Genomic DNA, 57248 nt, shown 5'->3' on the forward strand with positions numbered 1-57248 from the left:
CTCAGGACGACGTTGCGGCCGCGGCCTTCTTCGCGGGGGTCGTGGCGCACGACGACGTCTTCGCCTTCGTGGACTTCACCGGCGTCGGAGTCGCCTGCGCGACCGGCACGATGACGTGGTCCTTCCACTTGCTGCCGATGACGACGTCCACGGTTGCGCTGCTGCGGTGAACCTTCTCCAGCTTCGGGTGCTTGAACTGCAGCGCCAACCGGCGTGCCGCCGGCTCGCCGCGCAAGCCGTAGCGGATGACGGCGGCCGAGTCCGGGAAGAACTCCTTCGTGTTGCCGGTTTTGACGACCTGGAAGCCACGCTTGCGCAGGGTCGACGCGAGGTCACTCGCCGAGCCCGGTATGACGAACGCGTTGAGCACGTTGACCTTCACCCGCGACGGCTTCGGCGGCGGCACCGGCACCAGCGAGAAGTCGGTCCCGATCACCACGTCGACGCTCGGGTTGGTGCGGTCGTCCTGCTCCAGCGTGGCGTCCTTGATCTGCTGCGCGAGGGTGAGGGCGATCTCCTTGCCGTTGGCGCCGTAACGGATCTCGGCGTGCTTCGGTGGCTGGCCACCCTTCGGGTCGTTGCCCGTGCTGATGATGTGTACGCCGCGCCACGTCAACTGTGAGGCGATGCTCGCCGCTTCGCCGTTCTTGCCGCCGGCGTTGAAGACATTGGCGTGGATCGTGTTGAGCGCGATCTTCATCGTCGGGGTTGCGGGAGCGGCGATGCACGACTCGGACGAGGCATGCCCCGGTTTGTCGCTGGTGCACGAGACGAGCGCGGGCAGTGCCAGCGCGACGGCGACCGTGGCCCCCGCCACGCGTGTCCCGGTCAACCGCATGTTTCCCACCTGTGCGCCCCGACATTCCTTGTGGCACACAGTATGAGCGCTGTCTGTGTGAATCCCTCGCACCCCCGGGTGGCGGGTCGATCACGATCGTGCTCAGCGACGGTGCGAACGCGTCAGAGGGATGCTTTCCGGGCGGTCGACAGGGGCACCAGGGCACAGAGGAACCCCTCGCGCACCTGGAAGAGCTCACCTACCCTTGCTGCATTCCTGCCCTGGGGGAGTTCGGAGAGGTACCACCGCACGAGGGGTCCGGCGCCAACTGTAGAACACCCGGACCCGTCATACGCAATCGAGGCGACCACCGAGGTGCCGATTCGGCGTCGGCGCTCCGAGCAGGTATTCTCCTCGGCGGAGGATTCGCATAGCGGCCTAGTGCGCACGCTTGGAAAGCGTGTTGAGTGAAAGCTCTCAGGGGTTCGAATCCCCTATCCTCCGCCAACAAGGAGAAGGCGCCACCCACGGTTTTCGGGTGGCGCCTTCTCCTTGTCCCGTGGGGCGCACGATTCGGGAGGAGCGGAGCGACGGTTCCCCTATCCTCCGCTCGTATGAGAGGCGCCATCCACAATTTCGGGTGGCGCCTTCTCGATGCCCCGTGGCGCGCACGATTCGGGAGGGGCTCAGCCGGTGCCGCTGGAGGTCGGCGAGCCGGACTCCTCCTTCTCGTCCGGTGACACGCACCCCGGTGGCTTGGAGCGCACCGGCTGGAAGTCGCTGCTGAGGCGCACCGGACCGCTGCGCGGCATGGTGACGCGCAACCATCCGTCGTTGTTGACGATGCAGGCGCTCAGTGGCTTCTTCGTCAGCGGATTGACCGCGCCGATGTATGCCGAGTAGCGCACCTTCAGGTCGATCGGCTGGTCGGCGGTGGCGTTCAGCGTCACACCGTGCGAGTCGATCCTGACGATGTCCCCGCCCTTGGCCAGCGGCGCGGGGTTGATGACGCGGTAGAGCTGCCAGTCGGAGTTGCTCCAGATGCGTTTCAGATAAGGCAGGCCGCCGAGGACCAGCTCAGCCTCGTCCTTGGACGCGTAGTCGATGGGCGCCTTCGGGACCGCGACCCAGCCGACCGCCAGCGAGTCCAGCCACTGGCGGTAGCTCACCGGGTTGAGCAGACCCTTCTGGTAGAAGATCGAGTTGTCCGCCTTGTCGGCCTGTCGGTCCCATCCGCGCGCGATCGAGAACGACGCGAGATAGACCGAACCCCAGTGGTTCTTGGTGTCGACGACCTCGACGCGACGGCCGATCGCCGCGGCGCCCATGGCCTTCCGGTCAGCCTTCAGCGCGGTGGCCAGCGGCTGGTAGTAGACGTAACTGCTGGACGGCTGATGTGCCAGGTGCAACTGGTTGACCAGGTCGCTGACCGGCCACACCGCGATGACCAGGGCGCACAACCAGGTGAGCGAGTCACGGATCCGGGCGTATCCGACGACCGCGGGGACCGCAGCCAGCCACGCGAGCCGGGTGGCGTTGGTGCCGATCGCCAGGGGAACGATCAGCAAGGGCAGGAAGGACACTGCGAGCACCAGCGCGGTCGCCCGGATCAGTTTGTGGTGGCACACCCCGAAGACCACGACGCAGCTGAGCATTGCCGGCGCCGCGTCGGAGATCGGGAAGGGCATCGTGCCGGTGCCGGGGAAGAGGATCGCCATCGCGAGTCCGGCCACGAGCAGCACGGTGGCACAGATGCCCGCAGTGCGGCGATGATCCTGGCGCAGGACGGCCACGACCGCACAGATCATGCCGACGAAGAACCCCGCCAGCGGTGAGCCGAGGAAGGACAGTAGGGCAAGCACGGTCGCTGTCTTCTCGCGATGGCTGCGCAGCGCCACCAGCGCCCAGATGCCCAGGGTGGCACCGACGGTGAAGGTCACGCGGCCGTTGAGCAGGTCGGCCGCCTGCGCGAGGGCGAGCGCGATCGCGCCGGCCCGCGGTCGCGGGGCGCCCCGGACGAGCAGTGCCCCGCCATACGATCCGAGTATGACGGCAACGACCCCGGTCAGCCGGATGCCGAAGGTCGCCATCGAGAAGGGCACGATCGCGCTGTAACTGGGCAGCGTGATGCCGCCGAACCAACCGCCCCACCACACCGGGGCGCCGCCGACCTGGGCGACTTTGGCTCGGGCGACCTGCGCCGCGAGGTCCGGCACCTGGGGTGTCCAGACGATGTAGATCAGCGCGAACACCACTGCGCACCCTGTTGCCAACGTCGTCGGCGAACGCAGCCGCAGCGACGAGAGCATGACGTCCACCGTACCTTTACCCACCGACGCACTTCCTCCCGGAAAACGCTCGGTTCCGCCGTCCCGTGTCGGGTGTGGGCAGGGGAGAATAGAGTTTTCGAATGACCACCGCGCTCTACCGCCGCTACCGCCCGGACGCCTTCGGCGACATGATCGGTCAGGATCAGGTCACCCAGCCGCTGATGCGAGCGTTGAGCACCGGTCGGGTCGGCCACGCCTACCTCTTCAGCGGCCCGCGCGGCTGCGGCAAGACCACCAGCGCGCGGGTGCTGGCCCGGTCGCTCAACTGCGAGCAGGGGCCGACGCCCACGCCGTGCGGGGTGTGCGAGTCGTGTGTGGCGCTGGCGCGTGGCGGAGCCGGCACGGTGGACGTGATCGAGATCGACGCGGCCAGCCACGGTGGTGTCGACGACGCGCGTGACCTGCGGGAGCGGGCGTCATACGGCCCGGCGCAGTCGCGCTACAAGATCTACATCATCGACGAGGCGCACATGGTGACGCCGCAGGGCTTCAACGCGCTGCTGAAGATCGTCGAGGAGCCGCCGGAGCACGTGAAGTTCATCTTCGCGACCACTGAGCCGGACAAGGTCATCGGCACCATCCGCTCGCGCACCCACCACTACCCCTTCCGGCTGGTGCCGCCGGGCACGATGCAGACCTACCTCGAGCAGTTGTGCGAGGCGGAGGGCGTGCAGGTCGAGCCGGGCGTGCTGTCCTTCGTGGTGCGGGCGGGCGGCGGCTCGTTCCGCGATGCTCTGTCGGTGCTCGATCAGCTGATCGCGGGTTCGGGCGAGGAGGGGCTGACCTACGCCGGAGCCGCCGCGTTGCTCGGCTTCACCGACGGTGAGTTGCTCGACGCGACCGTCGACGCGCTGGGCGCTCGCGACAGCGGAGCCGTCTTCCGGCAGATCGACCGAGTCATCGAATCCGGCCACGACCCAAGGCGATTCGTCGAGGACCTGCTGGAACGGTTGCGTGACCTGATCGTCATCGCCGCGGTGCCCGACGGGGCTGCGCAGGTGTTGCGGGGCGTGCCCGAGGACCAGCTCGATCGGATGCGCCAGCAGGCCGCATCGTTCGGGCCCGGGGAGCTGTCGCGGGCCGCCGACATCGTCAACACCGGCCTGTCCGAGATGACCGGTGCCACGGGTCCGCGGCTGCAGCTCGAGCTGATCTGTGCGCGAGTCCTGCTGCCCGCCGTGTCCGGTGAGCAGGGGTATGCCGCCCGGCTCGACCGCCTCGAGCGCCGCATGGACATCGCCGGCACTTCGGCGGCCCAGGAGCCGGGGGAGCACAGCCCAGAAGGTGGTCGAGTAGCGGCGAGGAACGAGCCGCGTATCGAGACCCCGCCGGACCAGCACGCGGCGAGGGACGAGCCGCAAACCCAAGGTGGTCCAGTAGCGGCCAGGGAGGACTCCCAAACCCACGGTGGTCCAGTAGCGGCCAGGGAGGACACCCAAACCCAAGGTGGTCGAGTAGCGGCGAGGGACGAGTCTCACCCCCAAGGTGGTCGAGTAGCGGCCAGGGAGGACTCCCAAACCCACGGTGGTCCAGTAGCGGCCAGGGAGGACTCCCAAACCCAAGGTGGTCGAGTAGCGGCGAGGGACGAGTCTCACCCCCAAGGTGGTCGAGTAGCGGCCAGGGACGACCCGCAAACTCAAGGTGGTCGAGTAGCGGCGAGGGAGGACTCGCAAACCCAAGGTGGTCGAGTAGCGGCGAGGAACGAGCCGCATATCGAGACCCCGCCGGACCCGCAACCCGAGCAGCCCGCGGCATCGCAGCCACCACAGCCCGCGCCCGCGGGAGCGGTGAGCACCGACGCCGTACGCCGTGCCTGGCCCGACGTCCTCGACCGGATCGCGCGATCCAAGCGCGTCACCTGGGCGCTGCTGAGCCAGCACGCGCACGTCGCGGACTTCGACGGCGAGACCCTCGTGCTCGGCACGAGCAGCCCGGGGCTCGCGTCCGCGGTCGAGCGCGCACCGCACCCCGACGTCGTCGCCGCCGCGCTGTATGACGCACTCGGTGTCCGCGCTCGCGTGACGGCTCGGCCGGATGCAGGTGCACCGTCGCCGAGCTTGCCACCGGAGCCGGACGAGGGCCCGTCCGGTGGTGCGCCGCGGGGTCCGGGCGGTCCGTCCGGTGCTCCCGGTGGGCCGCAGCAGCAGGATTCGCAGTCGGGCCCGGGGTCGGCGCAGGAATCGGGCGGCCGGCCATCGGCTTCGGCAGCGCCGCCGACAACGGCACAGCCTCCGGCGCAGGACGGTGCGTCGACGGAGTCTGCGTCCGGCGGGTGGTCGCCGAGCGCACCGACGGCGCCCTCACCGGACCACAACGCGGACACTTCGGCGCCGCCCGCAGCCGAGGCGGCAGCCCAGCCCGCGCGGCGGTCCCGGGCAGCCGAAGCGCTTGCTCAGGCGGGGTTGTCGGCAGGCTCGGGCGCGACGGACTCCGGCGGTGGTTGGGGATCGGTCAGCGCACCCCCGCCGGAGTGGGCAACCGCCGAAAACCCAGCAGCACCAGCAAAATCCAGCAAAGCGGGTAAGCCCAAGGACGAAGAGATCACCGAGTCCATGGACGACGAGGACGTCGATGACCCGGGCGCGGTCGGCCTCCCGGTGATGCAGGCGGTGCTCGGCGCCACCGTGATCGACGAGCAGGTGGACTGATGCGATCCGACACGGGGCTTTCCGGGGTTGTTCGGCAGGAAAACCTCGGTTGGAGGACAATGACGCCGTGACCGGCGGCCCGCTCTATCCGTTGGCGCGGCTGACCGTCGCGCCGCTACTTCGTGCTGTCTGGCGCCCGCGTGTCGAGGGCCGAGACAACGTCCCGGTCAGCGGTGGTGTGCTGATCGCGAGCAACCACCTGTCGTTCATCGACAGCGTCGTCATACCGCTGGTCGCGCCGCGCAAGGTGGTGTTCCTTGCGAAGGCCGAATACTTCACCGGCACCGGCCCCAAGGGCATCGCCTCGCGTACGTTCTTCAACTCGATGGGTATGCTCCCGGTCGAGCGCGACGACTCTCGGGCCGCGGTCAACTCCCTCGACCAGGCACTGAGCGTGCTGCGCGAAGGCGAGGCGTTCGGCATCTACCCCGAGGGCACCCGCTCCCGCGACGGCCGGCTCTACAAGGGGCGGGTCGGTGCCGCACACCTGGCGATGCAGGCAGGTGTGCCGGTCGTGCCGGTCGGCCTCATCGACACCCCGAAGCTGCAGCCGATCGGCTCCAACGTCCCGCGTCTGGCGAAGGTCACGGTGAAGTTCGGTGAGCCGCTGACCTTCGGCGACGAATTCGACGCGATGCCCGCCGGCAAGGCCAGGCGCGTCGCGACCGACCGGATCATGGACGCCATCGCCGAGCTGTCCGGCCAGGAGCGCGCGGCGTCATACAACGAACGCCCGACGCACTAGCGTCAACGCGTCCGCCAGCGGGCCAGCAGACCGTCGATCGCGTCGAGCTCGCCGCGTTCGTGCCACGCGAGCCGACGCAACAGTTTGGTCGACGTCCACACCTCGTCACCGCTCCGGTGCACGATGTCGCGGGGCATCGCGAGGAGGGCGGAGCGCACGTGCCGGGCCGACTCACGCAGCTCGTCGGCGAGTCCATCCAGACGGTCCTTCGCCGGCAGCCCGCTCTGCGGCAAGTAGTAGCGCGACTCGGTGTCGGTGATGTGCCACAGCGTCTGCCGGATCGTCCGCCACCGTGCCCACTCCGGAAGCTTGCGGGCCGGATCGTCGAGGTCGAGCAATCCATCCGGCAGCGTGTCGAGTATGGCGATCGAGCGCTCCCGCGCGTCCGCCAAGATCGTCAGGGTCCCGTCGAGCTCAGTGTCTGTCACGGGCTCGCGATCGCGCCGGAATGCCCGCTCGTCGCCAGGTAGGTATTCCGCGACTGCGGCAGGTCCGTGGCGCGACTTCCACAGCTCGATCGCTTCCCAGGCGGACGGCGCCTGCTCGCACACGCCCCACAGATCCGGATAGAAGCTCCACACGGCAGCGCCGCCTGACGTCGCCATGTTGGCGGAGGTTTCGACGTGCAGACGGCGCACCGTGGCTCAGTCCGTTGCGGCATACAGGCAGAACGGGTGGCCGGCCGGATCGAGCAGCACCCGCACGTCGTCCTGTGGCTGGTATGACGCGAGCCGCGCGCCCAGCCTGATCGCGCGCTCGGTCTCGGTCGCGAGGTCGGTGACCTCGAAATCCAGGTGCAGCATCATCTGCTGCGCTCTGTCTTCAGCCGGCCAGGTCGGCCGAATGTAGTTGTCATTGCGCTGGATCGAGAGATAGGCGACGCCTTCGCCGAGGTCGAGTGCTGCGTCGTTCCGATCGATGCTGTAGATCGGCCACCCGCGCAGTTGCGAGTAGAACTCGGCGAGCTCCCGCACGTCCGGCGCGTCGAGCACGACGCCCCACCAGTCGTGCCGCTGCCAGCGGTCCGGTGGCGGAGCGCTCGTCGTCATACAGCTGCACGTTACGCGCCCAGAGGTGCGGCGGCCGGTGAGTGACGGCGAGTTCGTCGAGTGACGGTGAAATTGCGCCGTCACTCGACGAGGAAGCCGTCACTGGCGGATATGGGGGCTTGGGATTAGGGGTGGCCGGGTGGAGGTCGGGGCGGTCGGGGGAGTGTCGGGCGGGCAGCGTCGCGGGCGAGGATTAGGCTCGACCACTGTGTATGAAGGTGTGGTCCAGGACCTGATCGACGAGCTCGGCAAGCTTCCCGGCGTCGGTCCCAAGTCCGCGCAGCGGATCGCGTTCCACCTGCTGCAGGCCGACCCGGCCGACGTCAATCGGCTGACCGAGGTGCTGACCACGGTGCGCGAGAAGGTCCGCTTCTGCGAGCGGTGCTTCAACGTCGCCGAGGACACGCTGTGCCGCATCTGCCAGGACCCGCGCCGCGACGACAAACTGCTCTGCGTCGTCGAGGAGCCCAAGGACGTCGTTGCCGTCGAGCGGACCCGCGAGTTTCGTGGTCGGTATGCCGTGCTCGGTGGCGCCATCAGCCCGATCGACGGCATCGGCCCCGACGACCTGAAGATCACCGAGCTGGTGCGTCGCCTGGGTGAGGAGCCGATCGAGGAGATCATCCTGGCGACCAACCCCAACCTCAACGGCGAGGCGACCGCGACCTACCTGTCGCGACTGCTGCGCACGATGGGCATGCGCGTCACGCGTCTGGCGTCCGGGCTGCCGGTCGGGGGAGACTTGGAGTATGCCGACGAGGTGACGCTCGGCCGCGCATTCGAAGGACGGAGAGTTGTCGATGCCTGAGACACCTGACACCGAAGCCCTGCAGGTCGGTGCGTTGGCCGCCGAGACAGCGCAGGACGCGCGCGCGTTCTGTGAGTCGGCGCGCCAGCTCGCCGCCGGATCCGCACCCGACGAAGCCCTGCCCCTGATGCTGCTGATGCTGTCGCAGTTGCAGGTCACGGGCGCGCGGTTGGGCGCCATACAGGATGTGGTGCCGGCAGAGCGGTTCGAGGCGGACCCTGGTGACGAGAGCGACCTGGATGCGCTGCGGATGAGCCTGGCCAACCTGCTGGACGGGATCGACGACTATGCCGACGTCGTCGACCCGCTCACGTCCGTCGAGCCGGCGCGCGGCGCGCTGTCCGATGACCTCACCGACATCGTCGGCGCGCTGGAGCATGGCCTGGTGCACTTCGACCACGGGCGGTTGACCGAAGCCTTGTGGTGGTGGCAGTTCAGCTACCTGTCGCAGTGGGGTGTCCGCTCGTCGGCCGCACTGCGGGTGGTGCAGACGATCCTCGGGCACATCCGGCTGGATGCCGACGACGAGACGATGGCGGACGCGGAGTTCGAGGCGCTGCACCCCTGAGTCGCCGGGGCGCCGGCCGTATGGCGAATAACTCGCGACAGTCGCGGGATGCTCGCGGAAAATGTCGGGTGCGGGCGAATAAGTCGCGACAGTAGTGGGTTGGTGCGTTCAGACTCGGGTCGAAGCCTTCGTGCCCCGGCCCTCGCCTGTGTCCTTGTCTCGTCCGACACCGGCCTCGCCGCCGTGGCTCGACCCGGACACCGGCACAACGTCGTCGCCGGGCGTCTCGGACGCCGCGGCCAGCAACTCCGCCTTGTCACGCGCGGGGCTCCACGGGTTGTGCCCGAAGAGCAGCCACACCGCCAGCACCGACACGGCCAGGCAGGCGTAGCCGGCGAACGCGTCGAAGATGAAGTGGTTGGCGGTCGCCATAACCACGAACACCGTCCAGATGCCGTAGGACAGGCCGAGGATCCGGATCAGCTTGTGCCGCGCGACGAAGAACACCGACAGGCCGACCCACATCGCCCAGGCGCAGTGCAGGCTCGGCATGGCGGCATACAGGTTGGAATGGTCGGCGACGGCCGGGCTGCCCCACGACCCGAACGTCTTGAAGTGCACAACGGTGTCGATGAAGCCGCTGCCCTCGAGCAGGCGGGGCGGCGCCATCGGGAAGAGCCAGAAGCCGATCAGCCCCAGGACCGTGGTGAAGACCAGCACTGTGCGCGCCGTCTTGTAGATGCGCCGGTGCATCCAGAACAGCCAGATCAGCACGGCGCCGGTGATCGGCAGGTGGAAGAAGGAGTAGTCGTAGTTGGCGATCTGCGCGATCCACTCGTGGCGGACGACGAAGTGGTTCATCGTCAGCTCGATGTCCAGCCCGATGCGCTGCTCGAAGTCGAAGAGGTCCCAGCCGCGAGCGAGCGCCTCGGCCTCACGGGTCGGCACCAGGTTGCGCAGGTGCTCGTAGATCATGTCGAGAGCGACGAGCACCACGAGCTCGAACCACCAGCGCGGTGGCCGGTAGGCGCGCCAGCCGAGTGGAAGCAGCGCCGGACCCGTCTCGGTCCGGCGCTGCACCGTAGTGAGGTCGTCGACCCCGCCCGAAACTCTCGCCACACGTCAAGTCTGTCACTGAACTCTCACACATAGAAATCACGGTGTGTTCATGGAGTGTTCGTGATAACTCGCACGCGGGCGCGTGGTGTGTGAGGTGTCCGTATGGCGATGCCAGGTCCCGCCATACGGGCGCCCCCGGGCGCGGCAGTCGCGCTCGTTAAACTGGGTGCTCCGCTTCCCAGGAAGGCTCACTGCGTGACGGCATCCGACGGCAGCCCTTGGTGTTGTCCAGAACGCCCGTGACGTCGACCTGATCAGACCTCGAACCGATCTCGACCGACACCGACCCGCGAAGGGAACCTCGACCCGTGCCTCTTGTCGTCCAGAAGTATGGCGGCTCATCGCTCGCCGATGCCGAAAGTATCAAGCGGGTTGCCCGGCGCATTGTGGACACGCGCAAGGCCGGCAACCAGGTGTGTGTCGTGGTGTCCGCGATGGGCGACACGACCGACGAACTGCTCGACCTCGCCGACGCCGTCACACCGTCCGCGCCGGAGCGGGAGCTCGACATGCTGCTCACCGCGGGCGAGCGCATGTCGATGGCGTTGGTGTCGATGGCGATCGCCAACCTCGGTGACTCCGCCAGGTCGTTCACCGGATCCCAGGCCGGTGTCATCACCGACGACGTGCACGGCAAGGCCCGCATCATCGACGTCACGCCCGGCCGCATCAGCGGGGCGCTCGGCGACGGGCACATCGTGATCGTCGCGGGGTTCCAGGGCGTCAGCCAGAACACCAAGGAGATCACCACGCTCGGGCGTGGCGGCTCCGACACCACTGCGGTGGCACTCGCTGCCGCGCTCAACGCCGACGTGTGCGAGATCTACACCGACGTGGACGGCATCTTCACCGCCGACCCGCGCATCGTCTCGTCGGCGCACAAGGTCGACCGGATCAGTAACGAGGAAATGCAGGAGATGGCGGCGTCGGGCGCAAAGGTCCTGATGCTGCGTTGCGTCGAATACGCCCGACGGTTCAACCTGCCGATCCACGTGCGCTCGTCGTTCAGCCACCGCGAGGGCACGTGGGTCTACCCAGCAGCAGAAGGAGAAGAAGACGTGGACGCCGAAGCACCGATCATCGCCGGAGTTGCGCACGACCGGAGCGAAGCCAAGATCACCGTCGTCGGTGTGAAGGACACCCCCGGCAGCGCTGCGGCGATCTTCAACCTGATCTCCGCACAGCAGGTCAACATCGACATGATCGTCCAGAACGTCTCGGCGGTGGCCACCGGCAAGACGGACGTGTCCTTCACGTTGCCGAAGTCCGACGGGCAGCGCGCCGTGACGGCCCTGCAGGAGGCCAAGGACGAGCTCGGCTTCGAGTCGCTGCAGTATGACGACCAGATCGGCAAGCTCTCGCTGATCGGCTCGGGCATGCGCAGCCACCCGGGCGTCTCGGCGACGTTCTTCCAGGCGCTGGCCGACGCGGGCATCAACATCGAGATGATCACCACCTCGGAGATCCGGGTGTCGGTCATCACCAAGGGCGACCTGCTGGACGACGCGGTGCGCGCGGTGCACACGGCGTTCGGGCTGGACTCCAGTGAGGGTGAGGCCGTGGTCTACGGCGGCACCGGTCGATAGGACCCGCGAAGGACCCACAAAAGACCCACGAAGTTCTTCCGCTTCGCGCCCCGAACAGTTCGCGGGGACCCAATCATCAACGAGGTAATTCCATGGCACTGAACATCGGCGTCGTCGGCGCCACCGGACAGGTCGGCGGCGTCGTCCTGCGACTGCTCGCCGAGCGCAACTTCCCGATCGGCGAGCTGCGCCTCTTCGCGTCCGCGCGCTCCGCCGGCCGCGAGATCGACTGGCAGGGCAAGCGATTGGTGGTCGAGGACGCGTCGACGGCCGACCCGTCCGGTCTGGACATCGCGATCTTCTCCGCCGGCGGTGCGACCTCCAAGGAGCAGGCGCCGCGCTTCGCGGCCGCCGGCGTGACGGTGATCGACAACTCGTCCGCCTGGCGCGGTGACCCGGACGTGCCGCTCGTGGTCTCCGAGGTCAACCCCGACCAGATCGCGAACCCGCCGAAGGGCATCATCGCCAACCCCAACTGCACCACGATGGCCGCGATGCCGGTGCTGAAGCCGCTCACCGACGCGGCCGGCCTGCGCCGGCTGATCGTGGCGACCTACCAGGCCGTCTCCGGCTCGGGACTCGCCGGTGTCGAGGAGCTGGCCGGTCAGATCCGGCAGGGCGTCGAGGGCGACCTCGAGGGGCTGACCCATGACGGTGCGGCCGTCGAGCTGGGCCCGGCGAAGAAGTATGTCGCCCCCATCGCCTACAACGTGTTGGCCATGGCCGGCTCGATCGTGGGCGACGGCAGCGAGGAGACCGACGAGGAGCAGAAGCTGCGCAACGAGTCGCGCAAGATCCTCGGCCTGCCGGACCTCGCGGTCGCCGGCACCTGCGTGCGGGTGCCGGTCTTCTCCGGGCACTCCCTGGCGATCCACGCCGAGTTCGACAAGGCGATCACCCCGGACGAGGCTCGCGAGGTGCTGTCGGAGGCTCCTGGTGTCGTGGTCACCGAGGTGCCGACGCCGCTGGAGGCCGCGGGCAAGGACCCGTCATACGTCGGCCGCATCCGCGTGGACCAGTCGGTGCCCGACGGCAAGGGCCTGGTGTTGTTCGTCAGCAACGACAACCTGCGGAAGGGCGCTGCGCTCAACACGATTCAGATCGCAGAGGTCATCGCCGCGAGTCGGTGACGAGATGAGTGCGGACAAGCCGACCCTGGCCGTCGTGGGAGCGACGGGGGTCGTCGGGCTCTCGCTGCTGTCGCTGCTGCCGACGCGCGACGACATGTGGGGCGAGATCCGGCCGATCGCGTCGGGCCGCTCCGTCGGGCGCCGGGTGTCCATCCTCGGGCAGGACGTCGTCGTCCGGGAGCTGGACGTCGACGTCTTTGAAGGTGTCGACGTCGTGGTCATGGCCGCGCCGGCCGACGTGTCGGCGCAGTGGTCCCCGGTCGCGGTTGGTGCGGGTGCGGTGGTCATCGACAACTCCGGGCACTTCACTCCGCAACCCGACATTCCGCTCGTGGTGCCCGAGATCAACCCCGACAGTGCCCGGCGGCCGGAGTCGGGCATCATCGCCAGCCCGAGCGCGGCCACGCTGATGATGGTCGGCGCGCTGCACTCGCTGCACAGCTCGTGGCAGCTCACCTCCGTGGTGGCCACGACCTTCCAGGCGGTCACCGACGCCGGCGTGTCCGGCGCACTGCGGTTGTATGACGAAACCATGGAGCTCGCCGGCAACCAGGGTGTCGGCCAGTCACCGGGTGACGTTCGTCGCATGCTGTCCGACCTGGGTGAGTCGCCCTTCCCGGCCCCGGTGGCGTTCAACGTGATCCCGTGGGTCGGCGAGCAGGCCGATGCCGGCGAGACCGACTCCGAGGCGGTCGTCCGTGAGGAGCTGCGCAGCCTGCTCCGGGTGGCCCACCTGCCGGTGGCGGTGACCTGCGTGCAGGTGCCGGTCGTGCGGACCCACTCGGTGTCGGTGCACGCCACGTTCGCCACCGACACCGACCGTGACGACGCGGTGCGCGTGCTGACCGAGTCGTCCAACTCGGTTGTGGTGCTTGATGATTCGGCGGGTTCCCTGGACGACAGCTGGCCGACGCCCGTCGACGTCGTCGGCGCCGACCCGATCTTCGCCGGCCGCGTCCGCCGGGTCGAGGGCTTCCCGAACGCCATCGAGTTGTTCATCTGCGCCGACAACCTGCGCAAGGGGTCGGCGCTCAACGCGCTGCAGATCGCCGAGCTGACGGTCTCGACCCGCTGAAGCAGAAGTCCCGCTGAAGTAGTTGCCCCGCACGCCCATCAGCGGCGGAGTGCGAGGTCGTTCCGCGTCGGGAGCACGGCGTCATACCCACGTATGCTTCTGCAGTGCATAAGTTTCGGTTATCTGCAGCGCGGCTCGGCGCGGTGCTCGCGACACTCTTCCTGATCGGTGGTGTGTTGCTTGCGCCGTCGGCCCACGCAGCGACCGACCAGTCCTCGGGGCTGCCCAAGACGCTGCGCGTCGGCACCGAGGGTGTCTATCCGCCGTTCAGCTATCGCGCGTCCGGCAAGCTCACCGGGTATGACGTCGACCTGATCACGCAGCTCGGCAAACGCCTCGGCGTGAAGGTCCAATTCGTCCAGACACCATGGGATTCGATGTTCTCTGCGCTGCAGGCAAAGCGGATCGACCTGGTCGCCAACGAGGTCACCGCCAACCCGGAGCGCAAGGCGAAGTACGACCTTTCGGCGCCATACATCACGACCACCGGGGTGGTCGTCGTGAAGTCCTCGAACGACTCGATCAAGGGACTCAAGGACCTCAAGGGCAAGAAGGCTGCCGAGAACACCACCAGCAACTGGGCCGCCACCGCGAAGAAGGCGGGCGCCCAGGTCGTGTCGGTGACCGCGATGGACAAAGCGGTGTCGGCGCTGACGCAGGGGCGGGTCGACGCCATGGTCAACGACCAGCTGGCGGTGAAGAACTACCTCAACACCACCGGCAACAAGGGCGTGAAGATCGTCGCGACGACCGACGACAAGAGCGAGTCGGTCTTCGCGGCCCGCAAGGGCAGCGGCTACATGCCGGCGATCAACAAGGAGATCGCTGCCATGCGGGCCGACGGCTCGCTGCAGAAGATCTACGACAAGTACTTCGGCGCGAAGTCCGAGAAGAAGTCGACAACCAGCGACTGGCAGCTGGTCAAGGACAACGCGTGGCCGATGCTGAAGGCGACGTTGAAGACGACGATCCCGCTGACCGCGATCAGTTTCGTCCTGGGGCTGCTATTGGCGGTCGGCATCGCGCTGATGCGGCGCTCCACCGTGCTGGTGCTTTCCTGGCTGGCTCGCGTCTACATCTCGATCATCCGGGGAACGCCGCTGCTGGTGCAGCTGGTCATCGTGTTCTACGCGCTGCCGCAGGCCGGCGTGAAGTTCAGCTCGTTCTGGTCGGCGGTGATCGCGCTGAGCCTCAACGTCGGCGGGTATGGCGCGGAGGTCGTGCGCTCGGCGATCTCCTCGGTGCCCAAGGGCCAATGGGAGGCCGCGGAGACGATCGGTATGCGATATCGCACCTCGTTGCGCAGGATCGTCCTGCCGCAGGCCGCCCGTATCGCGGTGCCGCCGCTCGGTAACACCCTGGTGTCGCTGGTGAAGGACACCTCGCTCACCTCACTGATCCTGGTGCCCGAGCTGTTCCAGAAGGCCCAGGACGCGGCGGCCCCGACATACAGCTATCTGGCGCTGTACTGCGCCGCCGCCGTCTACTACTGGGTGATCTGCTTCGGGCTCAACGCCGTCCAGGGCCGCCTCGAAACTCGACTGAACAGGTATGTCGCGCTATGAACTCCTCCGAGCAGAGCACCCCGTTGTTGGAGGCCACCGCGGTGGCCAAGCGGTTCGGTGACCATGAGGTCATCAAGGACATCTCGTTCAGCGTCGACAAGGGCTCGGTCACGGTGGTCGTGGGGCCGTCCGGCTCGGGAAAGACCACCCTGCTGCGCGGACTCAACGCGCTGGAACGACCCGACGCCGGCGTGGTCCGGATCGGCGATGTGACCGTCGACTTCTCGACGGTGCACGCCTCGAAACGTGGCCGACTCAGCGGCTCAGATCGGGAGCTGATCCGGCGCTACCAGGCTCGCAGCGGCATGGTCTTCCAGAGCCACAACCTCTTCCCGCATCGCACGGCGCTGCAGAACGTCACCGAGGGTCCGGTCGTCGTGCAGGGCCGGCCGGCCGCTCAGGCCGACGCCGACGCGCGCGAGTTGCTGGCGAAGGTCGGGTTGGCCGGGCACGTCGACAAATACCCGTCGCAGCTGTCCGGCGGCCAGCAGCAGCGGGTCGGTATCGCGCGGGCGCTCGCGCTCGAGCCGGACCTGCTGCTCTTCGACGAACCCACCTCGGCCCTCGACCCGGAGCTGGTCGGCGAGGTGCTCGACGTCATACGGCAGCTGGCGCGGGAGGGCCGCACGATGGTGATCGTCACCCACGAGATCCGTTTCGCACGTGATGTCGCCGACCAGGTGCTCTTCATCGACGGCGGCTTGGTCGTCGAGCGCGGCCGCCCGGCCGACGTCCTGGACCACCCGCAGGAGGCGCGCACCCAAGCATTCTTGCGCCGACTGCTGGAGGTATGACGGGATCGGTGAGCTGGCCGAGCTTGTCGAGGTCACGCGCGAGAGATGGCCGAGGACCGATGAGCTGGCCGAGCTTGTCGAGGTCACGCGGGGGAGATGGCCGAGGAGCGGTGAGGTACGAGCCGCGTCTCGAGGCCCCTCAGTTACATTGGCCGCATCATGCCGATGACCGATATCGCCGATGTCCGTGCCGCGTTCACCGCTGCCGCTGACGTCTTCTCCGGGCCGCTCTACCGGCACTGGTGCACGCTCGCGGGTGCGGAGACCGGGCCGGACGACAGGACCTTCACCGCCTTTGCGGCATACGGACTGGACTTCGCGAACTGGCAGGCAGCGCAGCGGTTGCTGCGCGCGACCAGCGAGGAGCTGCGCACGCTCGACCCGAGCAGGCCGCTCGCGAGCTACTACCCGGTGCTGCACGGCACCCTGCCGCCGGACGGTCGCTCCTACCAGCTGTGGACCGAGCTGTTGCGTGATCGACGCGGGCCGATCGGCCGGCGACTGCAGGAGCGCCCGCTGCCGCTGAACGACCCGCAGGCCGGGGTGCGGATGCTGCGCCTGGTCACCGAGCACCTGCAGACGGTGTATGCCGAGCGCGTCGTCGTCGATCTGGTGGCCGTCGGCGCGGCCGCCGGACTGGAGCTGGTTGCCGACTCCTTCGAGCCGGATCTGCTTGCCGGACACCACATTGCGTCGCGTCGAGGTTATGACCTGCACCCGTTGCACCCCCGTGAGGACGGCGTGCTGGACCGCATGCTGTCCCAGCTGGAGCCGGAGCAGACGGAGGCCCAGGCGCGAGTGCTGCGCGCCGCTCGCCTGGTCGACGAGCAGGACATCGTCGTCTCGCGGCGTGACGCGTTCCAGGTGGTGGCTGCGGAGGGGTTCGGCTTCGGGCGTCTGCCGATCGTCTTCGGCTCGTCCTTCCTGTGCATGGTCGACGACCGGCGGCAGATGGACGACCTGATGCGCGCTCGGCACGCCGAGGGCATCTGGGTCGCCGACGAGGCCGTCGGTGTGCTGGCGGAGGTGAGCGACTCGACGGTGCTGCGCGATGTTGATCCGATGAGCCGTGCCACCCGGCTGGCCCACTACCGAGCCGGCGAGCTCATTGCCGAGGTCGTGCAGGTCGCCTGAGGCGCCCGAGCTGGTCGAGGTCAGGTTGAGCTCCTTGAGGAACTCGTGAGGGACGAGCGAGTGTCTCGAAAGGTGCGGGACCTCGAGACGGGCTCCCCCGCTTCGCTCCTCCACCCTCCTCGGCCACCACAAACAGAGCTCCGTGAGGAACTCGTGAGGGACGAGCGAGTGTCTCGAAAGGTGCGGGACCTCGAGACGGGCTCCCCCGCGTCGCTCCTCCACCCTCCTCGGCCACCACAACCAGAGCTCCGTGAGGAACTCGTGAGGGACGAGCGAGTGTCTCGATAGGTGCGGGACCTCGAGACGGGCTCCCCCGCTTCGCTCCTCCACCCTCCTCGGCCACCTCCGGGCGCTCCTCGGTCACCTTGGTGTGCTGTTTCTCTGGCGCCATACAGCCGCAGTTGCCAGAATGACGAAAACGTCGGCGACCCGGAGGCAACGATGGAAGTTCCATTGATCGTTCGTGATTTCCTCGACCGGGCGGAGGTCGTCTACGGCGACCGGGTCGCGGTGGTGGACGAACCCGACCAGCCCGCAACGCCTTTCGGTGGTGGCACGATCACCTATCGACGGATGGCTGAGCTCGCTCGGTCACAGGCTGCCGGGCTCGATGCGATGGGTGTCCCCGTCGGCGGTCGGGTCGCGGTGGTGTCGCACAACAGCGCGCGGCTGCTGACGTCTTTCTTCGGCGTCAGTGGATACGGCCGCATCCTCGTCCCGGTCAATTTCCGACTCTCGGTGCCCGAGGTGCAATACATCGTGCAGCACTCCGGTGCCGAGGTGCTTGCGGTCGATCCGGAGCTGCGGCACCTGCTCGACGACGTTGACTGCGATCACAAGTTCGTGCTCGGCGAGTCCGACGACGAGCTCTTCGGATCCACCGACGAGCCGCGCCCCTGGGACGGCGACGAGCACGCCACCGCGACGATCAACTACACCTCGGGCACGACCGCTCGTCCCAAGGGCGTGCAGCTGACGCACCGGACCAACTGGCTCAACGCGACCGTATTCGGTTGGCAGACACCGGTTTCCGACGAGGACGTCTACTTGCACACCTTGCCGATGTTCCACGCGAACGGCTGGGGGATGCCTTTCGCGGTCACCGGCATCGGCGCGCAACACATCGTGCTGCGCAAGGTCGACGGCACCGAGATCCTCCGGCGGGTGGAGCAGCACGGGGTGACACTGATGTGTGCGGCGCCCGCCGTGGTCGCGGCCGCGCTCGACGGAGCGCAGCAGTGGGACGGCCCGATCCCGGGGCGGGACCGCACCCGGATCGTGGTCGCAGGTGCGCCACCTCCCACGCGCACGATCGAGCGCGTGCGTGAGGAGCTCGGTTGGGAGTTCATCCAGATCTACGGACTGACCGAGACTGCGCCGCTGCTGACGATGAGCAAGATGCGCGCCGAATGGGCAGAGCTGTCACCGACCGAGCAGGCCCGCAAACTCGGGCGAGCCGGTTATCCGGCGGTCGGAGTGCGGATGGCCGTCGACGAGTCCGGCGAGGTGCTGTCGCGGACCAACCACAACCTCGAGGCCTACTGGCAGAACCCCGATGCCACGTCCGCCGCGCTGGCCGGTGGCTGGTTCCACACCGGGGACGGTGGGCACATCGAGGACGGTGCGCTCGTCATCGCCGACCGCAAGAAGGACGTGATCATCTCCGGCGGTGAGAACGTCTCGTCGATCGAGGTGGAGGACGTGCTCATGTCGCATCCCTCGGTGCGGGAGGTGGCGGTGATCGGCATACCCGACGAGAAGTGGGGTGAGCTGGTGACCGCGTTGGTCGTGGCTGACGGTGAGGTGACCGAGGAGGAGTTGATCGCGCACGCGCGTCAGTCACTCGCCGGTTACAAGGCGCCCAAGCGGGTCGAGTTCCGCGACGAGTTGGCGCGCACCGCGACCGGCAAACTGCAGAAATTCAAGCTGCGGCAACCGTTCTGGGACGGCCAGGACAAGCAGATCAACGGATGAAGCCGGTCGAGTAGAGCCAGGGGAACGAAGTGGAGGAGGCCCGTATCGAGACCGCGGCACGCTCACTGTCCGGCATTGGCCGCGCCGTCCAAGGTGCGATCTATGCCGCCGGTGCCTACGGGCACAAGCCGAAGGTGCCGGTCGAGCCGGCCGCGTTGTATGACGCCGCCCGGCGGCGGATGAGCCCGCAGGCGTGGTCGTATGTCGCCGGCAGCGCCGGCATGCAACGCACCGACCGGGCGAACACCGCTGCGTTCGAACGCTTTCCGATCGTGCCGCGCATTCTGCGTGAGGTGTCGGAACGGTCGATGGAGGCCTCGCTGCTCGGGCAGACGTTGGCTGCACCGGTGCTCTTCGCGCCGATCGGGGTCCTGGAGATGGCACACAAGGAGGCCGAGCTCGCGGTCGCCAGGGCCGCCCGGTCGCTCGGTCTGCCGATGGTGTTGTCGACCCAGGGTTCGGTGCCGATGGAGCAGACGTCCGAGGCATTGGGTGCGAATCCGATGTGGTACCAGCTGTATTGGAGCAACAACGACGAGTTGGCTCAGTCTCTCGTCCGAAGAGCCGAGGCCGCCGGCGCCCAAGCGATCGTCGTCACCCTCGACACCCACCTGCTCGGGTGGCGGACCAAGGACCTGGACCTGGGTTACCTGCCGTTCGCTCGCGGCCAGGGCATCGCGCAGTACCTCACCGACCCGGTCTTCCAAGACCTCGTCGGCGACCGGGTGGAGTTCCCTGAGGAGCCCGTGAGGGACGAGCGGGCGTCTCGAAGGGACCTCCCCGAGGGGCGGCCCACGCTCGCCGCCATACGCACGCTGCTCTCGATCACCCGTCACTACCCGGGCAGCTTCCGCGACAACCTGCGCTCGCCACTGCCACGCGCGGCGGTCGAGACCTTCCTCGATGTCTTCCCATGCCCGCAACTCACGTGGGACGACCTGACCAAGCTGCGTGAGTGGACCCGACTTCCGATAGTCCTCAAGGGGATCCAGTCGGTGGAAGACGCACAGCGCTCGATCGATCACGGTGTCGACGGCATCGTGGTGTCCAACCACGGCGGCCGGCAGATCGACGGCGCGGTCGCTTCCCTGGACGCGCTCGCAGCCATCGCGCCCGAAGTCGACGGTCGGCTGCCGGTGCTCTTCGACAGCGGCATCCGCAGCGGCGCTGACATCTTCAAGGCGCTGGCCCTCGGCGCATCCGCCGTGCTGGTCGGGCGCCCGTGGCTCTACGGCCTGGCACTCGATGGTGCCGCCGGTGCCGAGGCGGTCATGGAGCGACTGCTCGCCGAGCTCGACCTCACCATGGCGCTGTCCGGAGTCGCTTCGATCGACGAGATCACCCGGGACTGCCTGGCTCACTCCGATCCGCGGTAACCGACCAGCCAGCTCGGCTCGATCCGGTACATCCGCACGTCCGCACCCCAGGTCGTCGGGTCGGACTTGTAGTGCCGTGTCCAATGCGCGAGCGTCGGCTCCCACGCGGGGTCCTGCTCGGTGAGACGTATGGCGGTGCCATGGCAGAAGACCGCGACGCGCTCGCCGTCGACGTGGGCGGCGCTGACCGCCGGTCGCGCTGCGAGGTGCCGTGCCTTCGCAGCGCGACCGTCGGTGCCGAACGTCCATGCTCCGTGCAGGAAGTGGCCGTCCACGGCACTCACCCGCGGCTCACCCTTGGCGGTCACCGTGGCCAGGCTCAAGACCTTCATGCCGTCCAGCGCGTCAACCACCTGTGCCGCCTGCATCAGGTGGTCGGAGTCGACGATGTCGCGCAGGTGACTCGTGCCGCGCCCGTGCGACGCGTCGATGAGGCGTTGGAGACGAGCGATCTCGGCGGGTGTCTCGTACATACAGGTCGACGGTACCGGTGCACGGTGACGTGTCTCTGCGACGAGGACCCGTGACGAAGTCGTTCGGGATTGTTCGGACTGCGTGAACGCGTCCGGCTACTTCCCGACGATGGTCGGCACGAGCACCGGTCCGACGTCACTCGTGTCGGTGCCATCAATGGGAATCAGGGAAGGGTTGATCGACCATGTACAAGAAACTGTGGAGCGGTGCCGCCATCGCGCTGCTTGCCGGAGGACTGAGCCTCGCCTCGATGGGGCCGGCGAACGCCAGCGGCGTGTTCTGGACGCAGACGAGTTGCAACCACCACAGCGGCATCATTTCCTACACGTACACGTCCAATACCGGGTCCACGGTGGAGACCGCCGTTTCGGTCGGTGGAACCTTCAGCGGCAGCGAGGGGGCATTGCTGCAGGCGGTCGTCAAGAAGTACCAGGAGTCGGAGAAGTGAGACTTCGGCCGGTTGCGGTCGCCATTCTGATCGGCGCGAGCTCGGTCGCGATGCTCGGCTCGCCGGGTGTGGCAGAGCAGCATCGGGCGGTCGGGGGCTCGACCGACAACTGTCCGGGCGCGAACGCACAGCGGTCTGCAACTGGCGGTGCCTACTGGTGCCCGCCACCCACGGGCACCGACGACGTCAGCCGGCTCGGCTGAGAACACAGGAGAGGAAGAAGAACATGAAAACAGCAGCACGCGCACTTGCAGTAGCCACCATCGTCACCGGAGGGCTGATGATGCACGGCTCCGCGACCCACACCGGGGCTCTGGCCGACGTGACGACCTGGTGCGACGGCACGACACTGCACATCGCGACGTCAAGCGGCGGCACGGGAACCATTTCGAACTCCGTGAAGTGCCAAGGGTGATGAATGGATGATGTCCCGCAGTGCCACGTGGTGACATGCGGTGACATGCGGTGACATCGACCGTGCGAGGAGTCGTTGGGTGGTCGGGCACCCAACGACTCCTCTGAGCAAGCCGGCGTGGCGTGACTGGCGTTGTCTCACACCACGGTGACCTGCGGGCCGTACAGCGCCATCGCAGACAGTGCCCTGGAGTGATCCTCGGGTGTCGAACCGGCGCAGAGACCGGCGGCGACGGTGACCGTCGCGCCGGCGTCAGCCGCTCCGAGCGCTGTGGACAACACGCAACAATCCGTCGACACGCCGGCGAGTGTCAATCGCGGTGTGTTACCGACGATTTCGCGCAACGCCGACCACTTGCCGAAGGTCGGAGCCGTCACCACCGACGCATCCTTGGTGTATGGCGCCAGCTCCGGCACGATCGAGTAGAGCGGGTCGGCGTCCGGTAGTTGGGCGAACGGCCATTCCCGGTAGTAGTCGACCCAGGACCCTTGCGGTGCCGGGTCGGCGACGAACCGGGTGAAAACGACCCTCTCGGCATACTCCTCGACTGCAGTCCGGATGCGTGGCACCGCTGCTGCCCACATAGGCGAACCCCACTGGGACGTCTGCGGATCCGCGAAGATCACCTGGGCGTCGATGACGACCAGCCACTCGCCGTGCGAACCTGCCGGGGTCGTCACGGCGTCAGTCCTTCACGAGCAACGGCTGCTCGTCGCCACCGACCGGCATCGCTTCCTGGCGCGCCACCTTCGCCCGCCGCAGGACGTATGCCGCCACGAACGACAGCACGAGCGCCACGATCACCCCGAGGTTCGCGTAGGCCCAATCCCCGCTCCAGCTGGCGGTTTTGGCGTCATACGAGCCGAGTCCGAGTGGGTCCAGCAGGTAGCCCTGCCAGTTGTTCCAGGAAGCGTCCTGCGCGTAGTTGTTCACGACGAGCCCCCATCCGATGACGGATGTGACGACCAGGATGCCGATCGAGGTCCAGTCCCATCGGCCGTAACGGCCGGATCCGTCGAAGAGGTCGGCCTCGGCATACGACTGCTTGCGCAGTGCGATGTCGGCGATCATCACTCCGGCCCAGGAGGCGAGCGGCACACCCAGGGTGATGAGGAAGGACTGGAAGGGGCTGGCGAAGTTCTCGGCCACGAAAACGACGTAAATCGTTCCGAGAGTGAGGATCACGCCGTCGATCAGGGCAGCTGTGGGGCGCGGGATGCGCACACCGAGCGACAGCAACGTCAGGCCCGAGGAGTAGATGCCCAGCACCGCGCCGCTGACCAGCGACAGGACGGCCGCGATGAGGAACGGCACGAGGAACCAGGTCGGCAGGATCTCGGCGAGCGCGCCGATCGGGTTGGCGAGAATGCCTGTCGCGACCTTCTCGTCGGAGCCGGCGAGAAGCAGTCCGAAGACCACCAGCACCACGGGAGCGACCGCGCCGCCGAAGGTGTTCCAACCGACGATCGCCGGACCGGAGGCGTCGCGGCGCTGGTAGCGCGACCAGTCCGCTGCGATGTTGATCCAGCCGAGGCCGAAGCCGGTCATCACCATCACCAGTGCGCCGACCGTCTGCTGCCAGCTGCCGGACGGCATCGCAGAGACCTTCGACCACTCGATGTGCGAGGCAGCGACGATCATGAAGACGATCGTGATGATGCCGGTGATCCAGGTCAGCCAGGACTGCAGGCGCATGATGATGTGATAGCCGGCGACCGAAGCGAGCACGACCAGTGCCGCGACCACGACGCACGCGATGATCTTGGTCGTCGTGCCGCCGCCCCAGCCGAGTTCGTGCATCACCGTCGCGGTGGCCAGCGTCGCGTTGATCGTCAGGAAGGTCTCCCAGCCGATCGAGACCAGCCAGCTGATCACACCCGGGACCTTCTGCCCGGTCACGCCAAAGGCGGCTCGCGACAGGATCATCGTCGGTGCCGAACCTCGCTTGCCGGCCAGCGCGATCAGCCCGCAGAGCGCGAAGCTCACGATCACACCGATGACCACCACGACGACCGACTGCCAGAAGGAGATCCCGAAGCCGAGCACGAACGCGGCATACGAGATCCCGAAGACCGACACGTTCGCCGCGAACCACGGCCAGAAGAGATCACGCGGCTGCGCGGTCCGCTCCGACTCCTCGATGATCTCGATGCCGGTCGTCTCGACGCCGAGCCGGCGCAGGTCCTGCGGCGTTCCGCCCGCTGGGATGCTCATGCCCAGGAGCATGGCAGATCGGAGGTGTCGGTGTGCACCGAAAAATTCGGGTCCCGGGCCCAAGCTGATCGAGTGCCGGAGCGGGGGAGGTGTATCGAGATCCGGTTCGTCACCCCACGCTGTTCGGGAGTGTTCGGGAAGCATGCGCGGTCCCTGGCGCGACGGCAGGTTTGCTGTCACCCGACGGGCACGAACGCTCGCGTCCGTCGCATTCGGTGAACATCAGGGAAGGGACGATCCATCATGCACAAGAAGCTTTTCAGCGGTATTGCCATCGCGCTCCTCGCCGGTGGCCTCAGTCTGAGCTCGACGAGCCCGGCGTCGGCAGCGCCCGGCGGTGGTGAGGTCTGGACACAGACGAGCTGCAACTACCACAACGGCAACGTGACCTACACCTACACGTCCAACTTCGGCCATTCGGCGGAGACCATAGCTTCGGTCGGCGGTCTGTTCCACGGGTCCGAGGACGATCTTGCCAAGGCGGTCGTGCGGGTCTACACCGAGCAGGCGAGGTAACGCCGTCCGGTGCGGGTGTCTCCCGTCACGCGCCCGCACCGGTCCGCCCGCACTGGTCCGCGTGCATCCTACAAAGGGGTGGAACAGACCACGCGGGTCGATTGTTCAAATTTGTATGAAGGCATTCGGTTTCCTCAGCTTCGGTCATTACGGACGCGTGCCGGGGTCGCAAACGCCCGATGCGGCGAGCGCGCTGAAGCAGTCGCTGGAGATCGGCGTCGGCGCGGACGAGCTGGGCGTCAACGGCGCCTACTTCCGCGTCCACCACTTCGAGCGGCAGCTGGCGTCGCCGATCCCGCTGCTGTCCGCGATCGCTGCGCGCACCCGGCACATCGAGGTCGGCACCGGCGTCATCGACATGCGCTACGAGAACCCGCTGCAGCTCGCCGAGGAGCTCGCAGCGCTCGACCTGCTCAGCGACCAGCGCATCGCGATTGGCATCTCCCGCGGGTCACCGGAGACCGCGCAGCGCGGCTACGAGGCGTTCGGCTACACCGGGGCGCAGGACCCGCGCGGAGCCGACATCGCGCGGGCGAAGTTCGCGACCTTCCTGGAGGCGATCGACGGCGAGGGGATGGTCGACGCCGACCCGCAGCACGCCATACCGGGCACTCGGCTGCGGATCGAGCCACGTTCCGATGGGCTGCGTGATCGCATCTGGTGGGGTTCCGGCAGCCGCGAAACCGCGGAGTGGGTGGGCGAACTCGGGCTCAACATGATGTCGTCGACGCTGCTCACCGAGGCCAACGGCGAGTCGTTCGCCGACCTGCAGGCGGAGCAGATCGAGCGCTTCCGGGCGGCGTATGTCGCAGCCGGCCACACAGGCCGCCCGCGCGTCTCGGTGTCGCGCAGCATCTTCCCGATCGTCAGCGATCTGGACGAGCAGTTCTTCGGTCTGCGCGGCCAGAGCAGCACCGACCAGATCGGCATCATCGACGGCTACCGGTCCACATTCGGCAAGACGTATGCCGACACGCCGGACAAGCTGATCGAGCAACTGCGCGGTGACGCCGCCGTCATGGCTGCGGACACGGTCATGCTGACCATCCCGAACCAACTGGGCGTCGACTACAACCTGCACGTGCTGGAGGCGTTCGCCCAGCACGTTGCGCCCGCGCTCGGCTGGCGCCCGAACACCGACGGTCCGGTGACCGGCGACGATCCGGCCACTCCCTGATCGAGAGGCGCACCAACGCAACGAGAGGCGTAGCAAATCACCCCGATTTGCTACGCCTCTCGATCACTGAGTGCTCCTCTCGATCAGTGCCGTTCGATCAGAGGCGACGGTCTTTGACGAAGGCGTGAACACAACGCATTTCGGGGCTAGTGTTGGCCCATGGGTCGATTCAGCGCGTTGGAGTGGCCGGTCTTCCGGCAGTTCCGCTCCGGGGATTACCTCGGACGCGGGCCAGCTGTGGCTTCGGAGAAGACCCGATCCGTGCAGCCGCGCACCGCGACCGCGGATCGTGTTGTGCAGAGCGTCTGCCCCTACTGCGCGGTCGGTTGCGGCCAGCGCGTCTACGTCAAGGACGAGAAGGTCATCGGGATCGAGGGCGACCCCGACTCGCCGATCTCGCGCGGCCGACTGTGCCCCAAGGGCGCTGCGAGCGAGCAACTCATCAACTCCCCGGGTCGGCAAACCGAGGTCCTCTACCGTCCGCCGCGCGCCCGCGAGTGGCAGCGGCTGGATCGTGACACCGCGATCGAGATGATCGCCGACCGCTTCATCGAGACCCGCCGCAACACCTGGCAGGAGCTCGACGACCAGGGCCGCAAGCTGCGCCGCACCATGGGCATCGCATCGCTCGGCGGCGCGACCCTGGACAACGAAGAGAACTACCTGATCAAGAAGCTCTTCACCGCGGCCGGCGCGATCCAGATCGAGAACCAAGCCCGCATTTGACACTCCTCCACGGTTCCCAGTTTGGGGACCTCGTTCGGACGCGGCGGCGCGACGCAATATCTGCAGGACATGGCCAACGCCGACTGCATCGTGATCGAAGGCTCGAACATGGCCGAGTGCCATCCGGTCGGGTTCCAGTGGGTCTCCGAGGCAAAAGCACGTGGTGCCAAGGTGATTCACGTCGATCCGCGGTTCACGCGGACCTCGGCGATCGCCGACAAGCACCTGCCGATCCGTGCCGGATCCGACGTGGTCTTCCTCGGTGCGCTGATCAACTACGTGCTGAGCAACGACCTGTGGTTCAAGGATTACGTCGTCGCCTACACCAACGCGGCGATGCTGATCAGCGAGGACTACCAGGACGCCGAGGACGCGGACGGCCTCTTCTCCGGATTCGACCCGGCGACAGGCAAATACGACCGCACCACCTGGGCGTATGACGCCGACGGCTCTCGGGACGAGACGCTGCAGGACCCGCGCACGGTCTTCCAGATCCTGAAGCGCCATTACGCGCGCTACACCCCTGAGATGGCCCAGCAGGCGTGCGGCATCTCGGTCGACGACTTCGCCTATGTCGCACGCACGATCACCGAGAACTCCGGCCGGGAGCGCACCACCTGCTTCGCGTATGCCGTGGGCTGGACCCAGCACACGCTGGGTGCACAGTTCATCCGCACTGCGGCCATCCTGCAGCTGCTGCTGGGCAACATGGGTCGTCCGGGCGGCGGCATCATGGCGCTGCGCGGACACGCCAGCATCCAGGGATCCACCGACATACCAACGCTATTCGACCTCTTGCCGGGCTACCTGCCGATGCCGAGTGTCGGCCAGCACGACACGCTGGACGACTACCTGACGCGGGTGCATTCCAAGGCGGAGAAGGGCTTCTGGGCCAACACCGACGCCTACCTGGTCAGCCTGCTGAAGTCGTGGTGGGGCGACGCGGCCACCGCCGACAACGACTTCGCCTACGACTACCTGCCGCGCCTGTCCGGACCGCACGGCACCTACGAGACCACGGTCGCGATGAAGGACGGCCAGGTCGAGGGCTACTTCCTACTCGGCCAGAACCCCGCGGTCGGGTCCGCGCACGGACGGCTGCAACGCGAGGCGATGGCGCAGCTGAAGTGGCTGGTCGTGCGTGACCTCAACATGATCGAGTCGGCGACCTTCTGGCGGGACGGGCCCGAGATCGCCTCGGGTGAACTGAAGCCCGAGGACATCGAAACCGAGGTCTTCTTCATGCCCGCCGCCGGGCACGTGGAGAAGGCCGGATCGTTCACCCAGACGCAGCGGCTGCTGCAGTGGCGCCACCAGGCGGTGCAGCCGCCGGGTGACTGCCAGAGCGAGCTGACGTTCTTCTACGACCTTGGCTGCCGCATCCGAGCCAAGCTGGCCGATTCGACCGACGAACGCGACCGCCCGCTGCTCGACCTGACCTGGGACTACCCGGTCGACGAGCACGGCGAACCCGACGGCGAGGCAGTGCTTTTGGAGGTCAACGGCCGGTTCCGCACCGGACCGCAGGCTGGCCAGCCGCTCTCGTCGTTCAACGAGATGCGGGCCGACGGATCGACCGACGGCGGCTGCTGGATCTACACCGGCGTCTATGCCGACGGTGTCAACCAGGCCGACCGGCGCAAGCCCGGCCAGGAGCAGTCGCCTATCGCGCCCGAATGGGGCTGGGCGTGGCCGGCCAACCGCCGGATCCTCTACAACCGCGCCTCTGCCGACCCGCAGGGACGCCCGTGGAGCGAGCGCAAGAAATACGTCTGGTGGGACGACCAGCAGGGCAAGTGGACCGGCGACGATGTGCCCGACTTCCCGGTCGACCGCGCCCCGGGCAGTCAGCCCGACCCGGCGCTCGGTGGTCCGGCGGCGCTCGCCGGGGACGATGCCTTCGTGATGCGGCCGGACGGCAAGGCGTGGTTGTTCGCGCCCGACGGTCTGGTCGACGGCCCGTTGCCGACGCACTACGAGCCGCAGGAGTCGCCGGTTGCCAACCCGCTCTACCTGCAGCAGCGCAACCCCGCACGGATGACCTTCCCGCGCAAGGACAACCTGACCGCGCCGAGCGCGGGCGACCCCGGATCAGGCACTTATCCCTACGTTTTCACCACCTATCGGCTCACCGAGCACCACACCGCGGGCGGCATGAGCCGCTGGCTGCCCTACCTGTCGGAGCTGCAGCCGGAGATGTTCTGCGAGGTGTCACCGCAGCTGGCCGCCGAGCGCGGGCTGGAGCACGGCGGATGGGCGACGATCGTGTCGCCGCGTGCCGCGATCGAGGCTCGCGTGCTGGTCACTGAGCGTATGACGCCCCTGGTCATCTCCGGGCACACCGTGCACCAGATCGGGCTGCCCTACCACTGGGGAGTCGGCAGCGACGCGGTCGTCAGCGGTGACTCGGCCAACGACCTGCTCGGCGTCACGCTCGACCCCAACGTCCTGATCCAGGAGTCGAAGGCCGGGTCGTGCGACATACTGCCCGGACGACGACCGCAGGGTGATGCACTGCTGCGCCTCATCGCCGAGTTCCAGTCGCGTGCCGGGGCGACGACCGAGACCGGCAACGAGCTCGTGACACCACGAGAGGAGGACTGATGGGACAGCTGTCCGGACCGGCGAACCCGACTGCCGACGCGCGCTGGGAGACCCACGAGCACCGCAAGGGGTTCTTCACCGACACCTCCATCTGCATCGGCTGCAAGGCCTGCGAGGTGGCGTGCAAGGAGTGGAACCACAATCCGCGTGACGGTGAGCTCGAGCTGACCGGCATGTCCTACGACAACACTGAGCAGCTGGGTGCGAGCACCTGGCGGCACGTGGCGTTCATCGAGCAGGACCGCGAACACGTCGAGGCTGCACGCGAATCCGGCCGCAAACTGGTCGATCTCGGCATGCCCACAGTCCGTGCCAGCCACGAAGCTGGTCGAGTGCCGGAGGAGCGAAGCGGAGGAGGTGTATCGAGACCAAGTGCCTCGACGACCCCTCCGGAGACCTCGGAATTCCGCTGGTTGATGGCATCCGACGTGTGCAAGCACTGCACGCACGCCGGCTGTCTCGACGTCTGCCCGACCGGCGCGCTCTTCCGCACCGAATTCGGTTCTGTCGTGGTGCAATCCGACGTCTGCAACGGATGCGGCACGTGCGTGGCGGGCTGCCCCTTCGGCGTCATCGAGCGGCGCACCGACGGCACGGTCGCCCCGAAGGCCGAGCGCGGCGCGCAGCACAGTGAGGTGCCCAACGTCGGCATCGCGCAGAAGTGCACGCTCTGCTACGACCGCCTGGTCGACGGCGAGCAACCGGCCTGCGCCCAGACCTGCCCGACGGAGTCGATCAAATTCGGCGATCACGCGGATCTCGTTGACGCTGCACGTGATCGGGTCGGCCAGTTGCACGAGCAGGGCCTCACCGAGGCTCGGCTGTATGGCGCCAACGAACTCGACGGTGTCGGCGGCACCGGTGCGGTCTTCCTGCTGCTGGACGAGCCGGAGGTCTACGGCCTGCCGCCGGACCCGCGCGTGCCCACGGCGGACCTGCCGGTGATGTTCAAGCGTGCCGGCATGGCAGCTGCCGGGATGGTGGCGGCCGCTGCAGTGGCGTTCCTCGGAGGACGTTGATGACCACTTCGCCATACGACGCCTATCGGCCACCGGAGACCGGCGGACGGCGACGCCGCAAGATGCGCCTCCCGGGCGGTCGTCGTCGACGGCGTGGCGGGGGCGACGGCGCCCGCGAGATGCCGATGGTGCCGGACGTCGAATTCACTTCCTATTACGGCAAACCCGTGGTCAAGCCACCGCCGTGGGGTCCGGAGATCGCGGCCTATCTCTTCCTCGGCGGTGTGGCGGGCGGCTCCGGGCTGCTCGCCTACGGTGCACAACTGACCGGCCGAAAGCTGTTGTGCCGCAACGCTCGCATCGGTGCGATGGCAGCGGTCGCGCTCGGAGCCGGTGCGCTGGTGAAGGACCTCGGCCGCCCGGACCGCTTCTACAACATGCTGCGCACGATCAAGCTCACCTCACCGATGAGTCTGGGTTCGTGGATCCTCACGGCATACAGCGGCGGCATGGGTCTCGCAGCGGCGAGCGACGTCGACCGACTGACCGGCGGGCGGCTGCCGCTCGGTCCGGTGCGTCGCGTGCTGACCGGCGTGGAGCCGGCGGCCGGAGCTGCCGGCGCGGCATTCGGGGCGCCGCTCGCGGTCTACACCGCGGTGCTGCTGTCCGACACAGCCAACCCGACCTGGAACGCCGCGCACCGCGACCTGCCCTTCGTCTTCGCCAGCTCTGCCTCGCTTGCAGCCGGCGGCCTCGCGATGGTCACGACACCGACCCGTGAGACGGGCCCGGCTCGTGCGCTCGCGGTGATGGGCGTCGCGGGTGACCTGATCGCGACGCGCTACATGGAGCACCGGATGGATCCGGTGGCCGCGGAGCCGTTGCAGATCGGCCGGCCGGGTGCGCTGCTGCGGTGGAGCGAACGCCTTGCCATCGCCGGCGGTCTCGGCGCCATCGCGCTCGGCCGCAATCGTCTCGGCGCCGTGGTGGCCGGTATGGCGTTGCTCGGCGCCTCCGCGTGCACCCGCTTCGGGGTGCTGGAGGCCGGCATCGAGGCGGCGAAGGACCCGCGCTACACCGTGGTGCCGCAGCGCAACCGTCTCGAGAAGCGCCGTGCGGCGGGCATCACCGACGACTCGATCACGACCGCCGGCTGAGCCAGGCAGCGTGTGCGGCCCTAACCTTCGACGGTCGAGGTTTGGGGCGGGCCAGGTCGGCGTTCGGTGGTCCTAACCTTCGACGGTCGAGGTTTGGGGCGGGTATGGCGTCAAGCGGTCAGCGGACCTCGATGCCGGCGCCGGCGGTCGTGTGCCCGATCACCGGATAGCCCGGCACCTCGCCGACGATCAGCAGCCCGCCCGAGGTCTGCGCGTCGGCCAGGAAGAGCAGGTCGTCCTCGGTGATGCCGGATCCCGCGCGCAGGTGCGGGCGCACCCAGTCCAGGTTGCGTCGAGTGCCGCCGGAGATGTGACCGGCGGCCAAGGCATCCAGGGCGCCATCGATCGCCGGCACCGCCGATCGGTCGAGCACGGCGCCGATGCCGGATGCCCGGCACAGCTTGTGCAGGTGCCCGAGCAGCCCGAAGCCGGTCACGTCGGTCGCGGCCTTCACCCCCGCGGCGAGTGCGTCGCGGGCGGCGACGTCGTTGAGCGCGGTCATCGACGTGATCGCTGCCTCGATGGGGTCGCTGGTCTGCTTGTGGTGGTTGTTGAGCAACCCGACACCGATCGGTTTGGTGAGCGTCAGCGGCATACCGGCAACGCCGGCATCGTTGCGCAGCAGGCGATCCGGGTCGGCGACGCCGGTGACCGCCATCCCGTATTTCGGCTCCGGATCGTCGATCGTGTGCCCGCCGATCACCGGGCAGCCCGCCTGCCGGCCGACGTCGAGTCCGCCGCGCAGCACCTCGGTCATCATGTCCATCGGCAGCACGCCGCGCGGCCAGCCGACCAGGTTGATCGCGACCACCGGCTGGCCGCCCATCGCGTAGATGTCCGACAGCGCGTTGGCCGCCGCGATGCGCCCCCAGTCGTAGGGGTCGTCGACCACCGGTGTGAAGAAGTCGGCGGTCGAGAGCACGGCGAGGTCGTCGCGCACGCGCACGGCTGCTGCGTCGTCACCGTCGTCGACGCCGACCAGCACGTCGGGCCCGGCCTGCCCCGTCAGGCCACGAACCGCGTCCTCGAGCTCACCGGCAGGGATCTTGCATGCACACCCGCCGCCGTGTGCGTAGTCGGTAAGTCGTAGGGCCTGCGCGCTCGTCATACCTCGAGGGTATGCCGACCCACCCGATCCGCCAGTGACGGCTTCCTCGCCGAGAGACGCCCTCATCTCACCGTCACTCGGTGGGGGAGCCGTCAGTCGATGGGTTGCGAGGGGCCGGTAGGTTGGCCCTGGAGGCGTCAGGGTTCCTGGTGGGCCCCCCGGCCTTCAAAGCCGGTGAGGCCGAGCATCTCGGTCTGGCGGGTTCGATTCCCGTCCGTCTCCGCCAGCTCGTATGTCGCGCACGGAGGTGTCGATGTCGTCGAAGGAGTCCCCCAGGCGGTCGGCCGAGGTGTCGGCCAACCAGCCGACCAGCCTGCCGACCACGGACCCACGCAGCCGCATCCCGCGCACCGACACGCTGCTCGCCTCTGCAGAGGCCATCGCCGCGATCCCCCGACTCGGTCCGGACGCCGTACGCCGCCTGGTCGGTGCGACCCAGGACCGCGCCCGCCGTGGAGAGATCGCCCCGGAACAGGTGAGCGAGACGCTTGCCGACGCGCTGGCGCGGCAGCGCACCACCCGGCTGCGCCCGGTGCTCAACGCGACGGGCGTCGTCATACACACCAACCTCGGGCGGGCGCCGCTGTCGAGTGCAGCCATCGACGCAGTGCGCGAAGCAGCGGAGTATGTCGACGTCGAACTCGACCTCGCGACCGGCAAGCGGTCCAAGCGAGGCGCCGCGGCTCGGGCGGCACTGCTCGCACAGTGCCCCGCCGCGGAGGACGCGCTGGTCGTCAACAACGGCGCAGCCGCGCTCGTGCTGGCGACCACCACGCTCGCGCAGGGACGCGAAATCATCGTCAGCAGAGGCGAACTGATCGAGATCGGTGCGGGATTCCGGCTGCCTGACCTGATCGCCTCCACCGGTGCACGGCTGCGGGAGGTAGGCACCACCAACCGCACCCACCCGCAGGACTACGCCGACGCGATCGGCCCGGACACCGGGTGCATTCTCAAGGTGCACCCGAGCAACTTCCGGGTCGAGGGGTTCACCTCGTCGGTGGCTGTGCCGGAGTTGCATGAGCTCGCTGCACGGCACGACCTGCCGCTGCTGGTGGACCTCGGCAGCGGCCTGCTCGAGCCCGACCCACTGCTGCCGGACGAGCCCGACGCGACGTCTGCGCTGAGCGCGGGTGCCGACGTCACGACGGCAAGCGGCGACAAGCTGCTCGGCGGCCCGCAGGCGGGAATCATCTTGGGGCGCAACGAAATCGTCGGTCGTATGGCGAAACATCCGCTGGCCCGGGCGGTCCGCGCCGACAAGCTCGCACTTGCCGCACTCGAGGCCACCCTCACCGGTCCTGTCGCGCCGACTACGGAGGCGTTGCATGCAGACCCGGCCCGCCTGCGAGAGCGGGCCGAGAAGCTCGCGGCCGAGGTCGGGGGAGAAGTCGTCGCGCACGACGGGCGGGTCGGCGGCGGCGGAGGAGCCGGTGTGCCGTTGCCCGGATGGGCGGTGTCCTTGCCCGAAAATGCCGCTGCCGCAATGCGACTCGGCGACCCAGCCGTCATGCCGCGGGTCCATGACGGTCGGTGTCTGGTCGACCTGCGCTGTGTGCCTGAGGCCGACGACCAGCGGCTGACTGCGGCAGTTCGCGCCGCACTCGGGTGACATGTATGTCGTAGCCACCGCCGGGCATGTCGATCACGGCAAGAGCACCCTGGTCCGTGCTTTGACCGGTGTCGAACCCGACCGGTGGGCCGAGGAGAAGCGCCGCGGACTGACCATCGATCTCGGATTCGCCGCGATGACAACGCCTTCCGAGAAGCAGGTTGCCTTCGTCGACGTGCCCGGTCACGAGCGATTCCTCGGCAACATGCTGGCGGGACTCGGGCCCGCACCGATCGTGTGTTTCGTGGTGGCCGCGGATGAGGGCTGGCAGGCACAGTCGGCCGAGCACCGTGACGCGATCCGTGCACTCGGCATCGAGCGCGGTGTCGTGGCGATCACGCGCACCGACCTCGCACCGAACGGTGCTGCCGAGGTGGTCGATCAGGCGCGCAGGGAACTCGCCGAGACCGGTCTGCGGGACGCGCCGGTGATCGCCGTGTCCGCGGTCACCGGGGACGGCATCCAGGAGTTGGTGGACGCTCTCGAGGGCGTGCTGGCGACGGCTCCGGATCCGTTGGTGGACAGTCGGATCCGTGTCTGGATCGACCGAGCGTTCTCCATCAAGGGATCCGGCACCGTCGTGACGGGCACGCTGAGCGCCGGGACCATCTGCACCGGCGACCGGCTGACGTTGCACGGTGCGGGCGACCCCGCCGAGGTGAGTGTGCGTGGCCTCCAGCAGCACGACGCGCCGGTCACCCGGGTCACGCCCGTCAGTCGCGTCGCGGTGAACCTGCGGGGCATCGAGGCGGGTGCGGTCCACCGTGGCGACGTCCTGACGACCGGTGGCCAGTGGCAGCTCACGGACTCGATCGACGTTCGACGATGCAGCGGGCCGCCGCTGACCGACCTGCCCGAGCAGTTGATGATGCACGTTGGCACGCTCGCGATCCCGGCACGGATTCGGCCGTTCGGCGCAGAAACGGCCAGAGTCACGTGCGACCGTGACCTGCCGCTGACGCTGGGTGACCGAATCATCCTGCGCGACAGCGGATCCCGGTCATTCGCCGGAGTCCAGGTCGTTGACGTCGACCCGCCCGCACTGCGCAGACGGGGCGCCGGCCGTCGGCGAGCCCAGGAGATTTCGGCGCGCCCGACGACAGGGGACGTCCGTGCGGAGGTGGCACGCCGGCAGGCGGTCACCGTCGAGAGACTGCAGCAGCTCGGGGTGCAGGTCCCGGAGGCGCCGCCGACGGGTGTTGTCGCGCACGGTGACTGGTGGGTGGACGAAGCTGCGCTCACCGAATGGGCTGGAACGCTGCGCACCGCGGTCGAGACCGACCGCACGCGAAATCCCCTGTCGGCCGGCCTGTCTCGTGGTGCAGCCGCTGACCTGTTGCAACTTCCGGACCCGAGCCTGCTCGCTCTCGTGGTCACCAGGGCGGAGTTGTCCGGCAGTGGGTCGGCGATCACGACGTCGGCCGGCACCGACGATCTCGGTCCGGCCGAGGAACCGGTGGCACACGTCGAGTCGCGCCTGCGGGAGCTGCCGTTCGCCGCGCCGGAAGCCGACGAATTGACCCGGCTCGGGCTCGGCGCCCGCGAGTTGGCCGCAGCGGAGCGTGTCGGGCGACTGTTGAGACTCCCCGGCGAGGTGATTTTGTTGCCGACGGCACCGGCTCTCGCCATGCGTGAATTGTCCCGGTTGCCAGAGGTGTTCACCACCAGCGAGGCACGGAAGGCGCTGGACACGACACGTCGTGTCGCCATACCGCTGCTGGAGCACCTGGATGCGCGAGGGTGGACCCGACGCATAGACGCCGGCCACCGCAGCATCGTGCGGTGACCGGCGTCGAGTCGGCGAAGAGGGGAGTGCGCGTCAGGCTTCGGCCAGCGCCAGGTCGCCGGTCGCGGTCTGTGCTTTCGGGCGTCGACCGGAGATCGTCAGGGCGATGGCACCGCCGATGAAGGCGGCCAGCGCTCCGGCCAGGAAGCACATCTTGAACGCGTCCACGGACGGTATCGCGGGTGTGCCCGGCTTCAGGGTGATGGTCTGGCTGGTCAGCAGGCTGGCCATGACGGCTCCGGCGATTGTGGTGCCGATCGAGCGCATCACGGTGTTGATGCCGACTCCGGCGCCTGCTTCGGCGGCGGGTACGTTCTCCAGGATGAGGGTCGGCATCGCGGCATACCCGATGCCGACGCCCGCAGAGCTGACACAGCTCGCGATCAGCAGCTCCCACGCGCTGCCCATCATGAACAGCGCCATCAGATAACCGATCCCGATGACCGCGGCACCGATGGCCAGCGTGAGGCGGGGGCCGATCGTGGTCATCAGCTTGCTGGAGACCGGGGCAAGAAGCATCATCATCAGACCGGCCGGCGCCATCCAAAGGCCGGCCTGCAGGATGCTCTGACCGAGGCCGTAACCGGTCACCTCCGGCATCTCCAGCAGCTGCGGTATGACGATCGCCTGGGCCATCATGCCGAAGCCGATCAGCATCGCGGCGAGATTGGTGAGCAGCACCGGTCGGCGGGCGGTGGTGCGCAGGTCGACCAGCGGCTCGGAACGGCGCAATTCGTAGACGCCCCAGAGGAGCAGGACGATCACACCACCGATCACAGTGACCAGGGTGTTGGCAGATGCCCAGCCCCAGTCGTTGCCCTTGGAGATTCCGACCAGGACGGCCACGAGGCCGATGGCCAGACCGACTGCGCCGACCATGTCGATGGATGCAGGGTGACCGTCGGCGACGTGCGGGACCAGGAGGGCCGTCGAGAGGGCCATCAGTGCGGCGAGTGCCGCTGACACCCAGAAGAGCGTGTGCCAGTTGTAGTCCTGGGCGATCCAGGCGGCCAGCGGCAGTCCGATCGCACCGCCGACGCCCATCGTCGCGCTCAGGGTCGCGATCGCGGTGGACGCCATGTGTGCGGGCACGACCTCCCGGACCAGGCTGATGGCGACGGGGATGAAGCCCATTGCAATGCCCTGCAGGAAGCGCCCGCCGATCATCGGCCACACGCTCGTGGACAGTGCACACACGACCGAGCCGGCCACCAAGATCACCGAGGACCCGACGAGCACGCGCTGTTTGCCGATGATGTCGCCGAGGCGCCCGGCGACCGGCATCGCGACGGCGCCACCGAGCAACGTCGCCGTGACGACCCAGGACGTGTCGCTTGCCGAGGCGTGCAACAGCTGCGGCAGCTCGATCTGGATCGGCAGGACGAGCGTCTGCATCAGCGCCGCGGACAGCGCGCCGAAGCAGAGCACCGCGACGATCAGTTGTGGTTTGACCGGCGCGGGCGCTGGTGGTGTTTCAGATGTCGTTGGCATGACTCCCCATTCGCGAGTGTGACAATATGTATGTTGCATGCATGTTTCCTTGTCTGTCAAACTGCGCGTATGACGGATCGGGAGGTCGCCAGCACACGGGACATCGCCACAGACCTGCGCACACTCGCGCGCGACACGACCGTGCCACCGCAACGGCGCCTGGCGGCGATCTTCCATTCCTTCGACGTCAACCGGCGCGTGGTCGAGGCCAAGACCGCTTTGACGGCAGCCGACATGCGCCTGCTGTGGCTGCTGTCCGACGATCGCCCGCGCACGCAGCGAGAGATCTCCACCGAGCTCAATCTCGAGCAGTCGACGGTCAACCGGCAGGTCAACGCCGCCTTGCGTGAGGGCTTGATCGAGCGCGAGGCCGGCCAGCACGGGTCGGCGGTGCTGAGTGCATCCGCCGATGGGCGACGATGCTACGAGGCGGACATCGAGACACTGATGGGCGTGCTCGGGAGTGCACTGCAGGCGCTCGGTGACGGCGGCGAGGAGTTCATCGTGTCGTTGGCGACGTTCGCCGAGGCCTATCGCGCGGCGATGCCTGACGTCCGCTGAGGGGTCGTACGAACGCTCCCGGCAGGGGCGTCCGGCAATTGGACCCGATTACTTGGACGTCCTACTATCGACATAGAGCCGCAGCATCTTTCGAGTGGAGATCCCATGTCCGAGGCACCCGCCCTGCACGTCCCGCAGAACCCGGTGCGCATCGTCACCGCGTCCAGCCTCTTCGACGGGCACGACGCGTCGATCAACATCATGCGCCGCATCATGCAGAGCCAGGGCGCGGAAGTCGTCCACCTCGGGCACAACCGCAGCGTCCAGGAGGTCGTCGACGCGGCAATAGAGGAGGACGCACAGGGCATCGCGGTCAGCTCCTACCAGGGCGGCCACGTCGAATACTTCGAATACCTCGTGCAGCTCCTGCGTGACGCAGGCGCCGACCACATCAAGGTCGTCGGCGGTGGCGGCGGCGTGATCGTCCCCGAGGAGATCGCGCGGCTGCGCGAGTCGGGCGTGCACATCTTCAGCCCGCAGGACGGCCAGCGAATGGGCCTGGTCGGGATGATCAACGAGGTCATCAAGGACTGCGACTTCAATGTGTATGACGTCAGCCGACCCGACGCCCACGCCGTCATCTCCGGTGATCGTGCCGCGGTCGCCCGCACCATCAGCGGAGCGGAGCAGGCAGCTCTCGACGCCGACCTGCTGAAGGACCTTCGTGCCGCTGCGGACTCCCGCCATACGCCCGTGCTCGGCATCACCGGAACCGGCGGCTCGGGCAAGTCCAGCCTGACCGACGAGCTGGTCCGCCGCATCCGGATGGACCAACAGGACAAGCTGCGGGTCGCGTGCGTGGCGATCGATCCGACCCGCCGGCGTGGCGGCGGTGCGTTGCTCGGTGACCGCATCCGGATGAATTCCCTTGACGGCGAACGCATCTTCTTCCGCTCGCTGGCCACTCGTGGTGGTCGTGAAGTGCCCGAGGAGCTCGCCGAGGTGCTGACGGTGCTGCGCGCCGCGGCATACGACCTGATCATCGTGGAGACCCCCGGCATCGGCCAGGGTGACGCGGCGATCATCGACTTCGCCGACGTCAACCTCTACGTCATGACGCCGGAGTTCGGTGCGCAGAGCCAGCTGGAGAAGATCGACATGCTCGACTTCGCCGACGTGGTCGCGATCAACAAGTTCGAGCGGCGCGGTGCGATGGACGCGCTGCGCGACGTCGGCCGCCAGATGGTCCGCAACCGCGAGGCGTTCGGCAAGAAGCCCGAGGACATGCCGGTCTTCGGCACCTCCGCGGCGACGTTCAACGACGACGGGGTGACCGCGCTCTATCAGGAGTTGAAGACCGAGCTCAGCGGCAAGGGGCTCGAGCTCGCCAACGGCGCACTCGAGCCGGTGTCGGTGCGGCACTCGTCGGTGCTGCGCCAGGTCGTGCCGCCGCAGCGGGTTCGCTACCTCGCCGAGATTGCCGAGACGGTGCGCGGCTATCACGCCGACACTGAGCGGTATGCCGCCGCGGCGCGCCGCGTGCAACACCTGACGACAGCTCGGGATGCGTTGGCGGACAAGGCTCCTGACGCGCTCAACGGACTGATCGACGAGGCCGGCGAGATCGTGCCCGGCTCGGTGACACGCTTGCTCACCGACTGGCCGAAGGTCGTGGAGTCCTACAGTGGCGACGAGCAGGTCGTGAAGATCCGCGACAAGGACATCCACACCAAGCTGACCCGGGAGTCGTTGTCCGGCAACAAGGTTCGCCGGGTCTCACTGCCGCGCTACGAAGACCACGGTGAGCTGCTCTCCTTCCTGCGGCGGGAGAACCTGCCCGGCTACTTCCCTTACACCGCAGGGGTTTTCCCCTTCAAGCGGGACAACGAGGACCCGGCGCGGATGTTCGCCGGTGAGGGCGACCCGTTCCGCACCAACCGTCGGTTCAAGTTGCTGTCCGAGGGCCAGCCGGCGACCCGTTTGTCGACGGCGTTCGACTCGGTCACTCTCTACGGCCGTGATCCCGACCGTCGTCCCGACATCTACGGAAAGGTCGGCACGTCAGGCGTTTCCATCGCAACGTTGAACGACATGAAGGTCCTCTACGACGGCTTCGACCTGACCTCGCCGACGACCAGCGTGTCGATGACCATCAACGGTCCGGCGCCGACGATCCTGGCGTTCTTCCTCAACACCGCGATCGACAAGGAGTTGGCGAAGTTCGCCGACGAGCAGGGCCGCGAGCCGAATGACGAGGAAACTCAGGACATTCGGGCGCGCGCGCTTGCGACGGTGCGCGGCACCGTGCAGGCCGACATCCTCAAGGAGGACCAGGGCCAGAACACCTGCCTGTTCTCCACCGAGTTCTCCCTGCGGATGATGGCCGACATCCAGGAATGGTTCATTGCCAACGGTGTTCGCAACTTCTACTCGGTGTCGATCAGCGGCTACCACATTGCCGAGGCCGGCGCGAACCCGCTGAGTCAGCTGGCCTTCACGCTGGCCAACGGCTTCACCTATGTCGAGGCCTACCTTGCCCGCGGCATGGATATCGACGACTTCGCGCCCAACCTGTCGTTCTTCTTCTCCAACGGCATGGATCCGGAATACTCGGTCATCGGCCGCGTCGCACGGCGCATCTGGGCCGTCGCAATGCGCGACAAGTACGGCGCCAACGCGCGGAGCCAGAAGTTGAAGTATCACGTGCAGACCTCTGGCCGGTCACTGCACGCGCAGGAGATGAACTTCAACGACATACGCACCACGCTGCAGGCGCTGATCGCGATCTACGACAACGCGAATTCGTTGCACACCAACGCGTATGACGAAGCGGTGACCACGCCGTCGGAGGAGTCGGTGCGGCGGGCGCTCGCCATACAGCTGATCATCAACCGCGAGTGGGGCCTGGCGATGAACGAGAACCCGCTGCAGGGTTCGTTCATCATCGACGAGCTGACCGACCTGGTCGAGGAAGCGGTGTTGATGGAGTTCGACCGGATCGCCGAGCGTGGTGGTGTGCTCGGCGCGATGGAGACCGGCTACCAGCGCGGCAAGATCCAGGACGAGTCGCTGCTCTACGAGCACCGCAAGCACGACGGCTCGCTGCCGATCGTCGGCGTGAACACCTTCCGCAACCCGCACGAGGGTGAGACCCGGCAGAAGGTCGTGCTGGCCCGCGGCTCCGAGCAGGAGAAGAGCTCGCAGCTGTCCCGCGTCGAGGAGTTCCAGCAGGAGCACCGCGACGAGGCGCAGCAGGCGCTGGCGCGGTTGCGTGAAGCGGCGACCAACGACGAGAACGTCTTTGCGGTGTTGATGGACGCCGCGCGGGTGTGCTCGTTGGGTCAGATCACCGAGGCGTTCTTCGAGGTCGGCGGTCAGTACCGCCGCAACGTCTGACGCCCCCATACCGAGCGGACACGAACCACACTGAGCGGACACGAAAATCGGCCCATTCGGAGCCGATTTACGTGTCCGCTCGGTGGTTTTGTGTCCGCTCGATCGGTGGATCGGGTCAGGCGTCGAGCGCCTGCTCGAGGTCGGCACGCAGATCCTCGACGTCCTCCAGACCGATCGAGATGCGCACGACGTCGGCGTCGGGACGTGCGTCCGGCGGCACCGGCCGGTGGGTGAGCGACGCCGGGTGCGAGATGAGCGACGTCACGCCGCCGAGTGAGACAGCGTGCTCGAAGAGTCGCACCGAGCTGACGAGACGCGCGGCGGCGTCATACCCGCCGGTGAGGCGGAGCGCGAACATCGCTCCGGCGCCACGCATTTGGCGCCCCACGAGGCCGGCCGGGTCACACTCGGACAGGCCGGGGTAGAACACTTCGGCGATCGCCGGGTGCTCGCTCGCCCATGTGACGAGCTTGTCCGCGGATGCCTGCGCGGCGCGCACACGCAGCGGCAGGGTGGCCAGGCCGCGGTGCAGCAGGTAGCCGCCCATCGGGTGCAGCAGGCTGCCGGTGATCGCGCGGACCCGGCGCAGCGCCTCGGCCCACGGCGTGCTCGTCGCGACGACTCCGGCGATCGCATCGCCATGTCCGCCAATGAATTTCGTCGCGCTGTGCAGCACCAGCGCTGCACCGAACTGTGCCGGGTTCTGCAGCACCGGAGTGGCGAAGGTGTTGTCGACGACGACTGGCGCGTCGCCCGCAGCGGCAGTGATGGCGGCGATGTCGACCAGTTGCAAGGTCGGGTTCGCCGGTGTCTCGACGACCACGAGGCAGGTGTCGGACCGGACGGCCGACGAGACCTCGTCGGCGGTGCAGTAGGTGGTCTCGACGTCCAGCAACGGGCAGCCGAGCAGGTGGTCCGTGCCGCCATACAGGGGACGTACGGCGACGACGTGGCGCCCCTGGCGTTCACTCTTGGCGGCGAGTATGACGGCCGTCATCGCGGCCATGCCGGAGGAGAACGCGACGGCTTCGTCGGTGCCCTCCAAGGCGGCCAGGCCGTCCTCGAAGCGTGCGACGGTCGGGTTCCAGAGCCGCGCGTAGACGTTGCCGCCGCCGTCGACCGGCCGCCCGCCACCGGCCATCGTCTCGTAGGACAGCCCGCTCGCGTCGAGGTCCGGGACGGGGTTCGTGGTGGACAGGTCGATCGACGGCACGTGCACGCCCTGCTCGGCCAGGCCCTCCCGGCCGGCGTGCGGCGCGATCGAATCCAGCTGCAGCTCGGGTGTCGTCATGCGCGGCACGCTAAGGGGAAATATCGAAAATTGTGGAAGTCACCGAAGAATCCACGAGATGATGCGGAACATGCCGTGGAATTCATTGATGTCGGTGGTCCGATGACGGCCGCGCCGAAGAATCCGTCCGGGCTCGACCAGGTCGATCTGGCCATCCTGGCCGAGCTCGCCGGCAATGCACGGGTGACCGGCGCGGCCCTCGCCAAACGGGTCGGCGTCGCCGAGTCGACCTGCGCCAAGCGAGTGCAGCTGCTGCGCGACCGGGGCGTGATCGCCGGCTTCACCACGCAGATGGATCTCGCAGCGCTCGGGCACCCGATCCAAGCCGTCATCGCGGTGCGCCTGGCCAGTCACAATCGGGACCATGTGCTGCGCTTCCACGACGCGCTGACCGCCATACCCGGTGTGCTGACGGTGTTCCACGTAGCGGGGGAGAACGACTACCTGCTGCACGTCGCGGTGACCAGCCCCGAGCAGTTGCGGGACCTGGTGCTGGAGCACATCAACGTGCACCGGGGCGTGCGGCACACCGAGACCCAGCTGGTCTTCAGCGTGATGCAGGGAGCCGGGATCTTCGCCGCCACCGATTGAGCGGCATACCTCCGTCACGAGCGGCGCACCGATACGCGCCCGATCGGTCTGCCGCTCAATGCATGGGTATGCCGGTCAATCGGAGAGCAAGTGGTAGGCCTCGATCAGTGACGGGCCGTACCAGGTGATCAGCCGGCCGCTGACCAGGCGCGTCGGTGTCCGGAATGCCTCGGGGCCGTCGTCGGCGGTGAATTCGTACGGCTCATCCGGCAGAAGTATGACGTCCGCCCCATGGGAGTCGATGTCCGTCACCTCGGCATGGGGATAGCGTCCCTCGGCGTCGGCATACACATTCTGAAAACCGATGTGGCGCAACAGATCTCCGGTAAAAGTGCGCGACCCTACGACCATCCACGGGTCGCGCCAGATCGGCACGGCGACACGGGTGTGGACGACCGGCGGCGGGCCGGACCAGAGTGACCGGGCCTCCTCCAGCCACTCCGGCCGATCCCACTGGAGGACCTGGTCGAAGAGTTCGTCATACGCGTCGAAAGCCGCCGGCACCGTTTCGATCTCGCTGACCCACACGTTGATCCCGGAGTCGCGCAGGCGGCGCACGTCGAGTTCGCGGTTCTCCTCCTTGTTGGCCACGACGACGTCGGGTTGCAAGGAGCGAATGGTGTCGAGATTGGGGTTCTTGGTGCCGCGCACGGGCGTGACCGACAGGTCGGCCGGGTGGGTGCACCAGTCGGTCGCGCCGACAACGGCTTCCGGGCAGGTGGTGGCCAGCGCCTCGGTGATCGACGGGACCAGCGAGACGACGCGTCGAGCTGACATCGAGACTCTCCTCTCTTCCGCAGGTTTCGATACGCTCCCCCGCTGCGCTCCTCCGCTACTCAACCAGCTTGGTGGGCTTCTTCGGTACTCAACCAGCTTGGTAGGGCTTCTTTGCCAGCTTGGTGGGGCTTCTTTGCTACTCAACCAGCGTGGCAGCGCCCGACCTGCCTGAGTCCCGGGGCGAACGGGCGACCTCAGTGCCATGATGACGAATATGGACTCGACGGCAACCACGGCATACCGGGCGGCGCGGGACTTCCTCCTGCAGCACCACGACGACTACGACCAGGCAGTCGAGGGCTTCCGATGGCCCGACCTGGGCGAGAGGTTCTGCTGGGCGATCGACTGGTTCGACGCCGTGTCGGTCGACAACGAGCGCCCGGCTCTGGCGATCGTGGAGCAGGACGGCGCGCGCACCAGCCGCACCTTCCAGGAGATGTCGCGTCGTTCCGACCAGGTCGCGCGATGGTTGAGTGACCTCGGTGTCGGCAAGGGTGACGCCGTCATCGTGATGCTCAACAACCAGGTCGAGCTCTGGGAGATCATGCTCGGCGTCATGAAGCTCGGCGCGGTCATCGTGCCGACGACGACCGCCGCCGGCCCGAACGAGTTGACCGACCGCATCGGACGGACGAGGGCGAAGGCCGTGGTGTGCAACGCCGGTGACGTCGACAAGCTGGACGGGGTCCCCGGCGACTACCTGCGTCTGAGCGTGGGGGCGGCCGATGGCTGGCAGGACGTGGCGGGTGCCTTCGACGCCGACTGGCAGCAGATCCCGCATCCGGGCACGACTCCCCAGGACCGGCTGTTGCTCTACTTCACCTCGGGCACCACGTCGAAGCCGAAACTCGTTGAGCACACGCAGGTTTCATATCCGGTGGGTCACCTGTCGACGATGTACTGGATCGGGCTGCGCCCCGGCGACGTCCACCTCAACGTGTCGTCGCCCGGCTGGGCGAAGCACGCGTGGTCCAACTTCTTCGCGCCGTGGATCGGCGAGGCGACGATCTTCCTCTACAACTACACGCGCTTCGACGCACCGGCGATGTTGGAGCAGTTGCGCACTGAGGGAGTCACCAGCTTCTGTGCACCGCCGACCGTATGGCGCATGCTCATCAACGCCGATCTGGGAGCCAAGCCGGACGCGCTCCGCGAAGTGGTCGGTGCCGGAGAACCGTTGAATCCAGAGGTGATTCGGCAGATCGAGAAGTCCTGGGGGCTGACCATCCGGGACGGCTACGGCCAGACCGAGACGAGCGTGCAGATTGCGAACACCCCTGGCTCGCCGGTGAAACCGGGCTCGATGGGTCGTCCGTTGCCCGGTGTGCCGTCGGGTCTCGCCGACCCGGTGACCGGTGAGTTGCTGCCGCCCGACGCGGACGAGGGCGAGATCTGCCTCGACCTCGGTCAGCACCCGGTCGGGCTGATGACGGGGTATGTCGCAGACCCCGATCGCAACGACACGGTGCTGGCGCACGGCGTCTATCACACCGGTGACGTGGCCTCCCGCGACGCGGACGGCTACTACACCTACATCGGCCGCACCGATGACGTCTTCAAGGCCTCGGACTACAAGATCAGCCCATTCGAGCTGGAGTCGGTGCTGATCGAGCATCCCGCCGTCGCCGAGGCCGCGATCGTGCCGGCGCCGGACCCTGTCCGGCTTGCCGTGCCGAAGGCCTACATCGCGCTCGCACCCGGCCACGAACCCACGGAACAAACGGCTTTCGAGATCCTGAAGTACGCGCGGGAGCACCTGGCGCCATACCAGCGGGTGCGGCGGGTGGAGTTCTACGAGCTGCCCAAGACGATCTCCGGCAAGATCCGCCGGGTCGAGTTGCGGGGACGCGAGGAGGAGATCGCCGGCGAGCGCTCCGTGCCCGAATGGCGCGACGACGACTTCCCTGAGCTCAAGGGCTAGCGCAGCACGACCGTCCGGTGGCCCTGCACGAAGACCCGTCCCTCGCAGTGCCACCGGACGGCGTTGGACAGCGCCTTGCACTCGGTGTCGCGCCCGGCGGCCACCAGGTCCGACGGCGTGTAGGAGTGGTCGACCTCCTGCACCTGCTGGGAGATGATCGGGCCTTCGTCGAGGTCGCCGGTGACGTAATGCGCAGTGGCACCAACGGTTTTCACGCCGCGCTCGTAGGCCTGGTGGTAGGGCTTGGCACCCTTGAAGCTCGGCAGGAACGAGTGGTGGATGTTGATCGCGCGACCGCTGAGGGTGCGCGCCAGATCGTCGGACAGGATCTGCATGTAGCGGGCCAGCACGACCAGGTCGACGTCGAGCTCGTCGACCAGTTGGAGCAGGCGTGCCTCCGCCTCGGCCTTGGTCGCGGACGACACCGGGATGTGGTGGAACGGGATCCGGTGCCAATGCACCAGATCCTCGTGGTCCGCGTGGTTGGAGACGACGGCGACGATCTCGATCGGCAGGTCGTCGATGTGCGCCCGGAAGAGCAGGTCGTTGAGGCAGTGCTCGAATTTCGAGACCATCACCAGCACGCGTTGCTTCTGCGTCGCGGGACGTAGCCGCGCGGTGAGGTGCCACTCGCTGCGCAGCGCGTCGAGGGACTGCTCCAACGCAGCAGTGCCGGGGTCGTGATCGTCGGGCACGACGAAGTCGACGCGGCATACATAACGGGCGGCGAGCTGGTCGTCGAACTGCTTGATCTCGCGTATGTCGGCGCGGTGGTCGACGAGGAAACCGGTGACCGCGTGCAGCAGCCCGGGTCGCTCGGCACCGTCCAGCGTCAGCACGTAGCGGTGTGCACTGTCGTCCGCGCTCATCACGAGTCTCCTTGTCCCTCGGGCATGTTCACTCAGCACTCAACCACGTTCACCGCGAGACCGCCTCGGCTGGTCTCCTTGTACTTGCTCTTCATGTCACGCCCGGTCTCGCGCATCGTGCGTATGGCGGCATCCAACCCCACCCGGTGGTCCCCGTCGCCCTGCATCGCCAGCCGTGCCGCGTTGATCGCCTTCACGGACGCGATCGCGTTCCGCTCGATGCACGGCACCTGCACGAGGCCACCGACCGGGTCACAGGTCAGTCCGAGGTTGTGCTCGATGCCGATCTCGGCGGCATTCTCCACCTGCACCGGGGAGCCACCGAGAACTGCGCACAGGCCGGCCGCCGCCATCGAGCAGGCTGATCCGACCTCGCCCTGACAGCCGACCTCCGCGCCGGAGATCGATGCGCGCTCCTTGAAGAGGATCCCGACCGCGGCGGCGGTCAGCAGGAAAGTCACCACGGCGTCGTCGTCCGCTCCGTCGACGAACCGGGTGAAGTAGTGCAGCACCGCAGGCACGATCCCCGCCGCACCGTTGGTCGGTGCGGTGACGACGCGTCGGCCGGCGGCGTTCTCCTCGTTCACCGCCAGTGCATAGAGGTTCACCCATTCCATCGCCCACAGCGGGTCGCTCATCGTGCCGGTGAGCTCCCGCTCGGTCGCTTCGTGGGCGCGTAGCTTCCTGCGCAATTCGGGTGCGCGGCGACGCACCTGCAGCCGTCCGGGCAGGAACTTCTCCTCGCTCGTGCAGCCGCTCTCGACGCACTCCTGCATCACCGCCCAGATCCGCAGCAGCTGTGCGCGGGTCTCAGCCTCCGGCCGGAACGCCGCTTCGTTGGCGAGCATCACCTCGGCGACCGAGGCTCCCGTCGCCGAGCACTGCGCGAGAAGCTCCACCGCACTGGTGAACGGGCGGGGAAGGTCGATCTCGGCAGTCCCCAACGCGTCGCCGTCGTCCTTGTCGACGACGAATCCGCCTCCCACCGAATAGCTTTCAGCCTCCGCGAGTATGGCGCCGTCACCGTCATACGCAGTGAAGCGCATGCCGTTCGGATGCCGGGGGAGCGGCTTGCGGTGGAACTCCACGTCGACGCCGGGATCAAAACCGATCGGGTGCGTGCCGCCCAGGAGCAGGCGCCGCGCCTCGCAGATCTCGTCGAAGAGCTCGAACGCAGCGTCGATCTCGACTGTCTCCGGATCGGCACCGGTGAGCCCGAGCACGACCGCGCGGTCGGTGCCGTGGCCGATGCCGGTCGCGGCGAGCGATCCGAAGAGCTGCACCGTCACCCGTCGCGCCCGCTCGAGCGACTCGTCCCGCTGCAGCCCGGCGGCGAACCGGGCAGCAGCGCGCATCGGACCGACGGTGTGCGAGGACGACGGCCCGATCCCGATCGAGAAGAGGTCGAGCGCGGAGAGGGCCATCAGACGAACTCGCGCATGCCGTCCAGCAGCCATCGTGCGGTGTGTGTCGCGAATGACGACCGCGGCATGATCCGCCAGGTGTCCGGCGCGACCCGCCAGAGGATGACGGGCACGACGCCGAGCAGCGTGGAGAGGGCCGAACCCGCTGGGAAGGCAACAGGATCCAGATCCAGCCGGACCGACTTGTCCAGCACCTCCTGTGCGCGCGGTCCCTGCAACTCCAGCGTGGTCCGGTTGGACGACAGGTCGACGACCTGGCCGGGCAGCCCGCCCAGGGCCGTGCTCAGCTCGCCGGTGAGTGCCTCGGGGCTCGCGCCACCGTCGGCCTCATCCGGCGCGACGACCAGGAACTCGTCCGGTCCGAGCCACAGCACCTGCCGGTCATCCGGCAGCTGCGTCACGTCGCCCACGCCGGCCGGCAGCGGGCCGGTGAGGGCCCACTCGAGTGCGACGGCCGAGGGGGTGCCCGGCTCGGCACGCAGGCCGATCTGAGCCAGGAACGGGATCTCGCGGAGACTGACCTCGGCGCTGCTCCCGGCAGTCAGCTCGTCCGACATCCTTTGCAGGGGACTCCGTCGGCGCTCCAGCACCGCACTGCGCTCAACCATCTCGTCGTGCTCCTTCCTTGTCATAGACGACTGCCTCGGCGATCTGCACCGGGAAGAACTTGCCGTCGAACGACGCCATGACCTCCTCACCGATCCGCGACCGACCGTCGCGGACCAGGGCCAGTGCGAAGGTCCGGTCCAGCGCCTCACTGCGGTAGCTCGAGGTCACATGTCCGATCATCGGGATCGGTTGCGGCGCAATGCCGTTCAGTGGTTCGGTCGGTGCATTGTCCGGCGTCACGACCTGGCTGCCCTCCGGCAGCCGCAGCTCCGGGTCAGCGGTGAAGAGGCTGACGAGTTGCTTGCGCCCCTCTTCGACGTGCCCGGCACGTGCATAGGATCGCTTGCCGACGAAGTCCGGCTTCTTCTTCGACACGACCCAGCCCATCCCGAGGTCCTGCGGCGTGACCGTGCCGTCGGTGTCCTGCCCGACGATCGGGAAGGCCTTCTCGGCACGCAGCACGTGCATGGTCTCCGTCCCGTATGGCGTCATCCCGAATTCGGAGCCGGCCTCGGAGATGTCGTCCCACACGGCTTCGCCGTACCAACCGCTGACATTGACCTCGAAGGCCAGCTCGCCGGAGAACGTCAGGCGCGCGATGCGAGCGGGTATGCCGCTGGCCAGCACCGTGTCGTGGAAGGTCATGAACTCGAAGCCTTCCTTGGAGACGTCGAGCTCCGGCGCGATCTTGTGTATGACGTCCCGCGACCGCGGACCCGCGACGACCGTCGTGGCCCACTGCTCGGTGACCGAGGTGAAGAAGACGTCGAGGTCCGGCCACTCGGTCTGGTGCCACTCCTCGAGCCAGTCGAGGACCTTGGCGGCGCCACCGGTGGTGGTGGTCATCAGGTAGCGGTCGTCGGCGAGCCGGAAGCTGACACCGTCGTCGAAGACCATGCCGTCCGGGCCGCACATCACGCCGTAGCGCTGCTTGCCGATGGCGAGCTTCGCGAACGCGTTGGTGTAGATCCGGTTGAGGAACTCCGGTGCGTCCTTGCCGCGGACCTCGATCTTGCCCAGTGTCGTGCCGTCCATGTAGGCGACATTCGTTCGTGCTGCACGACATTCGCGGGCAACGGCGGCGTCCATGTCCTCGCCCTCCTGCGGGAAGAACCACGGTCGCTTCCACTGACCGACGTCCTCGAACTCGGCACCGCGCTCGACGTGGCGTGCGTGCGCGGGAGTCAATCGGGCCGGGTCATAGAGCTCCCCGCGGGCGCGGCCGGCCAACGCCGCGAAGGCGACCGGGGTGAACGGCGCACGGAACGTCGTGGTCCCGATCTGACCCGGCGACGGCCGATTGGTGGCCGCGTCGTCCTGACCGGGCTGGCCAGCGGGCATGGCTGCCATGTCGTGTTCGCCGAGCAGCTGGCTCAGCAGGCCGATGGTGAGGACCCCGCCGATCTTGCCCTGGTCCAGCCCGGTGCTGATCGAGGTGTAGCGCTTCACGTGCTCGACCGAGCGCATCCCGGCACGGACGGCACGGACCACTCCGGCAGCCGTCTCGTCGCGTTGCAGGTCCACGAAGTGTGTGTCGAAATCGCCTGCAGGAGAAGGGATCACCCACAAGCCATCGGTCACGCCCGAGCGTGAACGGCGGTCCTCGGCAGTCGTCGGGTCCGGACGTCCGGCACCGGCTGCGGTGCCCTCGGCGACAGCGCCGTCGGTCCAATAGGTCCCGGTGACTGAGCCGGCGAGTGACTGGTCGCGCACCGCACCGGACGGCACGAACCCGACGAGCCCGTCGTCCCAGTGCATCGCGCCCTGCCGCTGTGAGTGCAGGTTGACGTTCGCCGACCAGCCCCCGGAGACGGCCAGCAGGTCGCACGGAAGCGAGTGGTGGCCGAGCTTGTCGAGGTCTCCGCGTGTGGTTTCGACAGGCTCAACCATCGAGGTGTGGTGGCCGAGCTTGTCGAGGTCTCCGCGTGTGGTTTCGACAGGCTCAACCATCGAAGGTGCGATGCGCACGCTCTCGATCTTGTCCTCACCGAGGGCCTCGACCACGACGCTGCCGTGCCGCACGTCCACACCGGTCGGGTCGTCGACCCCCGCCTCTGGCCGGCTGTCCACCAGCGTGACAGTGGCCCCGGCAGCGGCCAGGTCGCTCGCGACGCCGTATGCCGAGTCGTTGGTCGTGAGGACGACCACCCGCTCTCCGGCCAGCACGCCGTACCGGCCGAGGTAGGTCTGCGCAGCCGACGCCAGCATCACGCCGGGCAGGTCGTTGCCGGCGAAGACCAGGGTGCGCTCGAACGCGCCGGTCGCGAGCACGACCCGGGTGGCGTTGATGTGCCACACCCGCTGCCGGGAGACACCGTCCTTGGCGGGTGCGTCGATCCGCTTCTCCAGCGCGATCAGGTAGTTGCTGTCGTAGCTGCCGAAGACGCTGGTGCGCCTGAGGATCCGGCAGTTCGCGGCGCTCTCCAACTGCTCCTGCACGTCTTGGATCCACGCACCGGCCGGGATCCCTTCGACGACTTCGTTGGGCCGGCCGAGGAGGGTGCCACCGAGGGCGAAGTCCTGCTCGAAGAGCATGACCCGCACACCGGTCGCAGCGGCGGCCCGGGCAGCGGCCAGGCCGGCCGGTCCCGCACCGATGACGGCGACGTCGGTGTGCACGTGCATGTGGTCGTATTCGGCCGGGTCGACCGACTGGTCGAGGGTGCCGATGCCGTCCTCCCAGGTCAGCTCCAGCCCGTCGATCAGCTCGGTGGTGGTGGCCGGCTGCATCGACTCGGCATACTCACCGCCGATGCGGACGAACGCGTTGGGCTCCTCGACCCCGCTGCTGAAGACGCCACGCGGGCGGCCGCGGTAGATCGAATTGCCCACGCGGACGATGCCGTTCGCCAGCGCTGCGGATGCGACTGTGTCCCCGGCGAGTCCCTCGAGTGACCGGCCGTCGATCGTGAAGCGTCGGGTGACGGCGCGGTCGACGACGCCGCCGGACCCGAGACGGTGCGCGCTCATTGCTGGACTCCTTGGGTGGTGCTTGCGTCGGCCGGTGCCGCGCCGATGTAGGTGGCGGTGATGTCGTAGGTGCGGGTGTCGCGCACAGCGTTGAACCACTTGCGGCAACCGGTGCTGTGCACCCAGCGCTCGCGGAACGTGCCCTTCGGGTTGTCGCGGTAGAAGAGGTATTCGCCCCACTCCTGGTCGGTGAGGGCGTGCGGGTCCTCGGGGTAGGGGACGTGCGCCTGGCCGCCGTAGGTGAACTCGCCCTCCGGGCGCACCCCGCAGTGGGGGCATTCGATCATCAACATGTCGGGATCTCCTTCAGTCCGTGTCGCAGCCCGTATGGCGCTCAGTGCGCAACGGCGGCAGCGCCGTGCTCGTCGATGAGCTCTCCGGTGACGAAGCGCTCGAGGGAGTAGGGGCGGTTGAGCTCGTGGGGCTCGTTGTTGGCGATGGTGTGCGCGAAAGCGAACCCGGCACCGGGCACGGCCTTGAATCCGCCTGTGCCCCAACCGCAGTCGACATACATGCCCTCGACCGGGGTGAGTCCCATGATCGGCGACGCGTCGAGTGTCACGTCGACGATGCCGCCCCAGGTGCGCAGCAGGTGCGCCCGGGAGAAGGCGGGGAAGAGCTCGACCGCCGCCGACATCTGGTGCTCGATGACGTGGAACGACCCGCGTTGGCCGTAGCCGTTGTAGGAGTCGACGCCGGCGCCCATGACCAGCTCGCCCTTGTGCGCCTGCGAGACGTAGACGTGCACGTGGTTCGACATCACCACGGTCGGGTGGATCATCTCGTGCAGCTCGGAGACCAGCGCCTGCAACGGGTGCGACTGGATCGGCACTCGGAAGCCGGCCATCTCGGTCAGCGTCGACGTGTGGCCGGCGGCGGCCAGTGCCACGCGACCGGCCTTGATGCGGCCACGGTTGGTCTGCACCCCGACGACTCGGTCGCCGTCCATGTCGAAGCCGGTGACCTCGCAGTTCTGGATCAGGTCGACGCCGAGCTCACTGGCGCGCCGGGCGTAACCCCAGGCGACCCAGTCGTGCTTGGCGATGCCGGCGCGCGGCTGGTAGGTCGCGCCCATCACCGGGTAGCGAATGTCCTGGCCGATGTTGATGATCGGGCAGATCTCCTTGACCTGCTCGGGCGTCACGAACTCGGCGTCGACGCCGTTGAGCCGGTTGGCCTCGACCCGGCGGACCGAGTCGCGCACATCCTGCAGCGTATGCGCGAGGTTGAGCACACCACGCTGGGAGAAGAAGATGTCGTAGCCGAGCTCGTCCTCCAGGCCTTCCCAGAGCTTCAGCGACTTCTCATAGATCGCCGCCGACTCGTCCCACAGGTAGTTGCTGCGGATGATCGTGGTGTTGCGTGCCATATTGCCGCCGGCCAGCCAACCTCGTTCGAGGACAGCGACATTGGTAATGCCGTGCACCTTCGCGAGGTAGTAGGCGGTGGCCAGCCCGTGGCCTCCGCCGCCGACGATCACGACGTCGTACGAGTCCTTCGGGTCGGGGTTGCGCCACAGGAAGGACGGGTGCGGCGGAAGTGCGCGCTGGTTGCTCATCAGGCCTCCTGGTCGGCGAGGTCGGGGTACAGCGGGAAACGAGCGGCCAGCGTCGCGACCCGGTCACGTAGGTCGTCGGCAACCGCGTCGATGTCGTCCGCGACCAACGTGGCCGCGATGATGTCGGCGACCTCGGCGAACTCGGCGTCGCCGAAGCCCCGGGTCGCCAGTGCGGGGGTGCCGATCCGCAGGCCGGAGGTCACCATCGGCGGACGCGGATCATTGGGGATCGCGTTGCGGTTCACCGTGATTCCGATGCTGTGCTCCTGCTGTCGGTGCAACTCCTGCTCGACTGCCGCAGCGACCTCCGGATCTGCCTCTGCGAGAGGGGAATTCAAGGCGGCGGTGGGTGTGGAGATGGAGCCACGTCGCGTCATACCGACTGCGTGTGCGTCTGTCGGCGTGGTGCTTGTAGCGGTCACGGCGGGTCCTTCCGAAGCCAGATCGACAACTGATATATCAGTTGTCGGGTAAGCTAGGCCCGTCTTCGTCGGGTGTCAACCCTCGGCTCATTCGTCGACCGCCGCACAGGGAGGTGCTGTCATGATTCGGAGCATGTCCAACGAATCACCTGCCGGCTCGCTGACCGAGGCCGCGTACGAAGCGCTCAAGGAACGCCTCGTGCTGCTGGACATCGGGCCGGGGGAGCCGCTCAGCGAGCAGGCGCTCGCTGCGGACCTTGCTGTCGGGCGAACGCCGTTGCGCGAGGCGCTCAAGCGGTTGGAGTCCGACCACCTCGTGGTCACCTATCCGCGGCGGGGGACGTTTGCGACGCCGGTTGACATCACCGCGCTGTCGGAGATCTCCGAGATCCGCCGGGTGCTGGAGCCGCTGGCGGCGGGTCTGGGCGCGGTGCGCGCGGATGTCGAGGATCGCCAGGGCCTCGCGAAGCTGCGGGACGGCCTGTCCGGGTTGTCGGCCGACACCTCGGCCCGCGATCACATGGAGTGGGACCTGCAGGTGCACCGAGCGATCTACCGGGCGACCCACAACGCGCACCTGGAGACCGCGCTCGTCCGTTACGGCAATCTCGCGACGCGGATCTGGTCGGTCGCCGCCTCGCGGCTGGCCGACGTCGGGTCGCACATCGTCGAGCACGTCGACCTCCTCGACGCGGTGCACGACGGGGACGCCGAGCGCGCCGAGCGGTTGATGCGTGAGCACATGGAGACCTTCGAGCTGCGCATCCGCACCGTGCTGTAGTCATCTGCGACGTCAAGGCCACCGTCGATTCCCGCGGTCGCATGTTGCCGCGACCCGGCTCGCCGTGCCTCCACCGTGATTTCGCCTGTGCCGTCGTGCAAGGAATAGGGGAAGGCGTATTCGCCTGCACGCTCGAGCATCACCGCAGCCTAACTACGAAGGACCATTCCGCCCAGGGGGTGAGATCAGTCAACTGCTGGACACCTTCCGGCCACGCTCCGCGTGCTACCGTCAGTGCACGACTGCAGTTGCAGTTCCTCGTTGGTGCGGCGCCCGACTCCACGTTGGGCGCCGAGTTTGTGAGCGGACGGTTCACCCATTGGGGGGATGCCTCGGTAGTCAGGTGGCCACGTAAGGTGCGCGGTCACGCGAAGAAGAACAATAGATTGAGAGTTACCCCCAATGGCACAGGGAACCGTCAAGTGGTTCAACGCTGAAAAGGGCTTTGGTTTCATCGCTCAGGATGGCGGCGGTCCGGACGTTTTCGTCCACTTCACCGCGATCCAGTCTCAGGGTTACCGCAGCCTCGACGAGGCACAGCGCGTCGAGTTCGAGATCACCCAGGGTGACAAGGGCCCGCAGGCGGCCAACGTCGTTCCGGTCTGATCGACCCCTTGATTTAGCACGACGATGGTCGGATCCCAATCCGACCAGCACGACGCCCCGGCAGTTTCTGCCGGGGCGTTTTGTCGTCCCTGGGGAGACTCCTGCACGGTCCCGCGCGATGCTGGTCCGCGGAGCCACCGGCCGACTCAGCCGACTCGGTGAATCTCAGCTGTTCGCAAGTGTTTTCAGGAACTTCGCGGCAACCGGCGCTGCCGTGTCGCCGCCGCTCTTGCCCTTGGGTACGTCCTCGACCAGGACGCAGAACGCCGTGTTGCCCTGCCAGCCGGTCAGCCAGCCGTTGACGCCGGTCTTGCCGCCTTCGGCCCACTCGGAGGTGCCGGTCTTGGCGTAGACAGGACCACCCGGGACCTTCTTGACCGCCTTGGCCGTGCCGTTGGTGACGGTGTAGCGCATCAACGAGCGCAACTCGTGAATTGCGCTCTTGTCCAACGGCTTTGCCTTGTCCGACCCACCGGGCGCCGGCTTGGTCACCAGCGACGGCGGGATCATCGAGCCACGTGCGACGGAGGCCGACATCACCGCGTTGTCGAGCGGTGACCCCTGCACCCGGCCCTGGCCGAAGACCGACACGGCCTTCTCGGTGCTGCTCTTCGGAGTCGGGACGTTGCCGGCGAAGACACCGTTGACCCCGACATGTTTGCTCCAGTCGACCCCGAAGCCGAGGGCGTGCGCCGCCTGCTGCAACTCGGTGTCACTGAAGTCCGAGGACGCCTTCACGAACGCGGTGTTGCATGACTTGGCGAAGTCGGTCTTGAACTTCGGGTTGCCGCCGGTCTCGCCCTCGAAGTTGCCGATCCGGTAGCCGCCGACGTAGACGTTCTTGGGACACGGCACCTTGCTGTCGGGGTCGAAACCGTGGGTCAGCAACGCGTAGGTCGTCGCGATCTTCATCTGTGAGCCCGGCGCGTAGCGGCCGGTCAGGGCCCGGTTGATGCCGTATGACGGGGAGTTGGCCACTGCACTCACCCCGCCGGTCTTGACGTTGATCGCGACGATCGCGGCGGGCTTGCCCTTCTGCGACTCCAGCGCCTTCTCTGCGGCGTTCTGCACCTTCGGATCGAGCGTGACCGTGACGTTGTTGCCGTTCTTGGCCTTGCTGCCGAAGAGCACCTCGGAGGTGTCCGAGCGCGGCGTGATCGTGAAGCCGGGGGTGGAGCGCAGCGTCGCGTCATACTGCGCCTGCAGTCCGGACAGGCCGGCGACCTGGCCCTCGTGGTAGGTCTTCGGGTGCTTCTTGATCATGTCGGCGGTCACCGGGCCGACGCCGCCGAGCAGCGGCTGGGCGAAGGTGCGGCTCTCGGCGAGCGGCTGCTTGCGACTCTTGACCACGACGCCGTCGAGGCCTTCGACGCCGTTCTGATAGATGATGTAGTCGTCCTGGCGGTAGGTGATGACCGGGATCAGCGCCTGCGAGTGTGATTTCTTGGCCGCGTGCAGCTTGTCGACCAGGCCGGTGATGTTCAGGACGTTCTGCAGTTGTCCGATCGACGCGTCGGTCGCCTTCGTGGGGTCTATCGAGATGTCGTAGACCTTCTTGTTGATCATGATCGCGCTGCCGTCGGTGCTGCGGATCTCGCCGCGCAGTCCTTCGTCCTGGTGGACGACGAACGCGTCGGACGACTGCAGCTTCGGGTGCCACAACGAGTTGGCCGAGTCGACCTTGACGCCCCACCGGTTGCCCTGCTTGGCCAGCTCGATCGGGTCGTCCCAGCTGAACGTGCGCTTGTCGGCCAGCGTCCAGGCGACGTGCAGTGTGGCGGTCGCGGTCTTCCCGTCGCGGTTGAACTCGGTCACGTCGACCTTGATCGGGCCCTTGCCGAGCGCCGCGGTCGCCGTCTCGAAGTTGGCGGCCGCGCCCTCGCCGCTGGTGCCGATGTATGACGCCGCCCCCAACTTGCGTGCCGACCAGTCGTGCGCGAACTGCGTGGCGGCAGCCTTGGCGGCCGAGTCCTGCTTGTTCACGCTGTCGGCCTGTAGCCAATACATGTAGCCACCGGCGCCGCCCGCGATGAGCACGGCTCCGGCAGTGACCCCGAGTACTGCACGTGAACTCATGCGGTCCATCCAACCTCATGCGGGCTGCGGACGACCGGCGCGGGCTCGGTCGATCGTTCGTGGGTGGAGTCGGCGACCGGCATACGCCTCAGCACGCGTCCGCGGTGTTGCCGATCGGGTTCGTCGAGGTGCTGCTGGAGCTGCTCGACG

General features: G+C 67.7%; 48 protein-coding genes, 2 tRNA genes, 1 other RNA gene and 1 pseudogene (1 of these 52 only partly in view). 30 read left to right on the plus strand and 22 right to left on the minus strand.

The window, feature by feature from the left end; translation table 11 throughout:
- Window position 1 precedes the first annotated feature (1 nt).
- Window positions 2-838: a LytR C-terminal domain-containing protein gene (locus tag ACSZL9_RS13120; protein ID WP_446665952.1), complete on the minus strand. Its 837-nt coding sequence runs from the start codon at window positions 836-838 to the stop codon at window positions 2-4.
- Window positions 839-1002: 164 nt separating this feature from the next.
- Window positions 1003-1101, minus strand: an RNA gene (ffs, locus tag ACSZL9_RS13125) — signal recognition particle sRNA small type.
- 96 nt (window positions 1102-1197) lie between these two features.
- On the opposite strand from ffs, the gene ACSZL9_RS13130 reads away from it, so the two are divergent.
- Window positions 1198-1285 (plus strand) — tRNA-Ser (locus ACSZL9_RS13130).
- A gap of 179 nt (window positions 1286-1464) precedes the next feature.
- On the opposite strand, the gene ACSZL9_RS13135 is transcribed toward ACSZL9_RS13130, so the two are convergent.
- Window positions 1465-3087, minus strand: coding sequence for a hypothetical protein (locus ACSZL9_RS13135; protein ID WP_446665953.1), 1623 nt, complete (start codon window positions 3085-3087; stop codon window positions 1465-1467).
- A 101-nt stretch (window positions 3088-3188) separates the two neighbouring features.
- On the opposite strand from ACSZL9_RS13135, the gene ACSZL9_RS13140 reads away from it, so the two are divergent.
- Both ACSZL9_RS13140 and ACSZL9_RS13145 read left to right on the plus strand, forming a co-directional pair.
- A complete protein-coding gene (locus ACSZL9_RS13140; RefSeq protein WP_446665954.1) occupies window positions 3189-5756 on the plus strand; it encodes a DNA polymerase III subunit gamma and tau in 2568 nt (855 codons plus the stop codon).
- 67 nt (window positions 5757-5823) lie between these two features.
- Window positions 5824-6501: a lysophospholipid acyltransferase family protein gene (locus ACSZL9_RS13145; RefSeq protein WP_446665956.1), complete on the plus strand. Its 678-nt coding sequence runs from the start codon at window positions 5824-5826 to the stop codon at window positions 6499-6501.
- A gap of 2 nt (window positions 6502-6503) precedes the next feature.
- Here ACSZL9_RS13145 and ACSZL9_RS13150 read toward each other — a convergent pair whose 3' ends face one another.
- Window positions 6504-7106, minus strand: coding sequence for a hypothetical protein (locus ACSZL9_RS13150; RefSeq protein ID WP_446665957.1), 603 nt, complete (start codon window positions 7104-7106; stop codon window positions 6504-6506).
- A gap of 39 nt (window positions 7107-7145) precedes the next feature.
- Complete coding sequence (locus ACSZL9_RS13155; RefSeq protein WP_446665958.1) at window positions 7146-7550, minus strand: VOC family protein; 405 nt, start codon at window positions 7548-7550, stop codon at window positions 7146-7148.
- 208 nt (window positions 7551-7758) lie between these two features.
- Between ACSZL9_RS13155 and recR the strand changes: the two genes are divergently transcribed.
- Both recR and ACSZL9_RS13165 read left to right on the plus strand, forming a co-directional pair.
- On the plus strand, window positions 7759-8358 hold the full coding sequence (gene recR / locus ACSZL9_RS13160) for a recombination mediator RecR (RefSeq protein ID WP_446665959.1): 600 nt from the start codon (window positions 7759-7761) through the stop codon (window positions 8356-8358).
- Window positions 8351-8926, plus strand: a complete 576-nt coding sequence (locus ACSZL9_RS13165) for a DUF5063 domain-containing protein (RefSeq protein WP_446665960.1) — start codon at window positions 8351-8353, stop codon at window positions 8924-8926. The genes recR and ACSZL9_RS13165 overlap by 8 nt, the downstream gene beginning before the upstream one ends.
- A 108-nt stretch (window positions 8927-9034) precedes the next feature.
- Here ACSZL9_RS13165 and ACSZL9_RS13170 read toward each other — a convergent pair whose 3' ends face one another.
- Window positions 9035-9985 (minus strand): phosphatase PAP2 family protein, encoded by a 951-nt coding sequence (locus ACSZL9_RS13170; protein WP_446665961.1) that lies wholly within the window; start codon window positions 9983-9985, stop codon window positions 9035-9037.
- Window positions 9986-10293: 308 nt separating this feature from the next.
- Here ACSZL9_RS13170 and ACSZL9_RS13175 point away from each other — a divergent pair, with 308 nt between their 5' ends.
- From ACSZL9_RS13175 to ACSZL9_RS13210, 8 genes are all read left to right on the plus strand, one after another.
- Window positions 10294-11571 (plus strand): aspartate kinase, encoded by a 1278-nt coding sequence (locus ACSZL9_RS13175; RefSeq protein ID WP_446665962.1) that lies wholly within the window; start codon window positions 10294-10296, stop codon window positions 11569-11571.
- Between the two features lie 92 nt (window positions 11572-11663).
- The gene (locus ACSZL9_RS13180) at window positions 11664-12701 is read left to right on the plus strand and encodes an aspartate-semialdehyde dehydrogenase (protein WP_446665963.1); all 1038 of its coding nucleotides are present in this window, start codon (window positions 11664-11666) and stop codon (window positions 12699-12701) included.
- A 4-nt stretch (window positions 12702-12705) separates the two neighbouring features.
- On the plus strand, window positions 12706-13776 hold the full coding sequence (locus ACSZL9_RS13185) for an aspartate-semialdehyde dehydrogenase (protein WP_446665964.1): 1071 nt from the start codon (window positions 12706-12708) through the stop codon (window positions 13774-13776).
- A gap of 104 nt (window positions 13777-13880) precedes the next feature.
- The gene (locus ACSZL9_RS13190; protein WP_446665965.1) at window positions 13881-15341 is read left to right on the plus strand and encodes an ABC transporter substrate-binding protein/permease; all 1461 of its coding nucleotides are present in this window, start codon (window positions 13881-13883) and stop codon (window positions 15339-15341) included.
- On the plus strand, window positions 15338-16135 hold the full coding sequence (locus ACSZL9_RS13195; RefSeq protein ID WP_446665966.1) for an amino acid ABC transporter ATP-binding protein: 798 nt from the start codon (window positions 15338-15340) through the stop codon (window positions 16133-16135). Before ACSZL9_RS13190 ends, ACSZL9_RS13195 begins: the two co-directional genes overlap by 4 nt.
- A gap of 159 nt (window positions 16136-16294) precedes the next feature.
- Window positions 16295-17269 (plus strand): DUF2332 family protein, encoded by a 975-nt coding sequence (locus ACSZL9_RS13200; protein ID WP_446665967.1) that lies wholly within the window; start codon window positions 16295-16297, stop codon window positions 17267-17269.
- Between the two features lie 441 nt (window positions 17270-17710).
- A complete protein-coding gene (locus tag ACSZL9_RS13205) occupies window positions 17711-19243 on the plus strand; it encodes an AMP-binding protein (protein WP_446665968.1) in 1533 nt (510 codons plus the stop codon).
- Between the two features lie 29 nt (window positions 19244-19272).
- On the plus strand, window positions 19273-20619 hold the full coding sequence (locus tag ACSZL9_RS13210) for an alpha-hydroxy-acid oxidizing protein (protein WP_446665969.1): 1347 nt from the start codon (window positions 19273-19275) through the stop codon (window positions 20617-20619).
- Here ACSZL9_RS13210 and ACSZL9_RS13215 read toward each other — a convergent pair.
- Window positions 20601-21092 carry a pyridoxamine 5'-phosphate oxidase family protein gene (locus ACSZL9_RS13215; RefSeq protein WP_446665970.1) on the minus strand — a complete coding sequence of 164 codons (492 nt, stop codon included), beginning with the start codon at window positions 21090-21092 and terminating at the stop codon, window positions 20601-20603. The two genes, ACSZL9_RS13210 and ACSZL9_RS13215, sit on opposite strands and share 19 nt — an antisense overlap.
- A gap of 185 nt (window positions 21093-21277) precedes the next feature.
- On the opposite strand from ACSZL9_RS13215, the gene ACSZL9_RS13220 reads away from it, so the two are divergent.
- From ACSZL9_RS13220 to ACSZL9_RS13230, 3 genes are read left to right on the plus strand one after another with little or no spacing between them, the layout of a single operon-like run.
- On the plus strand, window positions 21278-21541 hold the full coding sequence (locus ACSZL9_RS13220) for a hypothetical protein (protein WP_446665971.1): 264 nt from the start codon (window positions 21278-21280) through the stop codon (window positions 21539-21541).
- Window positions 21538-21744 (plus strand): hypothetical protein, encoded by a 207-nt coding sequence (locus tag ACSZL9_RS13225; protein WP_446665972.1) that lies wholly within the window; start codon window positions 21538-21540, stop codon window positions 21742-21744. Before ACSZL9_RS13220 ends, ACSZL9_RS13225 begins: the two co-directional genes overlap by 4 nt.
- A gap of 23 nt (window positions 21745-21767) precedes the next feature.
- Window positions 21768-21956 carry a hypothetical protein gene (locus ACSZL9_RS13230; RefSeq protein WP_446665973.1) on the plus strand — a complete coding sequence of 63 codons (189 nt, stop codon included), beginning with the start codon at window positions 21768-21770 and terminating at the stop codon, window positions 21954-21956.
- Between the two features lie 137 nt (window positions 21957-22093).
- Here ACSZL9_RS13230 and ACSZL9_RS13235 read toward each other — a convergent pair whose 3' ends face one another.
- Both ACSZL9_RS13235 and ACSZL9_RS13240 read right to left on the minus strand, forming a co-directional pair.
- Window positions 22094-22636 (minus strand): cysteine hydrolase family protein, encoded by a 543-nt coding sequence (locus tag ACSZL9_RS13235; protein WP_446665974.1) that lies wholly within the window; start codon window positions 22634-22636, stop codon window positions 22094-22096.
- A gap of 4 nt (window positions 22637-22640) precedes the next feature.
- Window positions 22641-24170, minus strand: coding sequence for a purine-cytosine permease family protein (locus ACSZL9_RS13240; RefSeq protein ID WP_446665975.1), 1530 nt, complete (start codon window positions 24168-24170; stop codon window positions 22641-22643).
- Window positions 24171-24413: 243 nt separating this feature from the next.
- On the opposite strand from ACSZL9_RS13240, the gene ACSZL9_RS13245 reads away from it, so the two are divergent.
- The 5 genes from ACSZL9_RS13245 (at window position 24414) to nrfD (ending at window position 31309) form a co-directional block, all read left to right on the plus strand.
- Complete coding sequence (locus ACSZL9_RS13245) at window positions 24414-24686, plus strand: hypothetical protein (RefSeq protein ID WP_446665976.1); 273 nt, start codon at window positions 24414-24416, stop codon at window positions 24684-24686.
- A gap of 115 nt (window positions 24687-24801) precedes the next feature.
- On the plus strand, window positions 24802-25863 hold the full coding sequence (locus ACSZL9_RS13250; protein WP_446665977.1) for an LLM class flavin-dependent oxidoreductase: 1062 nt from the start codon (window positions 24802-24804) through the stop codon (window positions 25861-25863).
- A 159-nt stretch (window positions 25864-26022) separates the two neighbouring features.
- Window positions 26023-29193, plus strand: coding sequence for a formate dehydrogenase-N subunit alpha (gene fdnG, locus ACSZL9_RS13255; RefSeq protein WP_446665978.1), 3171 nt, complete (start codon window positions 26023-26025; stop codon window positions 29191-29193).
- On the plus strand, window positions 29193-30212 hold the full coding sequence (locus ACSZL9_RS13260) for a 4Fe-4S dicluster domain-containing protein (RefSeq protein WP_446665979.1): 1020 nt from the start codon (window positions 29193-29195) through the stop codon (window positions 30210-30212). The genes fdnG and ACSZL9_RS13260 overlap by 1 nt, the downstream gene beginning before the upstream one ends.
- Window positions 30212-31309: an NrfD/PsrC family molybdoenzyme membrane anchor subunit gene (gene nrfD / locus ACSZL9_RS13265; protein ID WP_446665980.1), complete on the plus strand. Its 1098-nt coding sequence runs from the start codon at window positions 30212-30214 to the stop codon at window positions 31307-31309. Before ACSZL9_RS13260 ends, nrfD begins: the two co-directional genes overlap by 1 nt.
- 118 nt (window positions 31310-31427) lie before the next feature.
- Here the strand turns inward: nrfD and selD are convergent, their stop codons facing one another.
- Complete coding sequence (gene selD, locus ACSZL9_RS13270; RefSeq protein ID WP_446665981.1) at window positions 31428-32417, minus strand: selenide, water dikinase SelD; 990 nt, start codon at window positions 32415-32417, stop codon at window positions 31428-31430.
- A gap of 130 nt (window positions 32418-32547) precedes the next feature.
- On the opposite strand from selD, the gene ACSZL9_RS13275 reads away from it, so the two are divergent.
- The 3 genes from ACSZL9_RS13275 to selB all read left to right on the plus strand — a co-directional run bounded on the left by ACSZL9_RS13275 (window position 32548) and on the right by selB (window position 35815).
- Window positions 32548-32643, plus strand: a tRNA-Sec gene (locus ACSZL9_RS13275).
- 87 nt (window positions 32644-32730) lie between these two features.
- Window positions 32731-34029: an L-seryl-tRNA(Sec) selenium transferase gene (gene selA, locus ACSZL9_RS13280; protein WP_446666368.1), complete on the plus strand. Its 1299-nt coding sequence runs from the start codon at window positions 32731-32733 to the stop codon at window positions 34027-34029.
- A 1-nt stretch (window position 34030) separates the two neighbouring features.
- Window positions 34031-35815 carry a selenocysteine-specific translation elongation factor gene (gene selB, locus ACSZL9_RS13285; protein ID WP_446665982.1) on the plus strand — a complete coding sequence of 595 codons (1785 nt, stop codon included), beginning with the start codon at window positions 34031-34033 and terminating at the stop codon, window positions 35813-35815.
- A 33-nt stretch (window positions 35816-35848) separates the two neighbouring features.
- Here selB and ACSZL9_RS13290 read toward each other — a convergent pair whose 3' ends face one another.
- Window positions 35849-37306 (minus strand): MFS transporter, encoded by a 1458-nt coding sequence (locus ACSZL9_RS13290; protein ID WP_446665983.1) that lies wholly within the window; start codon window positions 37304-37306, stop codon window positions 35849-35851.
- Window positions 37307-37375: 69 nt separating this feature from the next.
- On the opposite strand from ACSZL9_RS13290, the gene ACSZL9_RS13295 reads away from it, so the two are divergent.
- Together ACSZL9_RS13295 and icmF are read left to right on the plus strand one after the other, a co-directional pair.
- A complete protein-coding gene (locus tag ACSZL9_RS13295) occupies window positions 37376-37867 on the plus strand; it encodes a MarR family winged helix-turn-helix transcriptional regulator (protein WP_446665984.1) in 492 nt (163 codons plus the stop codon).
- 105 nt (window positions 37868-37972) lie between these two features.
- Complete coding sequence (gene icmF / locus ACSZL9_RS13300) at window positions 37973-41203, plus strand: fused isobutyryl-CoA mutase/GTPase IcmF (protein WP_446665985.1); 3231 nt, start codon at window positions 37973-37975, stop codon at window positions 41201-41203.
- A gap of 115 nt (window positions 41204-41318) precedes the next feature.
- Here icmF and ACSZL9_RS13305 read toward each other — a convergent pair whose 3' ends face one another.
- Window positions 41319-42494 carry a trans-sulfuration enzyme family protein gene (locus tag ACSZL9_RS13305; protein WP_446665986.1) on the minus strand — a complete coding sequence of 392 codons (1176 nt, stop codon included), beginning with the start codon at window positions 42492-42494 and terminating at the stop codon, window positions 41319-41321.
- A 75-nt stretch (window positions 42495-42569) separates the two neighbouring features.
- Here ACSZL9_RS13305 and ACSZL9_RS13310 point away from each other — a divergent pair, with 75 nt between their 5' ends.
- Window positions 42570-43085 carry an Lrp/AsnC family transcriptional regulator gene (locus tag ACSZL9_RS13310; RefSeq protein ID WP_446665987.1) on the plus strand — a complete coding sequence of 172 codons (516 nt, stop codon included), beginning with the start codon at window positions 42570-42572 and terminating at the stop codon, window positions 43083-43085.
- Between the two features lie 75 nt (window positions 43086-43160).
- Here ACSZL9_RS13310 and ACSZL9_RS13315 read toward each other — a convergent pair whose 3' ends face one another.
- Window positions 43161-43862, minus strand: a complete 702-nt coding sequence (locus ACSZL9_RS13315; RefSeq protein WP_446665988.1) for a helical backbone metal receptor — start codon at window positions 43860-43862, stop codon at window positions 43161-43163.
- Between the two features lie 214 nt (window positions 43863-44076).
- Between ACSZL9_RS13315 and ACSZL9_RS13320 the strand changes: the two genes are divergently transcribed.
- Complete coding sequence (locus tag ACSZL9_RS13320; protein ID WP_446665989.1) at window positions 44077-45783, plus strand: AMP-binding protein; 1707 nt, start codon at window positions 44077-44079, stop codon at window positions 45781-45783.
- Here ACSZL9_RS13320 and purU read toward each other — a convergent pair.
- The 7 genes and pseudogenes from purU to ACSZL9_RS13355 form a co-directional block, all read right to left on the minus strand.
- On the minus strand, window positions 45780-46652 hold the full coding sequence (gene purU, locus ACSZL9_RS13325) for a formyltetrahydrofolate deformylase (protein WP_446665990.1): 873 nt from the start codon (window positions 46650-46652) through the stop codon (window positions 45780-45782). The genes ACSZL9_RS13320 and purU overlap by 4 nt on opposite strands.
- A 32-nt stretch (window positions 46653-46684) precedes the next feature.
- Complete coding sequence (locus ACSZL9_RS13330) at window positions 46685-48076, minus strand: L-serine ammonia-lyase (protein ID WP_446665991.1); 1392 nt, start codon at window positions 48074-48076, stop codon at window positions 46685-46687.
- Window positions 48076-48684 (minus strand): sarcosine oxidase subunit gamma, encoded by a 609-nt coding sequence (locus tag ACSZL9_RS13335; protein WP_446665992.1) that lies wholly within the window; start codon window positions 48682-48684, stop codon window positions 48076-48078. Before ACSZL9_RS13335 ends, ACSZL9_RS13330 begins: the two co-directional genes overlap by 1 nt.
- A complete protein-coding gene (locus ACSZL9_RS13340; RefSeq protein WP_446665993.1) occupies window positions 48677-51655 on the minus strand; it encodes a 2Fe-2S iron-sulfur cluster-binding protein in 2979 nt (992 codons plus the stop codon). The genes ACSZL9_RS13335 and ACSZL9_RS13340 overlap by 8 nt, the downstream gene beginning before the upstream one ends.
- Window positions 51652-51948 (minus strand): sarcosine oxidase subunit delta, encoded by a 297-nt coding sequence (locus ACSZL9_RS13345; protein WP_446665994.1) that lies wholly within the window; start codon window positions 51946-51948, stop codon window positions 51652-51654. Before ACSZL9_RS13345 ends, ACSZL9_RS13340 begins: the two co-directional genes overlap by 4 nt.
- Window positions 51949-51989: 41 nt before the next feature.
- Complete coding sequence (locus ACSZL9_RS13350; protein ID WP_446665995.1) at window positions 51990-53213, minus strand: sarcosine oxidase subunit beta family protein; 1224 nt, start codon at window positions 53211-53213, stop codon at window positions 51990-51992.
- Window positions 53213-53476, minus strand: a pseudogene (locus ACSZL9_RS13355) (serine hydroxymethyltransferase); the annotation flags it as partial. The pseudogene ACSZL9_RS13355 and the gene ACSZL9_RS13350, both read right to left, overlap by 1 nt.
- A 292-nt stretch (window positions 53477-53768) precedes the next feature.
- On the opposite strand from ACSZL9_RS13355, the gene ACSZL9_RS13360 reads away from it, so the two are divergent.
- Both ACSZL9_RS13360 and ACSZL9_RS13365 read left to right on the plus strand, forming a co-directional pair.
- Entirely contained in the window at window positions 53769-54416 is a 648-nt protein-coding gene (locus ACSZL9_RS13360; protein WP_446665996.1) for a GntR family transcriptional regulator, read from the plus strand.
- A 402-nt stretch (window positions 54417-54818) separates the two neighbouring features.
- On the plus strand, window positions 54819-55022 hold the full coding sequence (locus ACSZL9_RS13365; RefSeq protein ID WP_123272091.1) for a cold-shock protein: 204 nt from the start codon (window positions 54819-54821) through the stop codon (window positions 55020-55022).
- A gap of 165 nt (window positions 55023-55187) precedes the next feature.
- Here the strand turns inward: ACSZL9_RS13365 and ACSZL9_RS13370 are convergent, their stop codons facing one another.
- Window positions 55188-57098, minus strand: a complete 1911-nt coding sequence (locus tag ACSZL9_RS13370) for a penicillin-binding transpeptidase domain-containing protein (RefSeq protein ID WP_446665997.1) — start codon at window positions 57096-57098, stop codon at window positions 55188-55190.
- 88 nt (window positions 57099-57186) lie between these two features.
- Window positions 57187-57248 carry the final stretch of an LCP family protein gene (locus tag ACSZL9_RS13375; RefSeq protein WP_446665998.1) on the minus strand. Its footprint extends 1582 nt past the window's final position, so the window shows 62 of its 1644 coding nt (coding positions 1583-1644); the start codon falls outside the window, past its right edge — the gene reads right to left on this strand; it ends in the stop codon at window positions 57187-57189.

This window comes from Flexivirga sp. B27 (assembly GCF_052905685.1).

Bases quoted from the DNA above. Each gene is read 5' to 3' on its own strand.
- ACSZL9_RS13290 (WP_446665983.1), bottom strand. From the start codon at position 37,306: ATGCCAACGACATCTGAAACACCACCAGCGCCCGCGCCGGTCAAACCA.
- ACSZL9_RS13245 (WP_446665976.1), top strand. From the start codon at position 24,414: ATGCACAAGAAGCTTTTCAGCGGTATTGCCATCGCGCTCCTCGCCGGT.
- ACSZL9_RS13185 (WP_446665964.1), top strand. From the start codon at position 12,706: ATGAGTGCGGACAAGCCGACCCTGGCCGTCGTGGGAGCGACGGGGGTC.
- ACSZL9_RS13200 (WP_446665967.1), top strand. From the start codon at position 16,295: ATGCCGATGACCGATATCGCCGATGTCCGTGCCGCGTTCACCGCTGCC.
- ACSZL9_RS13315 (WP_446665988.1), bottom strand. From the start codon at position 43,862: ATGTCAGCTCGACGCGTCGTCTCGCTGGTCCCGTCGATCACCGAGGCG.
- ACSZL9_RS13340 (WP_446665993.1), bottom strand. From the start codon at position 51,655: ATGAGCGCGCACCGTCTCGGGTCCGGCGGCGTCGTCGACCGCGCCGTC.
- icmF (WP_446665985.1), top strand. From the start codon at position 37,973: ATGTCCGAGGCACCCGCCCTGCACGTCCCGCAGAACCCGGTGCGCATC.
- ACSZL9_RS13330 (WP_446665991.1), bottom strand. From the start codon at position 48,076: ATGGCCCTCTCCGCGCTCGACCTCTTCTCGATCGGGATCGGGCCGTCG.
- ACSZL9_RS13220 (WP_446665971.1), top strand. From the start codon at position 21,278: ATGTACAAGAAACTGTGGAGCGGTGCCGCCATCGCGCTGCTTGCCGGA.
- ACSZL9_RS13335 (WP_446665992.1), bottom strand. From the start codon at position 48,684: ATGGTTGAGCGCAGTGCGGTGCTGGAGCGCCGACGGAGTCCCCTGCAA.
- ACSZL9_RS13365 (WP_123272091.1), top strand. From the start codon at position 54,819: ATGGCACAGGGAACCGTCAAGTGGTTCAACGCTGAAAAGGGCTTTGGT.
- ACSZL9_RS13345 (WP_446665994.1), bottom strand. From the start codon at position 51,948: ATGTTGATGATCGAATGCCCCCACTGCGGGGTGCGCCCGGAGGGCGAG.
- selD (WP_446665981.1), bottom strand. From the start codon at position 32,417: ATGACGAGCGCGCAGGCCCTACGACTTACCGACTACGCACACGGCGGC.
- purU (WP_446665990.1), bottom strand. From the start codon at position 46,652: ATGAGCGCGGACGACAGTGCACACCGCTACGTGCTGACGCTGGACGGT.
- ACSZL9_RS13195 (WP_446665966.1), top strand. From the start codon at position 15,338: ATGAACTCCTCCGAGCAGAGCACCCCGTTGTTGGAGGCCACCGCGGTG.
- ACSZL9_RS13155 (WP_446665958.1), bottom strand. From the start codon at position 7,550: ATGACGACGAGCGCTCCGCCACCGGACCGCTGGCAGCGGCACGACTGG.
- ACSZL9_RS13165 (WP_446665960.1), top strand. From the start codon at position 8,351: ATGCCTGAGACACCTGACACCGAAGCCCTGCAGGTCGGTGCGTTGGCC.
- ACSZL9_RS13215 (WP_446665970.1), bottom strand. From the start codon at position 21,092: ATGTACGAGACACCCGCCGAGATCGCTCGTCTCCAACGCCTCATCGAC.
- ACSZL9_RS13205 (WP_446665968.1), top strand. From the start codon at position 17,711: ATGGAAGTTCCATTGATCGTTCGTGATTTCCTCGACCGGGCGGAGGTC.
- ACSZL9_RS13140 (WP_446665954.1), top strand. From the start codon at position 3,189: ATGACCACCGCGCTCTACCGCCGCTACCGCCCGGACGCCTTCGGCGAC.
- ACSZL9_RS13370 (WP_446665997.1), bottom strand. From the start codon at position 57,098: ATGAGTTCACGTGCAGTACTCGGGGTCACTGCCGGAGCCGTGCTCATC.
- ACSZL9_RS13260 (WP_446665979.1), top strand. From the start codon at position 29,193: ATGGGACAGCTGTCCGGACCGGCGAACCCGACTGCCGACGCGCGCTGG.
- nrfD (WP_446665980.1), top strand. From the start codon at position 30,212: ATGACCACTTCGCCATACGACGCCTATCGGCCACCGGAGACCGGCGGA.
- ACSZL9_RS13150 (WP_446665957.1), bottom strand. From the start codon at position 7,106: ATGGCGACGTCAGGCGGCGCTGCCGTGTGGAGCTTCTATCCGGATCTG.
- selB (WP_446665982.1), top strand. From the start codon at position 34,031: ATGTATGTCGTAGCCACCGCCGGGCATGTCGATCACGGCAAGAGCACC.
- ACSZL9_RS13250 (WP_446665977.1), top strand. From the start codon at position 24,802: ATGAAGGCATTCGGTTTCCTCAGCTTCGGTCATTACGGACGCGTGCCG.
- ACSZL9_RS13295 (WP_446665984.1), top strand. From the start codon at position 37,376: ATGACGGATCGGGAGGTCGCCAGCACACGGGACATCGCCACAGACCTG.
- ACSZL9_RS13320 (WP_446665989.1), top strand. From the start codon at position 44,077: ATGGACTCGACGGCAACCACGGCATACCGGGCGGCGCGGGACTTCCTC.
- ACSZL9_RS13180 (WP_446665963.1), top strand. From the start codon at position 11,664: ATGGCACTGAACATCGGCGTCGTCGGCGCCACCGGACAGGTCGGCGGC.
- ACSZL9_RS13305 (WP_446665986.1), bottom strand. From the start codon at position 42,494: ATGACGACACCCGAGCTGCAGCTGGATTCGATCGCGCCGCACGCCGGC.
- ACSZL9_RS13350 (WP_446665995.1), bottom strand. From the start codon at position 53,213: ATGAGCAACCAGCGCGCACTTCCGCCGCACCCGTCCTTCCTGTGGCGC.
- ACSZL9_RS13120 (WP_446665952.1), bottom strand. From the start codon at position 838: ATGCGGTTGACCGGGACACGCGTGGCGGGGGCCACGGTCGCCGTCGCG.
- ACSZL9_RS13135 (WP_446665953.1), bottom strand. From the start codon at position 3,087: ATGCTCTCGTCGCTGCGGCTGCGTTCGCCGACGACGTTGGCAACAGGG.
- ACSZL9_RS13230 (WP_446665973.1), top strand. From the start codon at position 21,768: ATGAAAACAGCAGCACGCGCACTTGCAGTAGCCACCATCGTCACCGGA.
- ACSZL9_RS13360 (WP_446665996.1), top strand. From the start codon at position 53,769: ATGTCCAACGAATCACCTGCCGGCTCGCTGACCGAGGCCGCGTACGAA.
- ACSZL9_RS13240 (WP_446665975.1), bottom strand. From the start codon at position 24,170: ATGAGCATCCCAGCGGGCGGAACGCCGCAGGACCTGCGCCGGCTCGGC.